Here is a 57671-nt window from a genome sequence, read left to right as displayed (position 1 = left end):
GAGGTAGTAGTCGGTCAGGGGGCCGGAGGCGCGGCGCAGCGCCGTCAGCGTCTCGGGCGCGACCCACTTCTCGTCGAGTTCGACGAAGACGGCGCGCCAATCGCCGTTCGGCGCCGCGTCGAGCTTGGAGATGCGGCGGGCGGCCTTCATCACCAGCGTGCGGCCGCCGTCGACGGCATAGTTGAGGCGGCGGGCCGCCATCGCGACTGTGTCGGCGGCAGCGGACGACTTGATGTCGGCGGCGAGCGCCGGCCACAGGGTCGCGGGCGGTTCGCCCTTGCCGTCCCAGGCGCGGGTGATCTGGACGGTGTTGGGCCAGACCGAGGCGACGTCGCCGTCCATCACCGATCGACGCAGCATGTCGAAGATCGGGATCAGGAAGGTGAAGACGAGGAAGACCAGGAGCGGCGCCACGAGGAAGAAGGCGGTCCAGCGACGACCGCGCTCGGCGCGGGCGTGGGCGCGCAGCAGGTCCAGTTCGGCGGCGGTGACGTCGGTCATGGACTTCCCTCGAAGCTCGTTCGTTTGGAGGGCGCGGACGCCCTCGTCGGTTTTCGGTCGGCTCAGTGAGCGATGCGCCGGACGTCTCTTGCGCCGGTGCCGCTCTTTCCCCTCCCCTCAGGGGTGGGGCAGGGGTGGGGTGAAGCCGAAGGCATCCGCTCTCGCGGAGCCTCGGTACTGCAACGCCCACGTTTCCCGAGCGGCGAGGTCGAACCCCACCCGGCCCTGCGGGCCACCCTCCCCTGAGGGGAGGGTGGAGATCGTGGCGACGTTTCGGAGGACGGCCGAAACGTCCGGAAGGGTGGATCGCGGCGGACACTCCCCCGCCGCGATCCGAGGGCGCTCAGTTCTGAGCGGCCCACTTGTTGAAGCGCTCGGTGAGCTTGTCGTTGTTCTCGAGCCAGAACTCGACGTCGATCATCTTGGCCGAGGCGAGGTTCTGCGGCGCGGTCGGCAGGTTCGGCAGCACGGCCGGGTCGATCAGCGGCGTCGCGGCCTTGGCGGTCACGCCGTAGGCGATGTAGTTCGGCAGCTTCGCCTGGTTCTCCGGCTTGCCGGCGAGAGCCAGGAACTTGTAGGCGGCGTCGACGTTCGGCGAGCCCTTGAGGATGACCCAGCTGTCGAGGGTGTAGAGCGCCTGGTTCCAGACGATGCCGAAGTTGCGCTTGTCCTTCTTGTTGGCGGCGTCGATGCGGCCGTTGTAGACGGACGTCATGGCGACTTCGCCGGAGGCGAGGAACTGCGGCGGCTGGGCGCCCGACTTCCAGAACACGAGGTCCTTCTTGATGGTGTCGAGCTTCTTGAAGGCGCGGTCGACGCCGGCCGGGGTCTTGAGGACCTCGTAGACCTTGTCGGCGGCGACGCCGTCGGCCATCAGCGCGATCTCGAGCGTCGTCTTGGCGCCCATGCGCAGGCCGCGCTTGCCCGGCCAGGTCTTGGTGTCGAAGAAGTCGGCCCAGGACTTCGGCGCCTTGTCGGCCGGGATCTTGTCCTTGTCGTAGCCGAGGACGAAGTCGTAGAGGATGGCGCCGACGCCGCACTTGTGGACGGCGTCCGGCAGATAGGCGTCCTTGCCGCCGATCTTGGCGAAGTCGAGCTTCTCGTAGAGGCCTTCCTCACAGCCGATCTCGAGCTCGTCGCTCTCGACCTGGACCACGTCCCAGCCGGCGTTGCCGCCCTGGACCTTGGCGCGCAGCACGCCGACGCCGCCGTCCCAGCTCTCGTCGACCAGGTCGATGCCGGCCGCCTTGGCGGGCTCGAAGTAGATGATCTTCTGGGCATCCTGATAGGCACCGCCCCACGAGACGACGGCGAGCTTGCCACCGGCGGCGTGAGCCACCGCGCCGGCGATCAGGACGGTTGCGGCGGTGGCCGCGAAGAGATGACTGCGCTTCATGGTGTTCTCCCGTTTGGATCGGAGCGTTGCGTCTCGTCGTGGTGCCGCAGGCCGGGGCCGGCGACGGGGGATGCGCCGGATCGCGAGGGCGCGATCCGGAAGGGGATCACTGCGCGGTGCGGTCCGGGTCGTAGGCCCGGGCGTGGCGCGTCAGGAAGCCGAAGCGGATCTCGGAGCCGACCTCCGGTGCGACGACGTCGCGGGCCGGCTGCTTGGCGATGACGTCGAGGCCCTCGGCGGCGATGTGCACCTGGAGGTGGTCGCCGTGATAGACGACGTCGGTCACCTTGCCGGTCAGCACGTCGTCGAGCCCGTCGGTGCCGTCGGCGATGCGGACGTTCTCGGGCCGGACGATGACGGCGGCGGGGCCGCTCTCGCCGACGTCGACGGCGAAGGCCTCGAGCGTCGTGCCGCCGGCGGTCCGGACCACGGCGTTCTCGCCCTTGCGGCCGACGATGGTGCCGTCGAAGCGGTTCGATTCACCGACGAAGGTGGCGACGAGGCCGTCGGCGGGCTCCTCGTAGAGGGTGCGCGGATCGGCGAGGTGACGGATGCGGCCGCCGGCGAAGACGGCGATGCGGTCCGACATGGTCAGCGCCTCGGTCTGGTCGTGGGTGACGTAGACCACGGTCAGACCCAGCGACATGTGCAGCGAGCGGATCTCGTACTGCATGTGCTCGCGCAGCTGCTTGTCGAGCGCGCCGAGCGGTTCGTCCATCAGCACCAGCTCCGGCTCGAAGACGAGGGCGCGGGCGAGCGCGATGCGTTGTTGCTGGCCGCCGGAGAGCTGCGCCGGCTTGCGTTCGGCGACGTGGGGCAGGCGCACCATGTCGAGCGCGCGCTTCACCTTCGCCTCGACGTCGGCGCGGCTCATGCCGCGGACCTCGAGCGGGAAGGCGATGTTCTCGGCGATCGTCATGTGCGGGAACAGGGCATAGTTCTGGAACACCATGCCGATGCCGCGCTCGTGCGGCGGCTTGCGGGAGAGCGGCCAGTCGCCGAGATAGATCTCGCCGCCGGTCGGAACCTCGAAGCCGGCGAGCATCATCAGACAGGTGGTCTTGCCCGAACCCGACGGCCCGAGCAGGGTCAGGAACTCGCCCTTGCGGATCTCGAGATCGAGGTCCTTCACCACGTGGGTGCGGCCGTCATAGGTCTTGGAGACGTTCTGGAAGGTGACGAGCGTCGGGGCGCTCGCGAATTCCGACCGTCGGCCGGGCAGGGTCTTGGACGGCTTCAACGCTCCTCCTCGCCCGCTCAGGGGCATCCTCGACAGGGGCGGCTTCTCTTTCGTCCGCCGCTGCACTGCACTTTGCGTAGGCATGACGCTACAAAGGGCAGGGGCCTTCACACAATTGCTTTTTTTCGTCCATGGCGGTGCCTTGAGAGCACCACCTGGAAAGGGGCGCCGGCAAAGCCGATTCGAGGCGGAATTCAGCCCGAATCCACGGGTTCCGCGCGGGCCGTGGCTCCGGTGCGCGACGAATTTCGCACCGGCTCCGGGCGGGGTGGCCGCTTCGGCGCACCACGGGGCGATTGCGTAGGAGGCGCCGCGTCGGCTGTTGCGACGCAGCGGAATGCGCGCCCGGCGCGTGTGCGGGCGCGAAATCGGCGTCGCGCCAGGGGCGACGATGGGCGGTGTGACGGGGCGGTGTCGGCATCCCGGCGTTCCTCGACGGCCGCGATCCCGCGCTCCGGGTTCTGATGCTCCGGTATCGAGGCGCGAGGGCGGCGGCGGTCAGGTTCGCCGAGACGGCGCCCGTCCGCAAGCCCTCCGAACGAACGTTCGTACAGGAAGCGACGCGGGGGCGTTCGGCGCCCGTCGCCTCACTTCAGCATGGCGGAGAGGGCGGTGACCGAGACGCCTTCCTCGACCAGCCGGCCGAGTTCTTCGGCGACCATGGCGACGGCGCGATCGACGTCGTCGTCGGTGTGGGCGGCGGAAAGGAAGAAGCGCAGGCGGGCGGAGCGCTCGGGCACGCCGGGCGGGATGATCGGGAAGGCGTTGACGCCGCGGGCGAAGAGCCGGTCGGCGAGGACGACGGTGCGGATGCTGTCGCCGACGACGATCGGCACCACGGCATGGCCCCAGCTCTCGCCGACGTCGAGGCCCGCGGCACGGGCGCGTTCGAGGAAGCGGCGGGCGACCGTCTGGAGGCGCGCGACGCGCTCGGGCTCGGCTCGCATCAGGCGCAGCGCCGTCAGCGAGGCGACGGCGAGCGGCACCGGCATGCCGACCGAATAGACCATGCCGGGGGCATGGAAGCGCAGATAGTCGATCAGCGCGGTCGAGCCGGCGATGTAGCCGCCGCAGCCGACCAGCGTCTTCGACAGCGTGCCCATCCAGATGTCGACACGACGGGGATCGACGTGCGCGTGTTCGGCGATGCCGCGGCCCGTGGCGCCGAGGACGCCGAGGGCATGGGCCTCGTCGACCATCAGCCAGGCGCCCCAGCGTTCCTTGATCTCGACCAGACGGGCGAGGTCGGGCCCGTCGCCGTCCATCGAGAACAGGCCCTCGGTGACGATCAGGCAGCGCTCGAACTTGTGGCGGTTGGCCTCGAGCAGGCGCTCGAGTGCGTCGAGGTCGTTGTGGGGATAGAGGCGACGCTGAGCGCGCGAGGTCTCGGCACCGACGACGATCGAATTGTGGGCGAGCGCGTCGTGGACGATCAGATCCTTCGGCCCGATCAGCGCGGCGATGGCCGAGACGTTGGTGGCGTGGCCGGAGACGAAGACCAGCGCGGCGTCGGCGTCGTAGACGGCGGCAAGTTCGCGCTCGAGCTCGCGATGGGCGGGGCGTTCGCCCGCCGTCAGGCGGCTGGCGGAGACCGAGGTGCCCCATTCGGCGGCGGCGGCGCCCACCGCCTCGGTCACCTTCGGGTGACCGTTGAGGCCGAGATAGTCGTAGGAGGCGAAGTTCAGGCAGTCGCGGCCGTCGATCGTCGCACGGGCGCCGGAGCGGCCCGCGTGCAGGCGATGGAACGGGTTGGCGATGCCGAGCATCTCGCCGGCGACGAGATGGGTGGTCATCGAGCGATAGCCGGGCAGGGAGACGAAGGACGTGTCCCAGTTGCCGCGCGGCGGGGCGGTCTCGCGCTGGCGCGCGGCCGGCGGCGAGCCGCGGCGCATGGCGGCGAGCATGGCGGCGCGCTGGTCGCCGGAGAGCCGGCCGCGGTCGTCTTCGCTGGTCACGTCCGCCCCTCCAGGCGCTTGCGACGGGCCTCGATCTCGGCCGAGAGGCCGGCGAAGGCCTCGCCGTCGCCGCCGTGCATGGCGACGAGGGTCTCGTCGCCGACGTCGAGACGGCCCTCTTCGGGAGTATCGCCGCCGCGCAGCGACTGCAACAGCCGGCGGGCGAGATCGTGCAGGTTCTTGACCGAGGTGATGGCGACCAGCGGCAGCTCGACGCCGAAGCGGCTCTCGACGTTCATGCGCAGCTCGAGCGCCATCAGCGAATCGAGGCCGAGTTCGTCGAGGGGCCGGCCGACGTCGACCTCCGACGGCGCCAACCGCAGGATGCGGGCGACCTCGCCGGCGACGATGTCGCAGAGGATCTTCAGCGCTTCGCCGTCCGACTTGCCGTCGATCAGGGTGGCGAGATCTGTCTCGCCCTCCTCGCTCTCGCCGTCGCCGCGCAGGAAGTCCTCGAAGGCGGGGGTGGCGAGCAGTGCCAGATCGCGCAGAGCGCCGACCTTGCGGAAGCCGGCGCAGCAGATGACCGGATCGTCGAAACGGTCGGCGCGGGCGAGGAGATCGTCGAGCCGGGCGAGCGCCTCGCGGGCGCGGAAGCCGGCGACGCCGGTGACGCGCTCGAGCCGCGCCGCGGTCGCGCCTTCGCGGGCGAGCACGCCGACGTCGGCGATGGCGCCCCAGGCGACGGCGAGCGCCGGCAGGCCCTCGGCGCGGCGGCGGCGGGCGAGGCCCTCGACGAAGGCGTTGGCGGCGGCATAGGCAGATTGCCCGGGGCTGCCGACCAGCGCCGCGGCCGAGGAGAAGAGCACGAAGGTCTCGACCGGCTGGCCGCGGGTGGCGCGGTCGAGGTTGACGGCGCCGCCGACCTTGGGGGCGAGGACGCGGTCGATCCGCGTCGCATCGAGGTCGGCGAGGAGGCCGTCGTCGAGCACCATGGCGGTCAGCCAGACGCCGGAGATCGGCCCGACGTCGCGGGCGGTGCGCGCGATCAGCGCCTCGACCGCGTCGAGATCGGCGGCATCGACGGTCTCGACGCGGAAATCGACGCCGCGGGCGGCGAGTGCGGCGACCTTCTCGGCCGTGCCGTCTTCGAGCCGACCCGAGCGGGAGGCGACGACGATGCGGCGGGCGCCCTTGTCGGCGAGGTGGAGCGCGGTCGCCAGACCGAAGCCGCCGGTACCGCCGACGACCAGCTGGACGCCGTCGCCGGGGGCGAAGGGCGTCTTCGCCGCGGCCGGCAGGCGGCGCGTGCCGGGGACGGGCGGGCGCACCAGGATCTTGCCGACGTGGCCGGCGGCCTGCATCAGGCGGAAGGCCTCGCCGATCTCGTCGGCCTCGAACAGGCGGTGGGGCAGGGCCGAGAAGCGCCCTTCGCGGAAGCCTGCGGTGATCGCCGCGAAGCCGCGGGCGACGATCGAGGGATCGTGGGCGAGCAGCTGGTCGACGTCGACGCCGTGATAGGTGAGGTTGCGGCGGAAGGGGCGCAGCGCCAGCTCGGTGTTGGCGACATAGTCGCGCTTGCCGAGTTCGACGAAGCGGCCGAAGGGCTTCAGGCACTTCACGCCGGCCCGCATGGCGTCGCCCGACAGGCTGTTCAACACCACGTCGACGCCGCCGAGGTCCTTGCGGACGGTGTCGACGAAGTCGAGCGAGCGCGAATCGAGGATGGTCTCGGCTCCGAACAGACGGGCGAGGGCGCGCTTCTCCGGCGTCGAGACGGTGGCGACGACGCGGGCGCCGAGGCTGCGGGCGACCTGCAGCGCCGCCAGTCCGACGCCGCCGGCGGCGCCGTGGACGAGGACGACCTCGCCCGGCTTCAGCCGCGCGCATTCGACGAGGCCGTACCAGGCGGTGACGAAGGCGACCGGCACGGTGGCGGCGGCGGTCGGCTCGATGCCCTCGGGCGCGGGGACGAAGACGTCGGCGGGGCCGGTGACGTGGCTGGCGAAGGCGCGCGGGGCGAAGCCGAGCACGACGTCGCCGGGACGGAAGCGGGCAGCGCCCTCGCCGAGCGCGACGACGCGGCCGACGCATTCGAAACCGTAGTCGGCGCCGGCGAGACCGTCGGCGACGTCGCCCTCGTCGAGCAGGCCCATCGCCAGCATCACGTCGCGGAAATTGAGGCCGGTGGCGATCACCTCGACCTCGATCTCGCCGAGACCGGGGGCGCGGCGGGGTTTGGGGCGCCAGGTGAAGTGTTCGAGCGCACCGCGCCGCGGCAGCACCGCCTCGAGCGCCTCCGTCGCCGCCTCGGCACCCGTCGCGGCGGGAAGACCGCGGCGGACGCGCGGCACGAAGGTGCCGTCGGGCGTGACGGTGGTGTCGGCCTCGCCGTCGTCGCGGGCGATCCAATCGGCGAGCGCCGCGCCGGCCGCGGTGTCGTCGAGCGCCGGATCGAGATCGAGGACGCGGATGCGTGCGCCGGCCCGTTCGTTGAGTGCGACGCGGAGGAAGCCGCGGATCGCGTCGCAGACCGGATCGCGCCCTGCGCCGGTGCCGGTGCGCAGCACGACGGCGAGGCGGGGCGATCCCGTACCGGCGAGGAGGTCGGCGCGCAGCGTCTCGAGCGCCGCGACGGCGCGGCTGCGGTCGTCACCGGCGGCGCGGGCGAAGAAGCGGATGCGCTCGGCGGGTGCATCGGCATCGACCAGGCGCCCGTCGCGCGCCGCAAAGGCGGTGCGGAAGGCGGCGAGGAGGCCGGCATCGGCCGCGTCCTCGTCGAGGATCCGGGCGATCGGCGCCGGCGCCGGTGTCGCGGCCCGCGCCGGCAGGTGGCCGATCAGGGCGATCTCGCCGGGCGCGCCGATCGCGTGCTCGCCGATCGCGGAACAGCCGATTCGTTCGAGGCGTCGGCGAGCATCGCCGATCGGGCAGATGCCGCCGATCGCCAGATTCGGATCGAGGGAGCCGGCGAACCAGTCGTCGGCCATACCGAACCAGAAGTCGATCAGTCCGTCGTCCATCGGATGGAAGACGACGAGGGCGCCGTCGTCGACCACGTGGGCGGCCATCTTCTCGAGCAGGTCGTCGTCGCGGCCGTGGCTGGCGACCATCAGAGCGAGATCGAAGCGTGGCGCATCGCCGGGGGCCGTGGCGAGGTCGAGCACGTCGATGCCCGATCCCGCGGGCAGGCGCGCGGCGAGGCGTTCGAGGCGGGTCCGATCGGTGCCGGCGACCGTCACCCGCAGGCCGGTGCGTTGGACGTGACCGAGCAGCAGGGCGAGGAGGCGGCGGGCGTGCGACTGGGCGACGAGAAGGCGCGGCGGCACGTCGCCGTCGGCGCTCATCAGCGCCCGGAGCGCGGCATCGAGGCTGCGTCGCGCCGGGCCGGACAGGAGCGGCGTCTCCTCGAAGACCTGTGCCAGCGCGCGGCCACGGCCGGGAGCCGGGCCTCCGGTGAGGAAGCCGTCGATCTCGGCGGCGGTTCGGGCGGCGTGCAGCAGTTCGTCGTTGGCGGCCGGGAATTCGGCGGCGAAGGTCGCCAGAATCGGTTCGGGCTCCGGCAGGCCGGTCTCGGTGGCGAGCCGGACGCCGGCGGCGTCGAGATCCGCCAGACCGGCGTCGGCGAGGACCTCGGCCATGTGGCCGACCCAGCCGGTCGCCTCGGGCGAGAGCCGTCCGGCGAGGGTCGCCGCGCCGATGTCGAGGCGGCGATCGGCGTCGGCGACGCGGAGGAGGGCCCGGTGGGCGGTCGCCAGCATGTGGGCGCGCAGCATCAGCCGCGCCTCGTCGGGTGCCTCCTCGCCACGGCCGGCGAAGGCGGCACCGATCACCGCCGCGGGGTCGAGCGGCGCGGCGCGTTCGCGCCGGCAGATCTCGACGCGGAAGCAGACGTCGTCGACGGCGCGCTGTTCGAGCATGACGCGGCGCATGTGGATGCCGTCGGCCTCGGCGACGATCCTGCCCTCGGCGTCGAACAGATGGACGCCGACGGTCAGCGTGTTCTCGGTCTCGCGCTCGACCCGGACGCTGGCGGCGACGACGGTCGCGCCGTCGCGATGGAGCACGAGGCGGGTGATGCCGACCGGCAGATGGGTCTCGCGCGACGCGGGGTCGGCGTCGACGAAACAGAACAGCGGGTGGAGCGCGGCGTCGAGGCTCGCCGGATGGAGCAGCAGCGGCGACAGACCCTGCCCGAGCGGGACCGGCGTCGCGGGCAGCGTCTCGACCGTCATCGTGTCGCCGCGCCGGTCGCAGGCGAGCGCGAGGCGGAAGGCCGGGCCGTAGTCGATGCCGAAGACCGACGCGGCGGCATAGATCGCGTCGGTCGCGAAGGTGCCGCGCCGGGTGCCGCTGCCGGCGGGCGGGCGACGCGGCGCGGTCGGTGCGGCGAGGCGGGCGCGGGCGTTGAGGCTCCATTCGTCGGGACCGAAGCGCGGGCGGCTCCAGATCTCGACGGCACCGGTCGCCTCGGCGTGGCGGATCGACAGTTCGCGCATGCCGTCGGCCGGCAGGGTCAGCGGCACCAGCACGTCGAGGTCTTCGAAGGCGAGGGGGCCTTCCGGCTCGAGGTCGCGGCCGACGGCGAGGATCATCTCGGCGATCGCGGCGGCGGGCACGACGATCTCGCCCTCGACGACGTGGTCGGCGAGCCAGGGCTGGAGGCGGGCGTCGAGGCGGGTGCGCCACTCGTGCTGGCCCTGCGCCAGACGGGCGCCGATCAGCGGATGGATCGCCTCCTCGCCGAAGACATCGAGCCGTTCGGACGTATGGGCGAAGCGGTGTTCGCGCCGCTGCCAGGCATAGGCCGGCAGGCCGAGGGTGCGGTCGACCGGCGGCGGCGGGGCGGTGGGCTCGACGAGCGTCGCGCCGTTGGCGACCAGCCGGGCGACGATGCGGGCGATCGGATCGGCATGGGTGCGGCGATCGTCGGCCTCGGCGAGGGTCGCGACCGTTCGCGCCGCGGAGCCGGCGTCGCGCAGCGTGTCGGCGATCGGCGACTGGAGGATCGGGCGTGGGCCGATCTCGACGAAGAGTCCGGCGCCGAGGCCGGCCGCCCTTTCGATCGCGTCGCGGAAGCGGACGGGGGCGCGGACGTTCCACCACCAGTGATCGGCGTCGAGCAGGCGGCCGCCGATCGGCTCGCCGGTCACGGTGGAGATCAGTTCGATCGACGCGGGGCGCGGGGCGATCGGGCCGAGCGCCTCCAGCATGCGCTCGCGCAGGCCGTCGACGAAGCGGGAGTGGAAGGGATATTCGATGTCGAGCGTGCGGCTGGCGATCCGCCGGCGGCGACCCTCGCGGACGGCGCGGGCGACCGCTTCGGTTGCGCCGGAGATCGTCACCGAGGCGGGGCCGTTGTCGGCGGCGATCTCGACGTCGTCGCGGCGGAGGTCGGCGAGGAGGTCGGCGATCGCCTCGCGGCCGGCGGCGAAGACCGCCATGGTGCCGCGGCCGTGCACCGCCTCCTGGCAGGCGGAGCGGGCGGCGACGATGCGCAGGGCGTCGTCGAGACCGATCGCGCCGGCGTCCGTCGCCGCGGCGAGTTCGCCGATCGAATGGCCGACGACCATCGCCGGGCGGAGACCGGCGGCGACGAGGCTCGCCGTCGTCGCGGTCTGCAGGCCGAAGAGGATCGGCTGGAGGAAGGCGCCGAAGCGCATCTTCTCGGCCAGTTCAGGATCGTGCAGATCGTCGACCAGCGAACGGTCGGAGAGCGTCGCGAAGGTCGCGGCGACCTCTTCGAACCGGGTGCGGAAGGCGGCGTTGCGGGCGAAGGCGGTGCGGCCCATGCCGGCCCACTGGGCGCCGTTGCCGGAATAGACGAGGCAGACGCTCGCTTCGCGGCCGCGCGCCAGACCCTCCTCGACGTCGCCGTGGCGGCCGTCGGCGGCAAAGCCCGCGAGCGCGCCGGCGAGATCGTCGGCGTCGAGGGAGACGACCGCGCGGTGTTCCATCAGATCGCGGCCGGCGACCAGCGCCGCGGCGAGACGGTGCGCGTCGACACCGGCCTCGAGCCGTTCGGCGACGGTCTTGGCGCCGGCGCGCAGCGCCTCGCGCGAGGCGGCGGAGACGACGAGGCGGGCGGGCGCGGCGGTCTCTGCGGCGGTGTCTGCCGAGCGCTTCGGGGCGCCGCGCAGCAAGACATGGGCATTGGTGCCGCCGAAGCCGAAGGACGAGACGCCGGCGACCAGCGTCGCGGGCTCGCTCGGCAGGGCGATCGCGGTCCGGGCCGGGGCGAGGTTGAGGCCTTCGAAGTCGATGTCGGGATGGAGCGCGTCGAGATGGAGGCTCGCCGGCAGCACCCGCGTCTCGAGCGCGATCAGCGCCTTCATGATGCCGGCGACGCCGGAGGCGGGCTCGAGATGGCCGATGTTCGACTTGACCGAGCCGATCGGCAGCGGACGCGACCGGCGGCGACCGAGGACGCGGCCGAGCGCCTCCGCCTCGATCGGGTCGCCGACCCGGGTGCCGGTGCCGTGGGCCTCGACGAAGGCGAGCGCGTCGGCGTCGAAATCGCGATAGATGCGCTCGAGCAGGGCGGTCTGGCCGTCGAGGCCGGGCAGGGCGATGCCGGAGGTGCGGCCGTCGGAATTGACGTCGGCGGCTTCGACCGTGGCCCGCAGCGCGCCGAGGCGGGCGCTATCGGTCCGCGTCAGGACGAGGGCGACGGCGCCCTCGGAACGGACGTAGCCGTCGCCGTCGGCCGAGAACGGCCGGCAGAGGCCGGTCTGCGACAGCATCGAGGCGCGCGAGAAGCCGACGAAGGAGAAGGGCGACAGCAGCACGTTGACGCCGGCGACGATCGCCGTCTCGACCCGTCCCGCCTCGAGGTCGGCGACGGCGCGGGCGAAGGCGACCAGCGACGACGAACAGGCGGTGTCGACGGTGAAGCTCGGCCCGCGCAGGTCGAAGACGTAGGAGATGCGATTGGCCAGGATCGACAGCGTGTTGCCGGTCATGAAGTGACTGTCGATCGAGGCCGGATCGGCGGCGTGGATGTTGCCGTGATCGAGGCTCGAACCGCCGACGTAGACGCCGACGTCGGTGCGGGCGAGCGAGGCCGGCGGGATCTCGGCATCGCCGAGCGCGTCCCAGACGACCTCGAGCAGCAGACGCTGCTGCGGGTCCATCTGCGCCGCCTCGCGCGGCGACAGGCCGAAGACGGTGGTGTCGAAGGCGAAGGGCGCGTCGAGATAGCCGCCGGCGAAGGAATAGGCATAGCCGGCTGCGTTGCGCGCGGGGTGGAGATGGCGAGCGACGTTCCAGCGGCCCTCGGGCGCTGGGCGCACGGCCGAACGGCCCTCGGCGAGCAGCGCGCGGAAGCCCGCCTCGTCGGCCGCACCGGGCAGACGACAGGCTGCACCGACGATGCCGATCGTCGGAGCGCGGGAGGCGTCCAATCGCCCGGAGGTCTCGATTCGCTCGGTCATCTCGGCAATCGGATCACATCGTTCTCCCGGCGGCGAGCGTTCCGAGCCCGTCTGCTCGTCTCCCGCCGAATTCCCCGGCGGCCCGGAGGCCACCTTCCGCCCGCTGTCGCGGACCCTGTCCAGATCACGTTTTCAGCGAACCAGCCGTTCCCACGATCCGCTGCGTGTGTAAAGTTTCGGCATCGTTTCTCATGTCGTCGACCGGCGGTAAGGCGTCCAGATCCGTCACCAATCTTTGTGCCACACTCGATGCTCCGACTTCCACGGCTTCTTTGGCGACGAAGCCGCCTCTGAGCTGGATGCGATCTTGTATCAACCGAAAAAAGGCATCGGTCAGGCGCAGATCGGGCGGTGTCGGGGCGGTCCAGAAGCTTTCGAGCGGACCGGGCGCGACCATGCCGGCGACGCCGTAGACGGCATGGCCGAGGGCGAAGACCGGTCGGCCGGCGAGAAGGGCGGTGACGCCCACCGTCGAATTGATGAGAACGACGCCTTGGGCCGCGGCGATCAGCGCGTCGAGCGGGCCGCCGACGATCACCGCGACGCGGTCGGCGATGCCGAGGGCGGCGGCGCGGCGGCCGATCGCGGTGCGCCAGTCGGCGAGGCCGTTGTCGATCGGATGGACCTTGAACAGCAGGTGGCGATCGGCCGGCGCCGAAGCGGCGAAGGAGGCGAGCGTCGTCTCGACCAGCGCCATCAGGTCGCCGCCGGGGGCATGGACCCTGATCTGCCAGTCGCCGGCGAGCTGCAGCGGGAAGAGGAAGAAGCGCCGTCGGCCGTCGAGGAAGGCGGGCAGCGTGGCGGCGAGGCGCCGCCGTTCCAGCGGTGCCTTCACCTGTCGGAGGGCCCAACCGGCATATTCGACGAGCGGGTGGACCGGCCCGTGGGTGCGGTAGTGGCGATGGACGAAGGGGCCGAGGACGACGTTCGGCAGGTGATAGGCGAGGTCATAGAGCGAGTAACGCAGCTCCGACTGCCGCCACAGCGGCCGCAGATCGACCGGCGGTGCGCCTTCCGCCATGGCGAGAATCACCGCCTGGTCACGCGGCATGCGCGAGCGGCCGGACATGCCGTCGGGCTCGAGGGTCAGCCAATCCGGGCGCAGATAGCCGTGTTCGAGGATGTGGATGCGGACGCCGCGGCCTCGGGCGACCGGGATCGCGGCGGCATGGACCGGGCGGCCGTCGCCGAGCATGACGACGTCGGTGATGCCCTCGCTCGCGATCAGACGCTCGAGGAAGGCGGGCCAGTCGGCGAGCCGGCCCTTCCAGAAGATCGACGGTGGGGCGGGGCGGCGGCGGCCGAAGGGCAGCCCGGTGATCAGGCGCCAGAAGACGAGATCGCCGAGGCAGAAGGCGATGTGGCGGACGCCGTGTCCGGCCTCGATCACCCGGTCGGCGACGCGGCGCAGGAAGGGCGAGGCGGGACCTTCGAGGAAGAGCACCACGCGGCGGCGCGGCGGGCTCGAATCGCGAGAGGGGGACGGCGCTTCGCTCATCGCTCTCCTCGACCGGGGCTGTGGTGATCGGTCGATCGACCTCGGCGATCCCGTCACGACCGGTCAGGCGCCGGTCGGAATGGGCGTGCGGACCGAAGGGTCACTGACTCAGCGACTTCGCCGTCACCGCGGGGCCGGCCGCCTGCTGCACCACCGACAGAACCTTGCGGACCGTCGTGAACGGGGCGTTGGCGACGTAGACCATGTCCTTGTTCTGGACCGAGAAACGACGGGCCACGAAGAAGGTGTTGGTGTTGCGCAGGTCGACCCGATAGACGACGTCGACCTTGGTGCGGCCGGCCGGGATCGGGAACTTCGGATCGAGGCGGCGGGCCACCTCGACGTTCTCCTGGCGCAGCAGGAAGACCGCCGACGGATCGGACTGTTCGTCGAGCAGACCGCCCGACTTGGCGACCGCCTCTTCCAGCGTGATGCCGCGGGCGTCGAAGGTGACGAGCGCGTTGCGGCCGGTGGCGCCGAAGGCGGTGAAGGTCTGCGGGTCGCGGACGATGGTCAGCGTGTCGCCGGGGCGGGCGAAGATGTTCTCGCTCGGGCGATCGAGCAGCGTCTGCATCGGCACCACGGCGGTGTGTCCGCCGCGGGTCAGGCTGACGAAGGTCTCGTGCACCGGCGAGCGGATGCCGCCGGCCTGGGCGATGACGTCGAGGATGCGATCGCCGCGGGTCGACAGCGGGATGCGGGCGCCGTTGACCACCTCGCCGGTGATGGTGACCGTGTTGGCGAGGTTGCGGCTGACGGTGACCAGCGCCTGCGGTTCGATCGCCTTGCCGGTGAGAGCGGCGACGATGCGCTGTTCGACGGCGGGCGGCGTGAAGCCGGCGACGCGGATGCGGCCGGCATAGGGCACGGTGATCGAGCCGTCGCGGGCGACGACCTGATCGGGGATCACCACCGAGCGCGAGCCGGGCGAGGCGTTGGAGACGACCGCCGAGGAGAAGAGACCGCCGGATGCGGCTTCCCAGATCGTCACGTTGATCGAATCGCCGATGCCGATCAGCGGATCGGGCGACGGACCGTGCGAGCCGAATCGGCCGAGGAGCGAGGAATCGGGGCGGGTGGCGACGATGTCGGCGACGCGGGCGTCGAGATCGACGACGAGGTAGCCGTCGAAGGACTCGTCGGCGGCGGGCGCGCCGTCGGCGACGACGGACTGCGAGCTCGGGCCCTGGGCGGGAAGTGCGGAGCAGCCGACCAGAAGGGAGGTCGCCGCAACCATGGCCGCCAGATGCAACAGAACCCGCATGGAAACCCCGTGAACCCCGAAAGACCGCAACGCATGCCGCAGACGCGCGACGCCGGCCGCACCATGCGGCGCACCGAGCCCGCCATGCTTAACACAGGAAATGCTTACAAGGCGTGACAATCGAGTCACAGGTGTTTTTCCGCGCACGCTCGGGTGGCACGCGCGACGAGTTCGGGAATGCCGCGAGCGGCTTCCGCCGCCATCGCCTCGACGGCGCGACGGGTGGCCGCGGCGGCCTTCGCGCGGGCTTCCGCGTCGTCGATCAGGGTCAGGATCGCGGCTATCCACAGGCGGCGCCGGTTGGGGATGATCACTTCGTCGGAGCCGTCGCCGGTACCGTAGGCCGGCGAGGCGGAGAAGACGCCGGCGGCGCCGAGACGGGCGACGTCGATCCGCTTGGTGCCGGCACGGGCGCGGTTGGCGCGCGAGCGCAGAAGCGGCACGACGACGATGTCGGCGCGCTCACCCCGGCTGCGCTCGAGATAGGCGGGCCAGGAGGTCGGCGCGACGATCGCGACGCGATCGAGGCCCTTCCACAGGTCGCGGGCGCGGTCGTCGGCGATCACCTCGAGGACGACGTCGGGGCGGAGCCGCAGGACCTCGGTCAGGATGGGGACGAGGAAGCGGTGCTCACGCAGGTGGATGCCGGTCGCATGATAGGCGATGCGCAGCGGCGCGCCGTCGACGCGCGGGGCCGCGGCACCGCACCAGATCTCGGGCAGTGGGGCCGGCGGCAGGACGGCGATGCCGTCGCCGCCGATCGCCTCGGCGAGTGCCGGCGTCGCCGTCCAGACGTGGTCGACGTGGCGGTTCAGCCGGGCGAGAGGCGCCAGCGCGCGGTGCCACAGGAACAGGCGATAGCCGAGAGTGGCGTCGGCACCGGTGACGACGGCGCCGACGTCGTCGTCGGTGAAGACGCCGACGCCGGCGAGATCCGGCCCGTTGCGGTCGATCCAGGCGAGCGCCGGCCGGCTGGCGTAGCGGCAGACGAGGACGAAGGTGCCCGCCGCCTCGAGACCGTCGATCGCCTCCCGGTCGCGGATGTCGACGACGCGGGCCGGCGGCATGCCGGGGGCGGCGAGGCGGGCGGCGAGATAGTAGTCGACCGTCGGATTGGGCAGGCGGGCGAAGACGACGATGCGTTCGATCGGCCGATCGGCGCGGGTCGATGCGGCCCGGATCGTCGGGCGCGGCAGGCGGCGTGCCACGGCGCCGGCGATGCCGCGCAGGGCGCGGCGGACATGGGCACGCAGCCGTCTCGCCCGGCGCTTCATCGCGCAAACCTCGCCGACCTGTCGCGCGGGGCGATCGCCGGCAGCAGGGTCTCGCCGGCGAGCGACAGGGCGGGGGAGTGGAACGGGTCGCGCATCAGAGCCTCGCCCCAGCGATCGATCATCACCGCCTCCTCGGCGGCGCGCCTCGCCCGCGTCTCGGCCGTCTCGGCGCGGCCGCGGCTCGCCTGTTCGCGGTGGAGGAGCGTCGCGGCGGGCGTCCAGACGATGCGGAGACCGCGTGCCCGCAGCTTCAGGCACCAGTCGACGTCGTTGAAGGCGACGGCGAGCCTTCCGGCGTCCATGCCGCCGATGGAATCCCATGTCGTCCGGCGGGTCAACAGACAGGCCGCGGTGACGGCGGAGACGTCGCGCCGCAGCGAGAGGAGGCCGCCGTCCTCGCCGCCCTCGGGCCGCAGGAAGGCGAAGGCATGACCGGCGATGCCGCCGGCGCCGAGCGTGATGCCGGCGTGCTGGATCGCGCCGTCGGGGAAGAGCAGGCGGGCGCCGACCGCGCCGACGCTCTCGTCCGCCAGTTCGGCGACCATGGCGCGGAGCCAACCGGGTTCGCGTGCCTCGACGTCGTCGTTGAGGAGCAGCAGGTATTCGCTCGTCGCCGCCGCGATGCCGGCGGCATTGAGGGCAGGGAAGTCGAAGGGGCCGGGGGCGACGATGCGGCGGACGCGCGGATCGGCCTCGAGCCGGCGGAAGAGATCGAGCGTCGCCGGCATGACCGAGCCGTTGTCGACGACGATCACCTCGAGCTCGACGCCGGCGGTCCTCGTGAACAGCCCGTCGAGGCAGGCGGCGAGGAGATCCGGCCGGTCGCGGGTCGGGATCACCACCGAGACGGCGGGGCGGACGTCATCGGCGAGGCTCGGCGCCGGGCGCGGCATCGGTCGTGGACGCGGAGCCGCGGCCGGTCGGGCGACGAGCAGGCGGGGGACATGGGCGATGCGGTCGTCGCCGCCGGCCTCGGCGATCGCGAGGAGCCGGGCCGCGGTGTCGGCTTCGGTGAGGGCGGAGGGCAGAAGGCCGCGACGGACGACGACGGCGGTCGGCGCGAAGCCGCCGGCCTCGGCCAGCGCGCGGTTCCAGGCGGGGTGGAAGAGCGGATCGCGCGGCCGTCCGTCGGCCGCGATCGTGTCCTCGTCGCAGTAGACGGCGAGCGTCGTCGGATCGACGGCGAAGGGGCGGACGAGATGGTGCAGCGCGTCGGGCGAGAGCCGCGTGCCGGCCGGCAGCACGAGGTCGAGATCGGCATCCGCCGCCGCCGCGTTCGGGTCGGCGATGACGACACCGTCGGTCCAGGTCTGCGCCGCGAGGTCGGCGAGGGTCGCGGCGCGAAGGCCTGCGTCGTCGCCGAGGAGGCGGACGGCGAGGCGGGGACGGGCCGGCCAAGTCGCCTGCTCGGCGATCCACGACGGGCGATCGGCGGCGTCCTCGGCGGCGCGCAGCGCCAGCAACGCCGCGTGGGGCGGCGTGGCGATCGCCTCGAGGAGGCGCAGTAGACGGATCTCGGTGCCGCGGCGGTTGCCGCCGAGGGCGAGGCGCAGGATCGCGGCGAGCCGTCGCGGCCGGGCGGTGAGCGCGCCGAAGAGGCGAAGCGGCGACGGCCGGGCGAGGTTCGCGCGCGGCGGTCGACCGGTCGCCGCGGCGTCGGGCGCTGGCACGAGGGCGACGGCCTTCGTCTCCGCCGGCAGGAGCAGTGTCAGCCGGCCGCGACCGGCCGCGTCGACGTGGAGATGGCGCGGCGGCACGGCGCGGGCGGGGTCGAGCACCAGGGCGACGGCGGGCGTCGCGCCGAGGCGGTGGTCGGGATCGTCGACACGGATCTCCGCGAGGCGGCCGGCGAGCCGGTCGATCGGGCGATCGGGCGTGACCGCGACGGTCGTGCCCGTGTCGGCCCCCGGTCTCATGGGCCGCTCCCGTCGGGGCGGGCGGCGAGGAAGGCGGCGAGCCGCGGCGGCGGGTCGACGAAGCCGCCGGGTTCGTTGACCCGGCCGGTGACGATGCGATCGACGATCTCGGCGACGGCAGCGGCGCGGCCGGCGGGATCGTAGAAGTCGCCCTTGATCTGGGTGGTGGCGCCGAGCAGGCGCAGGAAGGCGTCGACGAGCTCCGGATCGGGCGCTTGCGGTGCGCGCCAGAACGTGTCGAGCGGGCCGGTGTGTGCGAGGCCCGGCATGTCGTAGACGGCGGCGCCGAGCACGGCGAGCGGTCGGCCGGCGCGCAGCACGTGGATGCCGACCGTCGAATTGACCAGCAGCACGCCGCGGGATCGCAGAATCAGCCCGCCGAGATCGCCGCCGATGACGGTGAAGACGCGATCGGCGACGCCGTGGCGGGCGGCGATCCGTGCGGCGACGCGGTCCCAGCGCTCCATCATGTTGTCGTGCGGGTGCAGCTTCACCACCAGCCGCTCGTCGGGCGCGGCATTCTCGGCGAAGGAGCCGATCACCCTCTCCAGGAGGTTGGAGAGATGACCCCAATGGGAATTGGCGCGAATCTGGAAATCGGCCTGCAGCTGCAGGGCGAAGAGCCAATAGCGCGTGTCGGGGCTCCAGCGCTCGATCGCCTTGGTCACCTTGCGCAGCCGCGGCACCACGAGGGCGCGCGGGAACCACGAGAGATACTCGTGAATGGTATTGTAATACCGTTCCGATCGATAACCCGGGTAGAGCGGCCGGGCGAAGAAGTCGACCAGCGACTGGGCGACCTCGTGGGCGGCGAGCACGTGGAAGCGGTGGCGGTGACGGATCTCGAAATCGGGCGCCGGCAGGCCGCGGGCGCGTTCGCGCACCAGGTCGGGATCGTTCGGGAAATGCGAGCGCACGCCCATGCCACCGCGTTCGAGCGTGACCCAGTCGGGGCGGAAATAGCCGTTCTCGACGACGTGGAACCGCACGCCGAGCCGCGCCGCGACCTCGGCGGCGGCGGCGTGGAAGGGCAGGCGATCGGCGTAGCACAGGATGTCGGTGATGCCGTCGCGCGCGATCAGCGCCTCGAGCCAGGCGGGCCAGCGGGCGAGCGAACCGCGATAGGAGACGGCCCCGGGCCGGCGCCAGAACAGTGCGTCGGAGGGCGCGAGATGGACCTTGCGCGTCCGCGCGCCCCGCGCTTCGAAGGCGTCCGCGAGCTCGCCCCAGAGCGGCGAAGAAGGGCCTTGCAGGAACAGGACGAATGGGATGTAACCGGTCGCGGCCATCGCCGGATGAATCCTCTTCCCTCGACCTCGTGTTCGGGAAGAGGGTTTATGGACGAACCCCCGGTGGGTCAACTCCGCGGTCCCTCTGTCTGTGACGCCCGGGGGAGTTTCGTCGGTCTGCGAAGCTTCGGCGAGATCGGGGATCGAACGTCGCCGGGGGGCGAGGGATCGTTTTTTCAGGCAGCCCGACTGCCTCGTCTCAGGGGGGATTTCAGCACGATGGCGAAGATTGCACTCGTTACCGAAGAATTGTCGGTCTTCGGCCGTTCCGGCGGGATCGGCGCGGCCTTCTACGAACTCTCGCTCGTTCTGGCCGACCAGGGACACGAGGTCGACATCGTCTATGTGCCGCAGGCGATGCCGGCGCCGGCCGACGAGGCGCGCCTGCGCGACGGCTTTGCCGAACACGGCATCGCGCTGCAGATCGTCGACGTCTCGCGCTGGGCCTGGTCCGTAGGTGGCGTCAAGGAACGCGCCTATGCGGTCTATCGCCACCTCGCCGAGAAGGCCAAGACCTGGGACTTCGTGCATTTCCACGACTACAAGGGTCTCGGCTTCTTCTGCACTGCCGCCAAGGAACAGGGCGAAGCCTTCGCCGAGACGACGCTGGTCGTGCAACTGCACGGGCCGTTGCGCTGGACACTGCATGCCAACGCGGCCCTGTTCTTCCACGCCGATCAGTTGCTGATCGACCATCTCGAGCGCGAATCGATCCGGCTGGCCGATCACGTCGTCAGCCCGAGCCGTTATCTCGTCGACTGGATGAAGGCGAACGACTTCGTCCTGCCGCCCGACGAACGCGTCCACGTGATCAAGAACGTCTGCAGCCAGAGCGTGAAGATGCGCCGCGCCGGGCGATCGGCGGGCGAACGGGTCGACGTGCGCGAGCTGATCTTCTTCGGCCGCCACGAGCGGCGCAAGGGTATCACCTCGTTCTGCGAGGCACTGGAACTGGCGGCGCCGGCACTCGAGAAGGCGGGCGTCTCGGTCTGTTTCCTCGGCGGGCTCGGCGAACTGAACGGCATGCCGTCCGGCGTCTTCGTCAACGAGCGGGCACGCTCGTGGAAGTTCCCGATCGAGTTTCGCATCGGGCTCGACCGTCGTGGCGCGCTCGCCTTCCTCGCGTCGCGACCCGACGCGCTGGTGGTCATTCCGTCGTCGGCGGAAAATTCGCCCTATACGGTGGTCGAGGCGATGGCCGTCGGCCGTCCCGTCCTGACCTCCCTCCAGGGTGGCGCGCGCGAACTGATCGCCGAAGCCTTCCACGACGAGGCGGTGGTGGAGACCGATCCGGTCTCGCTCGCTGCCCGAATCACCGCTCTGATCGAAGGCGGCGTGCGGGTTCCCGCCTTCGCCGAGCCGCCAGAGGCGATCGCCGAACAGTGGAGTGCCTTCCACCGCGACCTGCCGCGTCCGGCCCCGGCGTCGGTGGGTGATGGCGCCCATCCGAAGGTGGTGCTCGGCATCACCCATTTCGAGCGGCCGGAGAAGGTGATCGGCGCCATCGTCTCGGCGCTCCGGCAGACCTACGACAACCTCGAGATCGTGGTGGTCGACGACGGTTCGCGCTCGGAGGCGACGCGTGCGGCTCTGCCGCGGATCCGCAAGATGCTGCAGCGGGCCGGCGGGCGCCTGATCGAACGGGAGAACGGCTATCTCGGCGCGGCGCGCAACACGATCGCCGCGGCGACGCAGTCCGACTATCTCCTCTTCCTCGACGACGACGATCTGCTCTTCCCCGACGCGGTCGAGCGCATGGTCGCCGCCGCACAGAAGACGGGAGCCGAAGTCGTCAACTGTCTCAATTACTTCCTCGACGTCGCCGAGCGCGCGAAATACGAGCTGGCGCCCGAGACGTGGCAGGGCAAGGTCTCCTACGTCCCGCTCGGCGGGCCGTTGTCGCTCGCTCACGTCGCCAATCATTTCGGGGCCGCGACGGCACTGCTGCGCCGTGACTTCTTCCAGAAGATCGGCGGCTACACCGAGATCCAGCGCGTCGGTTACGAGGACTACGAGCTCTTCCTGCGAGTGGTTCAGGCCGGCGGTCGCGTCACGATCCTGCCCGAGCCGCTCTATCTCTACGAGGTCGGCAAGCCGAGCATGATCTCGGCGACATCGCGCATCGTGAACAAACGCCGGGTGTTCGAGGCCATCGATTTCACCACGGGCGCGGCCGCTTGGCGCGACGCGCTGGAACTGGCGACCGGTGCCGAAGCGGTCGCCGACGAGGCCAATCATGCAAGCTGGGCTCGTTCCATCTCGCCCCATCGCGAGTTGCTCGAGCGTCTGGTCTCGCAGGAGCGGTCGCTCTCGGAGAAGGTCGAGGATCTCGCCGCCCACGCGCGCGCGATCGGCTCGACCGGCGCAGCGGTCGCCTGGGGCGACGCGATGCGCCGGCCCGACGACGTGGGCGGCGGCGAGGAACGACGGGTCCGGGTGACGCGCGGTTCGTCGGGCGGGGCGTCGTCGTCGTTCGGGGTCGGTCTGCCGGTCGAGATGGCCGACGTGCTGGCGTCCTGGTCGCTCGGTCGGGTCGACACCGCGGCCCGCGAGTTCGCCGAGATCGTCGCGCGTCGCGGCGAAGTGGCGCGGTATCACGTCGACTGCCTGCATCTGCTGATCGCCGAGCCCAAGTTCGAGACCGGGACGGCGACGCTGCTGCTCGACGCACTGAGCCGAGCCTGGGTCGATCGGGAGGCCGCCACCGATCTGCGCGGCGTGCTCGGCCTGTTGGCGGCGATCGCCGATCGTCATTCCGAGGCGCGCGATCATTTCGGCGCGGTGGAGGAAGTAGAGGCGGCCGACTACGTCCGCCTCTACCCCGATGTCGCCGAGGTCTTCGGCGAGGCGGCTCGGTCGAGGGCGCTCCGGCACTATCACGACTACGGTCACGGCGAGGGGCGCTCGGGCTTCCGCATCCTCGCGCGTGCCGCCGAGACCTATGGCCGACGCCACGGGCGCCACGTCTCGCCCTTCGTCTTGACGACGGAGATCGTGGTGCCGGCTTGATCCCGCGACGTGCCGGTGAGAGATCGTAAGGTTGTTTCTTCGGAAGACGCATATTGCATCATATGCTTCTTCCGAAGAAACAACCTAGATTGTGACTGCAGGGGGCGGACATGAAGAATGCTCGCTTTTATGGAGCAGTGAACCTGCTTTGTTTCTGAATTCGGGCATACATTGAACTTTAACGATGATAGGAATAGATCGAGTTTGCCATCCTTGGCGACGGCGCATTCTGGGAGTCGCAATTGGAAAGAGCTTGATGTATGCTGACTAAGCTTGAATGTCGAGCTTAGAGGACGACTATATGCAATTCGCGCTCATTTCTCATCCACGCTGTGGAACGACGTTCTTCCGGGACATGTTGAACGCGAATCCGGCGATTTTTTGCTATGGAGAAGTATTTTTTCCCGACTATTTTCATTGGGGATTCTATAGCTTCATGATGGAGCGCGCGCGAAAGAATCCGGATCTTGCTCTTCCGTCGAATTGGACTCCTGTGCTCAATGATTATTTCAACCAGCTTACGGGGGTTATGTGTGAAGCGAAGAAATCGCACATTGGTTTTGATATAAAGATCCCGCAAATGCAGTCTATATATAATATATATAGCTTTTTATATAATAATAATTTTGGTGTTGTGCATCTTCGGCGGCGAAATGTCGTCGAGGCTATCGTTTCTTTGGAAATCATGGCGGCAAACGAGGCTTCGGGGATTCCGGTTCATTCGGGAACGAAGCCGCCATTGCGATCAATTCATGTCGATCGCGATTGGCTGTTGCAACGGATCGACGAGATCAATTTTTACGATGATCAGATCGAGAAAAATTTTTCCAGCATCCGGTATGTCGATATATCTTACGAAGACCTCATCGATCAAGATCGACGATTGGTGGTGCAAAAGCGGCTCGGTGATTTCTTTCAGACAGATATTGTTCTTCAAGATACTGTATACGTCAAGCAAGGCTATTCACTATCTGAAACTGTGACGAACTACGCAGATATCGCCGACATCTGCGAGTCGCTGCTTGCCGAGATGGTGTGATTGCCGTTGCTCTGCGAATTGTCGCCTCACACCATGTTCTCGCGGATGCTCGACACCGTCAAATGTGACGATGCCCCAGAGGATCGGGGCGACGAAGAAGAAGGCGGCGTATCGATCGGCCGGGATCCCGCGCGAGGTCTTCGCGCAGCGCGTTGTACAGGCCCTGAAGTCGGACTGCAGCGCGGCCGCAAGCGGGGAGGCCGTCGAGATGGCGTGTTCGAGGAATCGACGGGCGCCTGACGAGCAGCGCTCGCGATCGACTGCGCTCGTCGGTCGAGCGGTCCGCGCTCGCAGGAGCCTGCACGACTTCGACGCGGCGCGTCGGTCGAATGGAATGCCCGTTCGGCCGGACCACCCTCCGCTCCGCACTCGCAAGAGGACGGACATGAAACATGACTTTGTCGCCTTGCATTCCGACGAGCGGCGGTCTCTTCTGCCTTCATACACATACTGTACTCTACCCTCGGGACGGCACGGGTAATGAACATCGTCTACGAGACGAGCAACATATTGGCTCGTGGCCGTCTCGGTGTCGGCGACGGACGTGTCTTGTTCGTTACTTTCTGTCCCTGGATCGAGGAGCCGTCTCTGCTTGCGGAAGGCTTCGGGGAGAGATTTCTCGCGCGTGAGGGCATCGATGCCGTTCATGTCGTCACTGCGAGGAACGACTGGTTCCAACACGACGATACCGCCGCGTGCATCGAAGTCATCAAGAGAACTGCTTCGAATTACGATCTCGTCGTGACCTATGGCAGCAGCATGGGAGGGTACGGAGCGCTCAACTTCGGCCCCATCTTGGGAGCAAAGCGGATCATCGCGCAGATACCTCAGTTCTCGATCTGGAGGGGGGATGTGCCGCACGAAGAGCGATGGACCAACGAAGCTCACAAATACCCCCGCGTCTGCGACCACATGAAAGATCCGCTGCCGGAGGGCTGCCGGGCGTATGTCCTGTTCGACCCGCTGTTTGCGCCGGATCGTCGGCAGGCACACAAGATCAAGGAATACAAGGACGTCGTGTTCGTGGGGTTGCCGTTCATCGGCCACACCTACGTCGGCGGAGCCATTCTGAAGCAGGTCGTCAAGTCGGTCGCGAGCGGGGAGGAGGCCGACCTCGTCGGAGCGGTGGGTCGCGCCCATCGCGCTTCGAAGAGGCAATCGGGCGTCTACTATTTCCAGATCGCGGGACAGCGTCGATCTCTCGATCGCGAAAAGAAGCTGGCTCTGCTGACCAAGGCGGGGGGGCTGGCTCCGGACGACTTCAAGATTCACAACCAGTTGGCCTTGGAACTGTCGAAGGCCGGGCGGCATCTCGAGGCATTGTATGTCCTGAAGGTCCAGACCCTGATTCACCCCGGGAAGGGCGCGTTGTTCAGCCACATCGCGCAGATCCACGCGAGTCTGGGCGACGCGTCGACGGCCCTGGAGAACGCCGAGACGGCGGTGAGGTTGTCGCCCTCGACGTCCTGGTTCCAGCACCATCTCGCCAGTCTCCTGAGCGCGGCGGGGCGGAACGAGGAAGCGATGAAGGCCCAGGAACAGGCGATCTCACTGGCGCCGTTGAACGCAGCCTATCAGTGCCAGGCGGGCCGGATCGCGGATGCGCTCGGCAATCGGGCCGCGGCAGTGGCATTCGCCCGCCGAGCGACGGAACTCGCGGGCGACAACTTCTACAACTGGCATACCTATGCCCATGTGGCGGAGCGCGCGAACATGATCGAGGTCGCTCTCTCGGCGGCCGAGAGAGCGCTGGAACTCGCGCCGGACAATCGCTACTGCCGCTCGCATGCCGAGCGTCTCCGTGTCGCCGCCGCCTCGGGCTGATCGGGGGGGGGGAGACCGGCGGCATCCGGGGTACGCGAGGTCGGCTCCGCCCTCCGTCATGCGCGATGTCTCCGGACGTGGCCGACATGCGCCTTCGACGGATCTTGCCGTTTCAGCCCGCTCGACGCTTGGCATCGACCGTGGTCGCGAGATCGCCGACGTTCTTGAAGGATTCGATCTCGCGCGAGGTGAACTTCACGCCGAAGTGCCGCTCCACGGCGAGCATCAGGGTGATGTTGGTCAGGGAATCCCAGCCGATGACATCGGCTGCCGTCGTCGTGGCGTCGACCTCGATCGCGTCGTCCATGAAGAAGTGGCGGATCAGTTCCTGCAATTCGTCGATCGTGCTCATGCGCGATGGTCTCCGAGATTGCGTTTCAATCCTGACGGTGCAGCTTCCGCTCGATCGGCACGTCGGCCGGAACGTGAGTTGCGACGTCCAGCCGCCAGTACGTCGCGCCGTCTTCGCCTTCGCCGGCCGCCTCGAAGCCCAGCGATTGATAGAGGCCGGCCACCATCGCGTTCTTTTCGGTCGGCCGATAGGTCCCGAGCAGGGCTCGTACGCCGCAGCGACGTGCCTCTTCGACGAGGCAGTCGAGCATCGCGCGTTCGACCCCACGCTTCAGGACGCGACAGCTCATCAGCCAGCTGTCGATGTCCCAGTTGCCGTTCTCGTCCGCGCGACAGAGGACGACGGCGATCAGGCCGTTGTCGCCGAAGCGATCGGTCAGTCGGAACCACAGGGCCGGCGCGCGTCCTTCGGCCAAGCGGCGGACGTCCTCCTCGGCGTAGCGACGGGTCGTCAGGTTGAACTGATTGGTCTTGTTGATCAATTGGGTCGCTCGGACGATCGTCTCGTCCGTGATCGTTCCCCAATGCATGGTCATCGACAGCTCGCGGAGGTAGTCGTCGAGGCTTTCGACCCGAGCCTCGAGCGCGGCGCGCTCGGCATTGGCGGCATAGGCCTCCCGGCGGGAGAGGTCTTCCGACGTGATGGAACAGGATTCGAAATAGCCGGCGTCGGCAACGCATCCGACATAGAGCGCCGGGTCCGTCGGCAGTTCCGGGACGCACACGTCAGGCAGCTTGGACCGCACCCAGTTCCGTTCGAACGGATTGTCGTCGCAGAAGACGATCGAATCGACGCCGATGTTCAGTTCGCGCGCGATGCGTTCGATGTTGGTCGCCTTGTCGTCCCAGTTGGCGACGAAGCAGGAGATGTCGTCGAGGCGGAGCAGCATGTCGCCATGGCGTTCGAACGGCAGACGGGCATTGGCCTCGTCGTTCTTGGAGCAAACCGCCAGGATCACGCCGCGTTTCGACAGGGCGAGGGCATATTCCTGAAACGCGAGGAAGGCCTCGCCTTCGGCATTGCCCTGTCCGATGGCGATGCCGCCGAGCCCGTCGTCGCCAATGACGCCGCCCCACAGGGTGTTGTCGAGGTCGAGGACGAGACACTTGCCCGAACGACCGTGGCGAGCCGCGAGAACGCGCGCGACGAGGTCGCCGAAGAGCGGCGCAGCGAGCGGGCCGACTTCCTGCTTGGCGCGAAACCAGAGGGCGGAATCATGCCAGGCGGCCAAGCCGTGGCGGTGTGCGGCGTCGGCGACGTCGACGAGATCGACGCCGGCTCGATCGCTCTCGATGCGGATGCGCTCGTTCAGCGCATCGACACAACGCCGGCGCGACGCGAGCAGACGGTGTTCGTTCGAGCCCATCAGCGCAGGGAAGACCGGTAGTACGGTCTGCTGCAGGACCTGCGCGCCGAAATTCTCCTTGGCGAGCGACCACAGCCGACGGATGCGTTCGAAGGCCTCGTCGACGGCGGCTTCGCCCGGGACGGGGGAGGAAAACAGATGATGCGCGTCGAGGCAGATCAGGATGGCGGTCGGCGCGAAAAGGCCGGTCGCGGATGTCCTGTCGGCGAGTTCCGAGAAGGTCTGGCCGTAGGGGCCGACATGGAGGTCGACCCAGAGATTGCGACGGCAGGCGCCGACGCGGATGGCCGGCAGCAGATGTTCGACGGTCGACGACGCGACGACCGCCAGGCGCATCGAGCCGACGGCCTCGGTCGGCGGCTCCGCGCCGCAGGTGCGGGCCAGAGACGACGCCAGATGATTCGTCGTGACGAAGTCCAGCCGGACGCGCGCGGCTTCGACGAAGGAACGCCAGGCGGTGTCCTGCCCGCGGGCGAGACGCATCAGGCGGGCCCTGACGTCCGCGTCCTCGGGCAGCCAGTAGAGGTCGGTCGAGCCGGTGCCGGTCATTCGATGATCTTCGCCTCGACCAGAGCGTCCGCGATCATCTTGCCGACGACACCGCAGCCGTGTTCGTTCATGTGGATCGTGTCGTAGAAGATGTCGTTCGTATCGATCCGTCTTTCGACGTCGATCAGCAGGACGCCCTCGCGCTCGGCAAAGGCACGGGTGGCCTCGTTCACCGCGCTGCGGCAAGCGAGTTGCTTGCGATAGTACTCGCTGCCGACGCCCATGGTGCGGTCGACGTATTCGTCTATTGTACGGGAGGGAACGGTCGCCACGACGAGGAGCCCGCCGTACGTTTCGACTGCCGCTTTCAACAAGGTGAGCATCCGAATTCGTTCGGCCATATCGACCGATTCCAATGTGATCGTGTCAGTTCCAACCCGATGCTCGGCAATCGGATTGAGCGCCTTCTCGGATGCCCCCTCGCCATTTACCCAATATAGGCCTTTTGAGCTCAATACAGCTGCATCGCTGCCGCAGTTCATCAGTATCATTACGCTTGGAGACTGAGGGATGCACTTGTTTATGTAGATATTGAGAGAATGTAATGTCGTACAGTTCGACATTGCATTCATGAGAACGTCGACGCTGTAGCCGCCATCTCTGAGTTTCGTCTCGATCTGAGCACCGAGACGCTTGTCCTCCGATATGAAGAAGCTCTCGGAGGCGCTGTCCCCCAAAAGGACGATTTTCTTGCCGTCGGATGAAGGTGCGCCGGACCGCATGAACCCATGCTCATCAGAGCGTAGACGGTAATCGCCACGAGGCAACGATCCGTCGCATCCCTTCAGATAATCGTCGCTCGGCGTGACTGTCGTATCGACCGACGGATCGAATTCTTTCAACTTGATCCAGCGAACCATCGCATTCCTCATCGTGCATTTAATACGTCCTGACTCCCAGGGGTCAGATATTGCCCTTCCGGAAAAGTCATTCACTGATTTCGGCTCGGCAACAAGTCACGAGTGGTGGCAATTTAGCCGAATATAATATCTATGTAGTTCTTCCAAAACATTTCAGACATATGGAAATCCGCAGATTTCTTTTCGATGTTTGAAAATATTGAATATTCATTCTTGGTACTAGTTATATTTAGTGTCGTTTCTTCTGGTTGGCCCTTGTATTGCCATCCGATTTTGGCAAGCCATTCGGACCGCAATTTGTTTATGGTTGTGATCGTGCTTTCTCTCTGCGCAACATTCTTCGCGTCCGCTCGAGCTTCTTTGGAGTCGGCGGGAAGAAAGGGCGAGGCAAGCAGGATTCTCCGTGCATTCGGCGCGGCTTGGGAGATGCTGTGCAATAAATCCGATGCATTTGCTTGAGTCCGATAGTGTCCTTGCGAAGGAGGAGAAGCAAAAATTCCGTCGGCCCATTGTGTGACATCTGAGTTTGCGCTGCCGCAAAAACCATCGAACTCGCTCAGTGTCTCTACGGAAATCGGTGTTTCTCCAATGTAAATTGTCTCTCCGTCGCAATTTAATAAAGTCGAAAAGTGTCCTCTGAATAGCATGTCGACCGCGATGATCGTGTCGAAGTTCGACACGTCTCTCATCGCGGTTGAAAAACTGTCTATAATCGGTAGGGTCCAGGCGACTCGTGCTTCGCACACATTTCGTATTTGGTCGATGCCGGCGAGTTGAATGCCTTCGCCGTCGAGCTTCGGCGGGCAGGTTCGGACTACACGCCGAAACAGCGGTTCCTGAAGAAAGGCGGGCGTCACCTCGATCGTCGCCACCGAGTTCAAATGACTCTTATAATAACGCAAGGCTTTTGCCAGATCAGCGCCATGCGACGTTCCAATTACGAGTGTTTTCATCGCGCAAACTCCGCCAACACCGCTTCGTCGCATTGAGGATCTGCGTCGTCGATTGGGCTGCCGGATTGCTTCTGCTCGACATGCTGGGGGGCGACGGGATCGTGTTGATCGAAGAAGGTACGCATCACCGTATCTACCCCATCCGGGGCGATGGAGCGCAAGTTTCCTTCATAGAAAATGCCCCGGGCGGCCTGGTTGGTGATGATCTCGTATGAAGGGAAGTAATCAATATCGGCGTTCGTGTCCGATAGATATCCGGCGGCCGCTCTCAGCACCGACTTCGAGTATGTCGTCGCCGTCAGGACGTGGTTTCCGCTGGCGGTTGCGGTGAGCGGGACCGGAGAGACGGTCAAGACGATGCGGAAGTCGCGATCTCCTCGCAGTGCCTTGACGACTTTGCGAAATTCGTCGAAGTCATCGACAATCTCGTCATACCGAAAATTCTTGAACTCGTATTCCGAAGGGTCGAATCGGCCGGCCACGACACCGGGGGCGACAGGAAGAACCGTTCCCGACGAAAAATGAAGCCAAGCTTCGGTCAAGCCGAGCGTGAAAATCATGACGTCCATGCTCGAAAAGAGCGCACGCACGCATCTCAGGTGGAAGTCTCGGTGGGCGCGCACTTCGGCTATGGAACGCAAACCGGCCGGCTCTACCGAGGGACGGAGCCCATCAAAGTATCGACCGTTCGACTCCAGGACAAATCCATCGGGTTCCCACAGCCCCGCAGCTTCCTTGGCCAGTTGCAGGAGTTGTCGCACCGTATAAATGTTTCCATACCGTGCAGAATATATTGCATACCCGAACTTCTGATGGGAGCTCTCGTGAAGGCCCCATGGTGCCCGTTCGACGTCGAGTACATTGAAGCCTCTCTTGCGCATATGTCTGGTGACGTGTTGCGCAAAGCAGCTTCCGGCGGCCATGATCGCAGCCGACTTCTCGATCGAAAATTTCTTTTTGTAGATGGCTTTGGGGTTCAGCGGCGAACACTCTGCAACGCCGCTGCGCCAAAACATGTGAGGGTCTAGATTGCTGTAGGGGTTTTGGCTTTGAGCTTTGGGTTCTCTACTCATCGCATGTCCGTCAGAATCGAATTCTCAGAATTGGATCGGTGAAAAACTATACATGATCGAGAGAGACGTCGTCGATGTGCTGAGTGCGCCAAGCGCGATTCCCTTGGCCCATGCCTCACCATAGGCGGAGCCTGGCAGAAGTCCACGTCCCTTTCATGACCTTCTGTTCATCTCACGTCATGTTCTCCCGGATGCTCGCGACCGTCAGCGTGACGATGCCCCAGAGGATCAGGGCGACGAAGAAGAAGGCCGCGATGTCGATCGGCGGGTCGGGGTAGAGCGCGGCCTGGGGGAGGCTCGGCGGCACGATCACCATGAGATAGAGCGCCTGGCGGCCGAGATTCTGGCGCGCACGCTGCACGGCCGCTTCGGCGGTGGTGTAGAGCCGCTCGGCGAACTTCTCTTCCAGGCTGAGCTGTTCGAAACGGCCGGTGGTCGCGGCGATCGAGCCCTCCGAGCGGTCGGTCAGGCGGGCCTGGAGCTCGGCGATCTGGCGGTCGAGGGCGGCGAGGCGGCCTTCGACGATACGGACCGACGGCGTCGACTGGGCGAGCGATGCGGTCAGCGCCGTCAGCTCGTTCTGGGTCTTCAGCCGCTCGAGCGAGAGGCTCGTCAGGAGCTGGCCGATCGAGGTGGCTGCGGCGGCGGGGTCGAGGTAGAGGTTGTGGGTGCGGTAGTCGCGCAGCGCCTCGCGTGCCGCAAGGAGGCGGTCGCGGGACTGCGTCGCCTCCGCCTCGGCATCGGCCATGGCGTCCTTGCGGATGCGCAGCGAGATGTCGTTGACCAGCGCCTCGCTCCTGGCGACGATCTGCGCGGCGAGGTCGCGCGAGGTCTGCGGATCGAAGGCCCAGACCTTCAGGAAGATGATGTTCGAGACGTTGTTGACCTGGACTTGGACGCGACGGTTCCAGTATTTCCACAGCTCCTCGGACGTCCCGCCACGCAGCCGCGACAGGACATCGGCGCGATCGGTCCCCCAGATCTTCAGAAGCGCCGCCTCGCCGCCGACGTCGGCGACGATCGCCCGGCTCTGGATGTAGTTGGAGACCATGAAGGCGTTCTGCAGATTGGTCGAGCCACTACCGTCGCCGAGCTTCGACAGGACCGACAGCGACTCGACGATCTTGCTCTGCTCCTGGTCCGACCGCACCGTGAAACGCACCTCGGTGACGTATTGATCGGCGGCGAAGACGAGTGTCCAGAGCGCGAAGAGGACGGTCGGCAGGGCGACGAAGAGGGCGAAGGAGCGCCCGAGGCCGCCGGTGCGGCCGGGCAGGGGTACGGCGTCGCGCTCGCCGGCGAGGTCAGGCAGTCCGGGTGCACGCACGAGGTCGACGAGATGCCGCTTCGCCGCCGCCAGACGCGCACGCATTCCGCGCTCGGGCGCAGCGGCGGTCGGGCTCGCATCGACGATGGCGGGGCGGTTCTTCATCCGTCCGGCGTCTCCGGGTCCTGGTCGATCGCGTCGGCCGCGGTGACGGGGGTCCCGTCCGGCCGCCGCTCCGTCTTCCTCGAAGCACCCGCGTGCCCCTTGCGGAGGGTTCTTCGGTTACATCATATTCGCAGGGAAATGAACTCCCGGCGACGAGGTCGGCGAGGACGAGGGTTCCATGTCTTCATCGGATGGCTGGGTCTGGCTCGATCGGACGGGCGGGGCTCTGGGACAGCGACTGCGGGTGATCGGCGCGATCATGCTGCAGGACATGCGGACGCGGTTCGGCCGCACCCACGTGTCCTATCTGATCGCCGTCGGCTGGCCGCTCGCCCATCTGCTGCTGATCTTCGGCATCTTCGTCGTGCTCCGGCGGCTGACGCCGATCGGCTCCAGTCGCGAGGTCTTCATCGCGACCGGCGGCCTGCCCTACATCCTCTGCCTCTATCCGGCGCGGTGGGTCTCCTTCGCCATCGTGCAGAACCGGCAGCTCCTCAACTTTCCGGTGATCTCGACGATCGACCTGATCGTCGCGCGCACGGTGGTCGAGTTCCTGACGGCCTTCCTGGTCGCGGCGATCTTCGTCGCCGGCCTCGCGCTCGGTGGCATCGACATGTGGCCGCTCGACCTCGAACGCGCGCTGGGGGCCTCTCTGGCGGCGGTCTATCTCGGGATCGGCTTCGGCGTCTTCAACGTCGTCGGGATCGCGCTCTTCCGCTTCTGGTTCATCCCCTTCGTGTTGTCGATGGCGGTGATGTATGCGAGTGGCGGTGTCGTCAATTTTCTGCCGCTGGTCGGAGACACCGCCCGCGAGGTGCTGTCCTACAATCCGGTCCTGCATCTGGTGACGTGGTTCCGCTCGGCCTATTACGACGGTTACGGCGACATCCCGCTCGATCGCGGCTACATTCTCGTGGTCGCGTCGACGGCGCTGTTTCTCGGACTTGCGGGCAACACGCTGATGCGTGGTCGCATCCTCAAGGCATGATAGGCTCACGGTGCGGCCGGCGGCGTCGTCGCGTCTGGGAAGGACCATGCAGGACCTGATCGTCTCGCCCGAATCGGCCGTTCGACGGATGGAAGGGATCTCGCTCGCGTTGCGGCGAGCGGCCCGCAAGTCGCGCGTGCCGCAGAGCTTCAGTTCGGGCGGCGGCGGCTTTCGCGCCCGGCGGTCCGACAGGATCTATCGCCTCGCCCTGGTCGTCTCCTTCGGACTGATGGTCCTGGTGCCGCTCGTCGTCGCCTCGGTCTATTTCGGCCTCGTCGCCAGTCCGCAATATGCGACCGAGTTCAAATTCGCGCTGCGTTCGAGCGAGCACGGGGTGCTCGATACGCTCACCGGCCTCGGTGGTCTGGGCAGTTCGCAGCAGTCTCAGGACGCGCAGATCGTCGCCAACTACGTCCGCAGCCGCGGCATGGTCGACGCCCTGCAGACGGAGACGGACCTGCGTGCGGTCTTCACGCGGCCCGACGTCGACCGCTTCTCGCGGCTGGAGGCCGACGCGCCGATCGAGGAGCTGGAGAAGTATTGGCGCCGTCGGGTCGACGCCGCGCTCGACGAGACGAGCGGCATCGTCTCGGTCAGCGTCAGGGCCTTCACGGTCGAGGATTCTCTTCGACTGGCCAACGGCATCGTCGCCAAGTCCGAGGCGCTGGTGAACGACATGTCGATGCGCCTGCGGCGCGATGCGCTGGAGCGGGCGACGGCGGAGCTGCGGCGCGCCGAGGGCAATCTGCGCGACGCGACGGCCGCCATGCGCGACGTACGGACCCGCGAGGGCGTGCTCGACACCGGCGCTGCGGCCAAGGGGCTGCAGTCGGTGATCGACGCGCTCCGGGCGGAGCTCTCGGTGAAGGAACAGCAGCTGTCGCTCCAGGGCGGGGCGACCGACGACGCACCGCAGGTGCGCCTCCTCAAGGCGCAGATCGCCGAGCTGCGCCGCCAGATCACCGACTATGTCGGCAAGCTCGCCGGCGGGCAGGGCGCCGACCCGTCGTTGGCGACGCGGCAGTTCACGCTCGGGCGCGCCGAGACCGACGTGAAGATCGCGCAGGAGCAATATGCCGCCGCTGCCAAGGCCTACGAGATGGCGCGCACCGACGTCGAGACGCAGAAGGCCTATCTCGTCACTTTCCTCAAGCCGATGGCGGCCGAACAGTCGCTCTATCCGCGCCGCTGGCTCTACTGGTCGGCGACGGTCGGCCCGGCGTTCCTGCTCTGGGTGGTCTTCGTGACGCTGATGACGCTCGCGCGCGACAACATGTCCCGCTGAGGCGGGAGGGCGTCGACGTGATGTCGTCCTCTCACCCTTCGCCGAGGACGCACAAGCGGGCGATGGGGCCGGTGTCGCCGGGTGGGGCGAGCACCACGGCGGGACGGCCGGCGAGGCGGTCGGCGATCTCGGCGATCTCGGCGGCGGTCGGTTCGTGCAGGAAGGGGACGTGCGGCAACTGGCGGGCGGCGGTGGTCGCCGGACCGGGGAGGTCGGCGATCGTCTTGCGCGCAACCACCAGTACCGGCGCCCGGAAATAGGCGGCGATCGGGGCGATCGGGAGGGCGGGCACGTCGTTCGCGGCGGCCGGCGCGCAGGCGGTCCAGGTGCCGTCGGCCGCGAGCGCGGCGCGGTGGGCGGCGATGCCGGCATCGCCGGTCGCGGCGGTGCGAGCGAAGGTCCAGGAGTAGCCGTGCACCGGGTGGGCCGTGGCGGTGAGTGGCGTGCCGGCACGGGCGGTGATCGTCTCGGCGAGGCGCAGGCGTTCGGCCTCGAGCGCCGGCTTCTGACCGCTGCTCGCCGCCGTCGAGCCGGCGTGGACGCGCCATCCGTAGGCGATCCGGTCGAGGTGTTCGACCGCGAGAAGGCGGTCGCGTGCGATCTCGGCGACGAAGGTCAGGGCGAGCCAGATGTCGAAGGCCGAGCCGATGCCCTCCGGCGGATGACGTTCGGCGATCGACCGCACCACGTCCGTCCGGAAGAAGGTGACGTGGTGCATGTAGAACCAGTGCAGCGCCGACAGCGGGTCGAAGTCGGGCTTGACGAAGGGTTCGGCCGCGCCGGGGCGGAACTTCGCCTCGTCGCAATAGAGCAGGTCGAGGTCCGGCGCGGCGGCGAGGCGGGCGACGAGCGGGGCGAGATCGACCTCGTCGTCGTGGTCGAGGATGCCGACATGGCGCCCGGTCGCGGCGGCGAAGCCGTCGAGATAGGACGCGACGATGCCGAGATTGGCGTCGTGGCGGATCAGCCGCAGCCTCAGGCCGCGGCGCGCCATGCGCTCGGCGAAGGCCGTGACCTCGGGGCTTTCGGGCGTGTCGTCGACGACGATCCATTCGATCGCGTCACGCACCGGGGCGATCGAGGCGGCCAGCCGTTCGAGCTGCCAGACCGGCGTGCGGAAGCAGGGCGTGACGAGGGTCGCGATCGGTGCAGGCAGGGTGTCGGCGCGGATCATCGTCCGCCCCTCGGCGCGCGTTCGAAGCGGGCGCAGACGAGGCCGGCCAGGTCGAGGCGGTTCGGCGCCGCGCCGGCGGTCGGCGGCACGAAACAGTCGAAGGCGTCGAGGCGGTCGCCGACGGTCGCCGGCACGTCGATCGCAATGCGGGTGTCGGAGGCCGCGAGGGCGGAGACCGGGCGGTCGTGGATCAGCGCCGGCGGGATGTTGGCGTGGAGGAAGCGGCCCGGCTCGAGGTCGGCGTAGCGGGTCGAGACGAGGCCGTCGAAAGCCGCGGTGCGCAGGCGGACGGCACGATGGTCGAGGTCGGAGGCGAGGACCAGCGTCGCCAACGCCATGCCGGGGTCGAGGGCGAGGCGGGCGCCGGCACCGAGCCGCAGCACCGGGACCGTCATGAAGCCGTTCGTCCGCTCCAGCCGCTCACAGGGGCCGACGACATGCGGGGCGAGGCGGTCGGGGCCGAGGAAGTCCACGGCGACGGCGTCGAGGAGGCCGGCGGCGACGCCGCGTGCCCGCACCTCGGCGATGCACGGGGTGGCAGGGTCGCCGGCGAGCGCGGCGATGCGCTCGGCGACGAGACTGCCGATCACCGTCGAGGCGGTACCGTGGTGATAGTGCGACTCGTCGGCATAGAGGAAGTCCGGCGGCCAGGGGCCGAAGCCGTCGTACATCCAGCGGCGGACGTCGACGGGCACGAGACCGAGGCCGGCCCAGACGGCTTTCTGGGCGTCGTAGATCCGGTTGGCGACGTCGAGCGCGAAGAACGAGCGCGCCGCGAGGATCACCGGGAGAAAGAGCGCCCTGCCCGTCCGTTCGGCGAGCGCGGCCATGAGGATGGACTGGATCGCGCGCCAATGCGCGACGCCGTGGGTGCGGTGATTGAGGTGGCCGGTGTCGTTCAGCGCGTATTCGTGGACGACGACGTCGACGTCACCGAGATCGGGGCGGGCGAGCAGGCGGGCGACGGCGCCGAGCGACGTGGTACCGCCGACCGAGAGGTTCACGATCTCGACGGTCCGGCCGAGATGGACGGCGAAGTGCCCGGCCATGTGACGGACCCAGCCGTCCGCACTGAGCGAGTTCGAACCGCCGAGAATCAGGATCTTCATGAATGTCCCTTCGACAGACGGGTCGACGTCACAGCGCGGCGTGCAGCGCGTCGCACACCTGCTCGATCTCGTGCGCCTCGAGGTATTCGCCGATCGGCAGGCTGAGGACCCGCCGGGCGAGATCTTCGGCCATCGGCCAGGTGCCCGCCGGTCGCTTCAGCGCGGCATAGCAGGGCTGGTCGGCTGGAATGACCGGATAATGGACGAGCGTGCCGATGCCGGCGGCCTCCAGCCGGGCGACGAGATCGTCGCGGTCGCGGCAGACCAGCACGTACTGGTGCCAGACGCCGTCGAGGCCGGGCTCGAGCAGGCGATGGAAGGCACGGCCGTCGTCGCGGGCCGGCACCACCCGGTCGTAGGCGGCGGCGATGGCGGCGCGGCGGGCGTTGATCGCGTCGAGCCGTTCGAGCTTGAGGCCGAGGAACAGCGCCTGGATCGGATCGAGCCGGGAGTTCGAACCGCAGAGCTCGTGGTGGTACTTGGCCGCACTGCCGTAGTTGCTGAGCATGCGGATGCGGGCGGCGAGCGCCGCGTCGTCGGTGACGACGCCGCCGGCGTCGCCGAGCGCGCCGAGGTTCTTGCCCGGATAGAAGGAGAAGCAGCCGACGTCGCCGTGGGCGCCGGCGCGCCGGCCGAAGCGGACATGGCCGTGTGCCTGGGCGGCGTCCTCGATGACCCGCAGGCCGTGGCGGCGGGCGATCGGCAGGATGCGCGCCATGTCGGCGGTGGTCCCGTAGAGATGGACCGGCATGATTGCCCGCGTCCGCGGTCCGATCGCCGCCTCGATCAGGTCGGGATCGAGCGTGGCGCAGCCGGGGCGGACATCGACGCCGACCGGCGTCGCGCCGACGCGGGTGACGGCGAGCCAGGTGGCGACGAAGGTGTGGGCGGGAACGATCACCTCGTCGCCGGGGCCGATGTCGAGGGCGCGCAGGGCGAGCTCCAACGCATCGAGGCCGTTGCCGGTGCCGACCGCGTGGCCGACGCCGCAATGGGCGGCGAAGGCGCGTTCGAAGGCTTCGAGCGCCTCGCCGCCGATGAACCGGCCCGCGGCGAGAAAGGGTTCGAGCCGTTCCCGGAAGTCGGCGAGGAGGGGCTCGTTCAACCGGGCGAGCGAGAGGAATGGCACCGTCATCACGTCAGCTCCGCTCCGCCGCGTCGTTCTCGGCCACGAAGGCGAGGAAGTCGTCGTGATCGCGAATGTAGTCGTTCTCGTCGAAGTTGGCGCTCGCCAGAACGCAGCAGACGGCGCCCGAGGTGAAACCGTTGAGGACGCGCCAGATCCGCGGACAGACGTAGAAGGCGCGATTGGGCTGGTCGAGCACCACTTCGCGGTGGGTGTGGCCGTCGTCGAGATGCAGGCGGAAGGCGCCCGAGAAGGCGAAGAACAGCTGATGCAGGGCGCGGTGGGCATGGCCCGCCCGTTCGACGCCGAAGGGAATGTCGTAGAGGTAGTACATCCGGTTGATCGTGAAGGGCAGATGGTCGTCGTTCTGGACGAACGACAGATTGCCGCGCCGGTCGGTGAACTGAGGCAGGTCGATGAACCGGCAGGCATCAACGGAATAGGGCATCGCTCATCCAATTCTCGAAGTCGGCGAGGGTGCCGAGAACCGGGACGCCGGGGGTTCCGTCGTCATCCTGCCCGGCGAGCCAGACGCCGTCGCGCTGGCCGGTGGCGACCAAACAGACCGGTATTCCGGCGAGCCGTGCAGCCCGCAGGTCGCTCTCGGTATCTCCGACGAAACAGGCGATTTTCCGTCGGCGGAAGATTTCGGCCTTGGCCGCCGCCGCGCCCGCACCGGGCGCCACGACATGGAGCTCGTCGACGAGATCGTCGAGGCCGAGGTCGGCGATCCGGCGGGTGATGCCTTCGGGACGCCGGCGCGCCGAGACGATCGCGAGATCGTGGCGGGCGGCGAGCCGGGTCAGGACGGCGTGGGCGCCGGGCAGCAGCGGGTCGAGCGGGAGTAGGGTGTCGTCCTCCACCGTCTCGACCCAGCGATCACCGACCCGCCGGGCGTCCGTCGCGTCGATCCCACAGGCGACGAGGGCTTCGACCAACGTGGCACCGTGGCGTCGGTGTTGCCACACGGCGTCGAGATCGAGCGGCGCTGCGAGGCCGCAGGCCGCGGCGGCCGCGACCAGGGCGGCCTCCTGACGGGGGCGGCAGTCGACGATCGTGCCGTCGAAGTCGAGACCGATCTTCATGGCAGGGAGCTCTCGACATGGGTCGCCACGTCGCGCCAGGCGCGACAGACGAGAGTGGGCGAGAGGGCGGCGGCGCGCGACTGCGCCTCGGCGAAGGCCGCCTCGGCGCCGGGCAGGCCGACGAGATCGAGGAAGAACGGGGTGTAGAGGTCGACGCCGGCCGCCGTCGTCATCGAACTGCCGCCGCCGCTGCGCGGGTTGACGTCGGTGACGAGGAGGCCGCGCGCGGAGTTCATCGCCTGGAAGCAGAAGAGGTCGGGCGGATCGAAGGCGGCGGCGACCGCCGCGGCGAGGGCCTCGAAGCGCGCGTCGCGGAAGACTCGCACCTTGGTCGAGACACCGGCCTTGATCTCCAGCCGTTCGCGGGCGATCGCCACGATCGCGTCGCCACGACGCAGGACGTCGATAGTGTATTCCGTTCCGGTGCAGACCTCCTGGAAGACGACGTCTTCGGCGAGGTCCTCCGTCCGCAGCGCCGATCGGTCGGCGACGAGACGCGCGCCGATGCTGCCGACGCCGCGGCGCGGCTTGCGGAAGAGCGGGAAGGTGGCGTCCTCCGCCAGTTCGGCGCCGGTCACGGTCAGCGGTGCGGGGATGCCGGCGGCCACGCAGCGGCGCGCGGCGGCGAGCTTGTCGCCGCAGAGATCGACGGCGGCGGCATCGCGGGCGGCGAGACGGACACCGGGCGGCAGGCGGTCGGCCGCGGCGGCAAGGGCGCGGATCTCGCCGTCGTGGATCGGATAGACCGCGCCGGCTCCGGTCTCAGCGCAGATCGCGGCGATCGCGGCGACGAAGGCCTCGGGCTCGCGGGCGTAGGGGACGACGCGATGACGGGTCGAGAACAGCGTCGGCGCACAGATCGTCGCCGCCTCGCCGACGTCGGTCGTCACGATCTCGAGACCATCGATGTGCGCGATGGTTCCGAGGATGGCGACCGCTGTCGCGGTCCCGGCGGAGGTCAGAATGAGCGTTCTGGTCATATCGGCCGGATCGAGCGGGTCGGACGCTCTGGGATTCGGAGCAGGTCGCATCGTCGAGGTCTAGGACCTGCGACCGGGCGCGTCAACGACCACGCGCAATTCGCTGCGTGTCACCGCATCCGTGTCAACCGGAAGCGGAGATGGGCACTCGCCCGCCACAGGCGATCGGCCTCGCACCGCAGCGTCGCCGCGAGGCGGGCGACGGGGCCGGCAGGTGCGGCGGGCGCGGCCATGCAGGAGCCGTGCTCATCTTCCATGAAGCGGAAGAGGCGATCGGCCAGCGCGGCGTCGAGACGGGTGCCGGTCGCCAGCGCGAAGCCGAAGCCGGTCGGACCGGTCGTCTCGGCCTCGTAGGCGACGACACGGTGCTGGGCGAGCGCGCGACGGAAGGACGGATAGCGGCGCAGGGCTGCGAGCAGGTCGGCGCGGGCGAAGTAGAAGAAGTATCGGCCGGTACCCTCGAGCGGTACGCCGCGGCCGTCGCGGAAGACGAAGCCCTCGACGAGATCGGCGAAGAGCGGCGCGCGGGCGGCGTCGTCGGCCGGCACCAGCCAGGGCAGCCAGTCGCAGTCGACGGCCATGTGGCGGGGGAAGAGCCGGGCGGTGCGGGCGCTCTTGCGCAGCATGCCGAGCCGTCCGTAGAGGTCCGAGCGGTAGGCGGCGATCGGCGCCTTGTTGTCGGGGTCGAGCAGGTGCAGCCGCTCGAAGAGGTCGATCTGGACGTGGATCAGGTCGGGGCAATAGTCCCGCACCCGCCGGCAGCTGTCGAACAACGCGGCGTGAAAGGCACGGCGCTCGGTCTCGCCGTGGAGGCCGGCGACGAAGTCGGCGAAGTGCGACGACGTGAACACCCGGAGATGCGCGCCGATCAGCTCCGACCGGCTCTGGCGCGCCATGGTCGCGGCGCTGCTGAGGTTGCCGTCGTGGATGCGATAGCGGCAGCCGACCGCCGACACGCGCACGAACGGACCGACGGCGAGAAGGTTCAGCCAGAGCTCGTAGTCCTGCAGGCGTTCGTCGGCGACGCCCCAGAAGCACGGCTTCCAGGCGGCGCGGCGGTAGAGCGAGGCCGGGGCGCAGAGGTAGTTGCCGGCGACGAGATCGGCGAAGAGTTCGGCGCGCGACAGGAGGTCGATGCGCTCGTGGTGGAAGATGTCGCGGGCGATCGGGCGGCCCTCGTCGTCGATGTAGGCGATGTCGGCGAAGGCGGCGACGGCCTCGGGCGTCTCCTCGATGCGGGCGACGAGGGCGGCGAGATGGTCGGGCGACCAGACGTCGTCGTGGCCGATCTGGGCGACGAAGGTGCCGCGCGCGCGCGTCGAGGCGCCGAGCAGAGCGGCGTGGACACCGAGGTTGACGGGTTCGCCGATCACCGTCACGGCGAAGGGTACGTTCGCCGCCCAGGCCTCGACCAGGGTGAGCGAATCGTCGGTCGATCCGTCGTCGACGACGATCACCTCGATGTCGTCGAGCGACTGATCGGCGATCGAGCCGAGCGTCGCGGGGAGATGTCGTGCGCCGTTGAAGACCGGCAGCAGGACAGTGACGAGCGGGGTTCCCGAGGCGGCGGCGTCGGCAGATCTGGTCATCGTATTCCCGCACCGATGAATCGCGAATTCGCGCCGTGCCGGCGCCGTGTTGACAGTTCCCGGGGTGGTCGGCCACATAGGATCGGCCGTACCGCTTCGGGTGTCAGACGTGATCGAACTCGACCGAGTGTTCAAATACTACCGGACGAACGGCCTGACGAAGATCGTCCTCGATCACGTCTCGATGGATTTCCAAGCCGGTCGGAACTACGCCATACTCGGGATCAACGGGGCCGGCAAGTCCACGCTGATGCGCCTTCTGGCGGGCAGCGAGCTGCCGAACGGCGGGCGGATTCGCCGCAAGGTCCGCGTGTCCTGGCCGCTCGGCTTCACGGGTGGGATGCACTCGAAGATGACCGGGCGGGAGAACGTCCATTTCGCCGCGCGCATCTACGGGCACGATCCGCGGCAGGTGCTCGACTATGTCGAGGATTTCGCCGAGATCGGCAGCTACATCGACGTGCCGATCGAGACCTATTCGTCGGGCATGATGCAGCGCCTGGCCTTCGGCCTGTCGATGGCGATCGAGTTCGAGTGCTATCTGATCGACGAGGTGACGGCGGTCGGCGACAGCCGCTTCCAGCGCCGCTGTCAGGAGGAGTTCGCCAAACGACGAGAACGGGCCGACATCATCATGGTCTCGCATTCGCCGGATACGCTGCGCGCCTATTGTGATCGTGGCGCCGTGCTCGCGCATGGTTGCCTGCACATGTTCTCCAGTCTCGACGACGCCATCGAGCTCTACAAGAAGCTCAACATGTGATGCCCCTGCGGCACGAACGGAACGGGCCATGAAGTTCCACATCGACCACGACACGGGCAGCGCCATCATCGGCTGGGTCGTTCCGGACAATCCGAGCGTGACGCCGCGCGTGACGGTGATCTTCCACGACGGCGAACACGACGAGCTCGACGTCGAGGCCTTCATTCCGCGCCAGGACATCGTCGATCTGGGGTTGCACAACACCGGCATCGTCGGCTTCGCGATCGACGAGACGACGGTGCCCGAGCTCGCCCGGATGCAGGAGATCGAGATCGTCGAGGCCGAGACTCGCGTCTCGATCTACCGCCGCTATCGCATCGATCGTCACGTCGACAAGAAGGTCTGCCTCCTGACCTTCGGTACGCTCTTCCAGCAGACGGTGATCCGGCAAGCCAATCGCTGCTTCGCACTGAGCTACAACTTCGTCGATCGGCATTCGTTCGATACGATGTGCGCGCTGGTCTACAACTATTATTGCTCTTCCGTCTTTCTCAGCGGTCGACCGATGTACAGTCGCTATGCGGTCGGGCTCAACGACATGGGCTATCTGCAGGCGGCATTGCTGCGCGATCCGTTCGAGGAGCTCGCCGAGCGGCTGATGCTCCTGAAGCTGATCGCCCGCAACGGTTCCTCGGTGCTCCTGTCGACCTTCGCCCACGGACTGGAGCCGGTGCTCGACTGGGCGCGGTCGCTCGACCTCGAGGACGAGGCCGCGGTGGCGGGCAGCATCCGCCGTCTGTCGGGGACGCAGCGTGCGGTGCTCGCCAATCCGATGACGCGCGCGCTCGGCTGTGGCGTCGACGAACGGGCGGAGCGGCGGCACGTCGGCATCTCGCTCGACAATCTGTCGCGCATGCATGCGATCGGCACCCAGGCCGCATATCCGGAGTTCTGCCGGCTCTTCAACGGTGCGATCGGGGCGGTGGTGCTCGACGGCACGGGGAGCGAGACCTTCCCCGGCATCGAGCCGGTCGCCGAGCGTCTGATGCGGATGACGCCGGTGGTCGACCTGCTCGAGCACGATCTGGCGCTCTATTCCTACGTCGAGGAGGCGCTCGGCGAGGAGGAGGCGGACATGGCTGCGGGCGCCGAGCGATCGGCCTGAGCGATCGTCCTCGCCCCGCCTTCAGCGCACGCGGGCTTCCCAGCGGCCGAGGCTCTCGTAGATCTCTTCCTCGCCGCAGATGCCGGCGAGACGACCGGCCTCGTCGACGACGACGATCGGCACGCCGGAACGGCGTTGGAGCGCGATCGCGCGGCGGAGCGTCAGGTCGAAGGGGGCGAGGATCGCCTCGCCCTCGGCGGCATCCTCGGCCTCGGCACCGACGAGGCGCAGCGGGCGGCCGGCGCGGGTGACGGCGACGGGTCTGCCGGCACCGTCGAGGCGGACACGCAGGCGGCCGGCGGCGCCGACCGGGATCTCGTCGCCCTCGCGGCCGAACTCGGCGATGGGGCGCATGGCGGTCTTCGCCGTCAGCACGTTCAGCGGATTGGTGTGTTTGACGAAGTCGCCGACGTAGTCGTTGGCGGGGCGGAGCAGAATGTCCTCGCGGCTGCCCGACTGGACGATGCGGCCGCCCTCCATGATGGTGATGGTGTTGCCGAGCTTCATCGCCTCGTCGAGGTCGTGGCTGACGAAGACGATGGTCTTGCGGATGCGCTTCTGCAGGTCGATCAGCTCGTCCTGCAGCTTGTCGCGGATCAGCGGATCGAGCGAGGAGAAGGGCTCGTCCATCAAGAGGATGTCGGCGTCGGTGGCGAAGGCGCGGGCGAGGCCGACGCGCTGCTGCATGCCGCCGGAGAGCTCGTGGACGTAGCGGTCGGCCCAGCCGGAGAGGCCGACCATGGCGAGCTTCTCGTCGACGATCGCGGCGCGCGCCTTGGCCCGCATGCCGCGCAGTTCCAGGCCGAATCCGGCGTTCTGACGCACGGTGCGCCAGGGCAGCAGACCGAACTGCTGGAAGACCATCGAGACGGTGCGTGAGCGCACGGCGCGCAGCGTGTCCTCGTCGCAGCGCGCGACGTCGACCGGGCGGCCGGCATGGGCGACCATGACCGAGCCGCGCGACGGCTCGTTGAGGCGGTTGACGGCGCGCAGGATGGTCGACTTGCCGGAGCCCGACAGGCCCATCAGCACGCAGATCTCGCCCTCGGCCACCTTCAGCGAGATGCCGGCGGCGCCGACGATGCAGCCGGTCTTCGCCTGGATCGTCTCGCGGGTCTCCCCCCGATCGAGGAGGGCGAGGGCCTCGGCGCGGCGGGTGCCGAAGACGATGTCGACGTCGCGGAACTCGACGGCATTCATTCCGGCATCCTTCCGCGTTCGGAACGGGTCGGGCCGTCGGGCTTCTCGGGTTCGGGCCGGCGCAGCACACGGTCGAGGATGATGGCGAGCACGACGATCGCCGCACCCGCCTCGAAGCCGGTGGCGACGTTGACGGTGTTGAGGGCGCGCACCACCGGCTTGCCGAGGCCGTCGGCGCCGACCAGCGCGCCGATCACCACCATCGACAGCGACAGCATGATGCACTGGGTGACGCCGGCCATGATGGTCGGCAGCGCATGGGGCAACTCGACCTTCCACAGCAGCTGCCGCTTCGTCGCGCCGAAGGCGAGCGCGGCCTCGCTCAAGGGTTTCGGCACCGAGGAGATGCCGAGATGGGTGAGGCGGACGGGGGCGGGCAGGGCGAAGATGACAGTCGCGACCAGTCCCGGCACCGAGCCGAGGCCGAAGAGCACCAGCGTCGGGATCAGATAGACGAAGGTCGGGATCGTCTGCATCAGGTCGAGGATCGGCCTGAGGATGCGGTAGAGCCAGGGCCTGTGGGCTGCGGCGACGCCGAGCGGGACGCCGACGATCATGCAGACGATGGTCGAGGAGAGGACCAGCGCCAGGGTCTGCATCGTCGCTTCCCAGTAGCCGAGATTGACCACCAGCATCAGCGAGAGGAGCACGAAGACGGCGAGCGAGATCGAGCGGTGCAGCGCCCAGGTCGCCACGGCCGCGACGACGACGGCTGCGAGCGGCGGCAGGGTGAGGAGCACGCCGGTCAGCCCGTCGATGACGGAACCGAGCACCAGCGACACGGCGTCGAAGAAGCCGCGGCCGTGCGTGGTCAGAAAATCCATCAGGATCTTCATCCAGCGCCCGAGCGGGAGCTTGTTGTCGACGAGCCAGTCTTGCATGGTATCGGTTCCGGTCGGGTCGCCCGCGGCGCGAGAGGCGCCGCGGGGCGGGGCGCGCGAGGCCTCAGAGCTTCAGCGCGGCCTTGACGGCGTCGAGGCCGGGCTTGCCGTCGAAGGTGGTGACGCCGTCGAGCCAGGCCGACCACACGGTCGGATTGGCCTTCAGCCACTTCTCGGCCGCCTTGTCTCCCTCCATCCCGTCGTTGAGGATGTAGCCCATCACGACGTTCTCGAGCTCCAGCGTGAACTTGAGATTGCCGACGAGCTTGCCGGCGTTGGGGCACTGGGCCGGCCAGCCGGCGCGGACGTTGGTGTAGATCGTCGCGCCGCCGAAGTCGGGGCCGAAGACGTCGTCGCCGCCGGAGAGATACTTGATGGCGTATTTGGTGTTCATCGGATGGGGCTCCCATCCGAGGAAGACGATCGCCTCGCCGCGGCTGCCGGCGCGCTCGACCTGGGCGAGCATGCCCTGCTCGCTCGATTCGACCAGCTGGAAGCCGTCGAGGCCGAACTTCTTGCCCTCGATCATGCCGAGGATCAGGCGGTTGCCGTCGTTGCCGGGCTCGATGCCGTGGATCTTGCCGCCGAGCTTGTCCTTGAACTTGGCGATGTCCTTGAAGTCCTTCAGACCCTCGTCCCACAGCTTGGCGGGGACGGCGAGCGTGTACTTGGCGCCGGTCAGGTTGGCGGCGCCGACCTCGATCGACTTGTCGTCGACGAAGGGTTTGCGGTCGGCCTCCATCGTCGGCATCCAGTTGCCGAGGAAGACGTCGATGTCCTTGTTCTTCAGCGAGGCATAGGTCACCGGCACCGACAGGACCTGGGTCTTGGGCTGGTAGCCGAGACCCTCGAGGATCTTCGAGGCGATCGCCGTCGTGGCGGTGATGTCGGTCCAGCCGACGTCGGAGAAGCGCACGGCCTTGCAGGAGGCCGGATCGGCGGCCTCGGCCGCGGGGGCGGCGAGCACGGCGGCGGCGAGCAGGGTGGCAAGGGCGGCGGCTTTCGGGCTCGGCATTCATCGTCCTCCTGAAAATGCGGGCACACCGGAGCGCAACTCGCCCCGAATGTCCAGACCGCATCGACCGTTCACGGCGTCGCGGCAGGCATTCCTTCGGCGGAGACTGGCCTTCGGAGGAGAGCGACCTTCGGCGGAGACGCGGTCAGGGCTTCGGCGCCGTCACGGTACGGAACCAGGCGGCGAGCGCTTCGGTGACGCGCGGGTCGTCGAGCACGCGGTGGCGGGTGCCGGTGACGGCGATGCGCTGCTTCGGCTCGGCGGCGAGCGCGAAGAGCCGGGCGCCGTGGTGCGCCGGCACGATCGGGTCGTCCTCGGCATGGAGCAGCAGCACGGGCGCGCCGACCGCGGCGATGCGGCGGTCGGAGCGGAAGCGGTCGGGCAGGACCCATCGGACCGGCAGGGCGGGATGGCGCTCGGCGGCGACCTCGGTCAGCGAGGCGAAGGCGGCGTCGAGCAGGAGACCGGCGAAGCGATGGCGGGCGGCGAGCGCGGTCGCGACCCCGGTTCCCAGCGACTGACCGATCACGACGATGCGCGAGGGCTCCCAACCGAGGCGGCGGGCCTCGGCGAGGGCTGCCTCGGCATCGTGGGCGAGGCCGTCTTCCGTGGGCGATCCGGTCGAGCCGCCGAAGCCGCGGTAGTCGATCGCCAGCACCGCGAGGCCGAAGGATCGCAGCCGTTCGATCTGGTCGACACGGTCGGCGAGCGAGCCGCCGTTGCCGTGGAAATAGAGCGCGAGCGCCGCTCCCTCGGCCGCCGGCACGTACCAGCCGACCAGCCGTTCGCCGTCCTCGGTCGCAATCGACAGCACGCGGGCGCCGGCGAGGCCGGCTTCCGCCGGGGCGACCGTTTCGCGATCGGGGGCATAGACGAGCCGCACCTCGAGCGCGGGGACGACGAGGACGCCGGCGAGGCCGATCGCCGAGGCGGCCGCCGCCGCGACGAGCCCACGACGCAGAGCCCGGCGTCCGGTCGGGTGATCCGTTCCGGGCGGCAGGGCAGCCGGCGAAGGGCTCGGCGGTTCCGACAAGGACGGCTCCCGAGGTGGCGGCGGCATGGGGTGCCGGCGCGGCGCGCGCGCCCGACATCGGTAGCATCGGTCCGTCGAGCGAGGCAACGGCGGCGGAAATCCGGACGTCGGCGGGCTGTCGGGTGGTCTCTTCCGTGAATGGAATGCGTCTTCTCTCGTTGCGATAACCTTAAGTATATACCAACAATTTCATTACAATTTTAGTCAATCAAAGCATAGTTAATGACGTTGCGTTAGTATTAATCTCTCGCATTTGTTGAAACGATCGATGCAAAATGCGATCAACTCTGCGCCGATCTCGGACGGGGTCGGGGAAAAAGGAGATGATCCCATGAAGGAACTCAAGCTCGACCAGCTGAAGACCCTCGCCGGCGGCGGTGGCTCGTGCGGCAAGGACAAGGGCGGCTCTTCGGCTCCGGACTGCGGTGGCAAGTCCAAGTCGGGCAAGTGCAGCTGATCTGAGCGGTGCGGGGGCCTCGTCGCCCCCGTCCACGGCTCGACGAAGCCGGGTCGAACGTTTCGCTCGATCCGGCTTTTCGCATTTCGCCCGCAGATGCGGGCGAAATGCACGGTCCGACCATCGCGCGGCGTTTCACCGGAGCCTGCCCCATGTCGACCCTTCTGCCCCAGACCCTTTCATCCTCGACCCTGGCGCCCGAGACGCTCGCCGATCTCGTGGCCGCCGACACCGCCCATCACCTCCATCCCTTCGCCGACATGAAGGATCATCTGGAGCACGGTGTCCGCGTCATCACGCGCGGCGAGGGGGTCCATGTCTGGGACGGCGAGGGCAGGAAGTATCTCGACGCCTTCGCGGGGCTGTGGTGCGTCAACGTCGGCTACGGCCGGCGCGAGATTTCCGAAGCCGTGTTCGCCCAGATGAACCAGCTTCCCTTCTACAACACCTTCTTCGGCACCACGACGGTGCCGGCGACGCGGCTGGCGGCGAAGATCTGTTCGCATGCGGGGCCGTCGATCAACCACGTCTTCTTCACCAATTCGGGCTCCGAGGCGAACGACACCTGGCTGCGGCTGGCGCGGGTCTACTGGGCGACCAAGGGCAAGCCGAAGAAGACCGTCGTCGTCTCGCGCCACAACGCCTATCACGGCTCGACGGTCGCCGGCGCCAGCCTCGGCGGCATGCGCCACATGCACGAGCAGGCGGGATCGCTCGTTCCCGACATCGTCCATATCGGCCAGCCCTACTGGTACGCCGAGGGTGGCGACGCGACGCCGGAGGCCTTCGGTCTGGCGCGGGCACGCGAGCTCGAGGAGACGATCCGCCGGATCGGCGCCGATCGCATCGCCGCCTTCGTCGCAGAACCGATCCAGGGATCGGGCGGGGTGATCGTGCCGCCGTCGACCTATTGGCCGGAGATCCAGCGGATCTGCCGCAAGCACGACATCCTGCTGGTCGTCGACGAGGTCGTCTGCGGTTTCGGCCGGCTCGGCGAGTGGTTCGGCTTCCAGCACTACGGGCTCGAGCCGGACTTCTGCCCGATCGCCAAGGGCCTGTCGTCGGGCTACGTGCCGATCGCCGGCGTGCTGGTCTCCGACCGCGTCGCCGACGTGCTGATGAAGGATGCGGGCCAGATCGCCCACGGCTTCACCTATTCCGGCCATCCGGTCGCCGCCGCCGCCGCGCTCGCCAATCTCGAGATCATCGAGCGCGAGGGGCTGGTCGAGCGGGTGCGCGACGACATCGGCCCCTATTTCGCGAAGGCCTGGGGTGGGCTCGCCGATCACGTTCTGGTCGGCGAGGCGGTGTCGGTCGGCCTGCTCGGGGCGATCCAGCTCGTCCTCGACAAGACGACGCGCAAGCGCTTCTCGAAGCCCGAGGACATCGGGATGATCGTGCGCAACTTCTGTTTCCGCGACGGCGTCATCCTCAGGGCTGCGGCCGACCGCATCCTGATCTCGCCGCCGCTGATCATCTCGCGCGACGAGGTCGATCAGGTGGTCGCCACGGTGCGCGGCGTCCTCGACTTCGTCGCCGCCGAACTGTCGTCGGATTGAGGTCTCGAGCGGCCGCGTCGGGCGGTCGGCGGGGCCGGATTAACCCGGAATTAAGGCTGACTTCAAAATAGTGACCCGACGGCAAGGCGAAGACGCGAGGGGTCCCGACCCCGCGCGGGGAACGCGCCGGCCGCGAGCCGGCACCGAAAGGACGCCCGGCGACGGGGCGCGTCGGCGTGACGGCGAAGCGGCGGCGACGATCCGACCAACGGTGCGGCACATGACGACGGCCATGAAGACGATCGAGCATCTGGGCAGGCTGCCGCTGGCCGCGCGGCGGATCGCCCTGCGTGCCGCGTGGCGGGCCTCGCTGCCCTTCCGCAAAGGCGTCGGCTTCGGTCTCGAACCCTTCTTCGAGAAGCGCCTCAGGGTCGGCACCGAGGAGGCGCGCCGCCTCGCCCGCGAGCACGACTTCCACGACCTCCTCTTGATCATGGAGTGGTTCGCCAGCATCCGCCGCAGTCAGGCCGAGATGCTCGCCGACACCCGCAACACCACCGTCTCCGACCCCGACCTCCCGGCCCGTCTGGCGGCGACCGGCGACGTCGTCATCCTCGCGCCGCTGCACATGGGTGTCTTCCCGCTCGGCATCTCGCACGTGCTGTGGCACTGGTTCCGCGGCCGGCGCCTCTTGGTGCTGCGCGCCCGCGAGGATCTCGAGGAGAACAACATCGCGATGGACCGCCTGCGCGAGATCGCCGGCGAATTCCGCATCCTCAACACCCGCGACGAGGCCGACTTCGTCGACGCCATGCGCTTTGCCCGCAAGGGCGCCGTGGTGGTGTCGCTGCTCGATCTGCCGGAGACCTACGGTTCGCCGGCCGAGACCCGGCTCTTCGAGGAGACCGCGTCGATCGCCATGGGGCTCGACGCGATGGCGCGCATGCTGAAGGGCGTGGTGCTGCCGATGACCGTCTGCTCGCACCTCACCCGCGACGAGATCGTCTTCGGCCGGCCCTTCGAAGTGTCGCGGACGACCGCCGACGACCGCCGCGAACTGGCGATGACGATCGGTCGGCAGATCGAGAGCTTCGTCAAGCTGGCGCCGGAGCAGTGGCACATGTGGACGCGGCTCGGCGAGTTCTATCCGGCGGGATGGACGTCGGGCGGCTCGGAAGGCTTCCGCACTCTCGCGCAGAAGGTGGCCGCCCATGCTGCCGGTTGAGACCTTCCGCCGCTTCCTCGGCCGGCGCAAGCCGCGGCCCGAGACGATGATGGACCGGTTCGAGATCACCGGTCTGCATCAGCTCTCCTCGTCGATCGAGTTCCGCCGCGACACCGCCTCCGACCTGCTGGTCGTCTTCTTCGTGACGCTGGCGCTCTTCCTCGTGGCGGCGATGTGGTTCGGCACCTTTGCCAAGCAGGAGACGATGCGCGGCATCGTGCTCGGCACCAAGGGCGGGCAGCGCATGTCGGCGCCGGTCGACGGCACCGTCTCGCACATCTGGGTGACGCAGGGCCAGGCGGTGAAGGCCGGCGACAAGGTCCTGACCATCGTGCCGCAGCAGACGGCGGCGGGATCGAAGCCGCTGTCGGAGTCCGAGTTGCAGTCGCTGGTCGCGCAGCGTCGCAACACGCAGGCCCAGATCGACGGGCTCGACGCGTTGATGGCGCATCACGCCGACGACCTCACCGCCTTCGACGACAACATGGTCAAGATCGAGGCCAACCTGCGCAAGCAGGAGCAGGAACTCCAGGGCGCGCTCGCGGCCCAGGACGAGATCGTCCAGAAGCTCCGGGCCAATCTGAAGAGCGGCTACGTCACCCGCGAGAACGTCACCGGTCAGGAGCGGGTGAAGCAGGACTACACGCGCCAGCTGCTCGAGGTGCGCCTGCAGATGACGCAGCTGACGACGACCCAGCTTGAGCGCCGCCGCACGCTGCAGCAGGGCCGCAGCGCCAATGCCGCCGAGCACGGGCAGCTCTCCCGTCAGCTCGCCGAACTCGACGCTCGGATCGAGCGCGCCAAGTCGGCGATCGCCACCGACGTCATCGCCGGCGGCGAAGGCCGCATCGCCGCGATCAACGTGCGCGAGGGTGCCGAGGTGAAGTACGGCGACACGCTGGCGGCGATCGGCAATCCCGACGAGCCGATCACCATCGGCCTGCAGGCGCCGTCGAAGACCATGGGTCTGCTGACGCTCCAGCAGCGCGTGGTGCTGAAGTACGACGCCTTTCCCTACAAGACCTTCGGCGTGAAGTACGGCCGCATCATCGCCATCGGCAAGCAGCCGCTGTCGCTGCCGAAGGAGGACGAGGCGAGCGGGCTCGACGCCGCCCTCGCCAAGGCCGGGCCGCGGCCGCCGCCGCAGTCGAAGTTCCTGGTCGAAGTCGAACCCGAGGAGAAGACCATCGTGGCCTATGGCAGCGAGAGGCCGATCCTGATCGGTTCGACGCTCAGCGCCGACGTCGTCGTCGAGCGCCGGCGGCTGATCGACTGGGTGCTCGATCCGATCCTGGCGATGCGGGGTCGGACATGAGCCTGCCGTTCTTCTCCAACAAGCCGCGGGTGCGGACCCTGCTCCAGAGCGAGCAGCAGGAATGCGGCCTCGCCTGCATGGCGATGATCGCCAATGCCCACGGTCACGACGTCGACCTGCCCTACATGCGGTCGGTGCACCAGATCTATCAGGGCGGCATGTCTCTGGCCGAGCTCTACGCGCTCGCCGGCGTCTTCGGCTTCGACGCGCGCGGCCTGTCGGTCGAGAACAGCGACGACCTCGCCGGCGTTCGCCTGCCGGCGATCCTCCACTGGGAGGGCCGGCACTACGTCGTGCTGGAGAGCATCTCCGGCGAGAAATACGTCGTCCATGATCCCGCCGTCGGTCGCCGCACCTTCAAGCGGCCGGACTTCGAGAAGCATTTCTCCGGTGTCGTGCTCGAGCTCGAGCCGCGGATGGCGATCGAGAAGATCGTCTCCAAGGACGGCATCTCGCTGTGGGATCTCGTGAAGTCGACCGGCAGCTTCAAGTCGGCGCTGATCAAGATCGTCTCGGTCTCGGTGACGGTCGGCCTGCTCGCGCTCGCCTCGCCGATCCTGTTGCAGGTGTCGCTCGACTTCGTGCTGCCGCAGGCCGACATCGACCTGCTCGGCATGTTGACCATCGGCCTCTGCGCGCTCCTCGTCTTCGAGGCGATCGGCAACTGGCTGCGCGACATGGTCATCCTGCGTACCTCGATCGGCATGCAGGTGCAGTTCTCGCGCTCGGTGGTCGGCCACGGGCTGCGGCTGCCGCTGCGCTATTTCGAGGCGCGCCACCCCGGCGACTTCATCACCCGGCTGAACTCGGTCGATCAGGTCAAGGCCTTCGCCTCCGACGGCATGGTGCGTTCGCTCGCCGACACCTCGGTGTCGGCGATCTCGGTCGCGCTGATGTTCTATTACTCGACCTCGATGACGCTGATGGTGATCGGCACGCTGGCGCTCGCCGTCGGCATCCGCACCGCGTACCTCAGGCGCACCCGTGAGGCGACGACCGAGGCGCTGACGGCGAAGACCGACGAGGTCTCGACGCTGCTCGACGGGCTCGATCGCATCCAGATCATCAAGGCGCACGACGTCTCGGCGCGGTTCGAGCAGCGCTGGTTCGAGAAGCTGTCGCGCTATGCCGCGCGCGACTTCGTCTCGCGCCGCCTCCAGATCGACACCCAGCTCTTCGTCCACCTGGTCGTCATCGTCGGCTCGGTCATCACGCTCTATGCCGGCATCGCCGCGGTGCTGACCAACGAGATGACGATCGGCATGCTCTATGCCTTCTTCTCGCTGCGCAACACGTTCTTCATGATGGTCGACACGCTGACCACCAACCTGATGCACCTCACGGTGATCAAGTCGCACGTGCGCCGGCTCGAGGACGTCATCCAGAACACGCCCGAGGTGACGTCCAAGGCGGCGGTCATCCGCAAGACGATCCGCAAGGACGTCGAGGTGCGCGACATCGCCATCTCCTTCGGCCGCGAGGAGCGTCCGGTGGTGCGCCAGGCGAGCCTGCGCATCGATGTCGAGGGCGGCGAGCACATCGCCATCATCGGCGAATCCGGGTCCGGCAAGTCGTCGCTGCTCAAGGTGATCGCCTCGGTGACCGAGCCGACCTCGGGCTCGGTGCTGATCGACGGTCAGTCGCTCGCCCGGTTCGGCACGATGGAATATCGCGCCAACATCGGCGCCGTCTTCGCCGAGGACGGGCTCTTCACCGCGACGCTCGCCGAGAACGTCAGCCTGTTCGATCCCGACATGCCGATCGAACGCATCCGTCAGGCGCTGTCGATGGTCGGTCTCGACGACGAGATCGAGGCCCTGCCGCAGGGCATCGCCACCATCGTCGCCAACAACAACTCGCTGCTCTCGACCGGCCAGCGCCGTCGCGTGCTCGCCGCCCGCGCCATCGCCCGCCAGCCGCGGCTGATGCTGTTCGACGAGATCACCGCCAATCTCGACAAGGCGACCGAGACGGACCTGCTCGACAGCCTGTGCAGCCTGCCGGGCGGCAAGATCTTCGTCACCCATTCCGAGCGGCTGCTCGCCCATGTCGACCGCGCCTATCGGTTGGCCAACGGCGTCCTCACGCCGGTCGAGATCCCGCGGGTGGAAACGGCGCCGATCGGCGTTCTCGCGCCGCCGGCGGGTGGTTGAGCGAATATTGTCGAGATCTCGCTCATTTGAGAGAATTCGGTGGTTTCGAGTTAAGGTAAATTCTCCGAAACTTACAATTTTCAAATAAAGAGTGCTAAACCTCATGCCCCGAGAGATCGACGATCTCGTGTGATCGATCTCTCGACGTCGTTCGAGGAGTCACGTTCATGAACATGGTTGCGACCGCGAACTATGATGGTGTCGGCGACATCGTCGCCAAGCTGATCGATCTGCTTCGGACTTCGACCAAGAAGCCGGGCGAGAACTGGTCGGCGAAGACCACGCTGGAAGAGGCGGGGATCGATTCCTTCGACGTCGTCGAGTACATCTTCGAGATCGAGGACGCGTTCGGCGTCGAGATCAACTTCAATGCCAACAAGGCCGACGACCGTCTCGAGACGATCGGCGACTTCGCGCAGATGATCGCAAGGCAGAAGGCGGCCGTGTGATGTCCAGGGTTCTGGTCGCCGGGCTCGGCGTGGTGTCGTCGGCCGGCGTATCGCTCGACACCTTCTGGGCCGAACTGGTGGCCGGACGCGGCGCCTTCGTCGACGCCGCCTCGGTTCCCGGCAGCGGTATCCGCGTCGGGGCCGTCACCGACACGACCCATGCCGAGGGCCTGCCCCTGCCGTCGCTGGCACCACTCGACCGTTCCGGCGTCTTCGCCGTGGCGGCGGCGGTCCGCGCCATGGCCGACGCCGGCCTCGCCACGCCGGTCGTGCGGCCCGAACGGGTCGCCGTGATCATCGGCAACGGCGGCGGTGGTCTCACCTCGATCGAGGAACAGTATCGCCGCACGCTGGTCGACGGCCGGCGCTCGCACCCCTTGTCCGTCGTCCGCTCGATGCCGAGCGCCTCGGCGAGCTGGATCTCGATCGCGCTCGGCGCGCGCGGTCCGTGTTTCGTCACCGCGTCGGCCTGCGCCTCCTCCGCCCACGCGATCGGCACGGCCGCGGCACTGGTGCGCCACGGCGTCGTCGACGTCGCGATCACCGGCGGCACCGAAGCCTGTCTCGACTGGGGTTCGCTCTCCGCCTGGGACGCGATGAAGGTGATGAGCCGCTCGGTCTGCCGCCCATTCGCGCGTGGTCGCGACGGGCTGATGATTTCCGAAGGCGCCGGCATTCTCGTCCTCGAATCCGAAGACCATGCGCGGGCCCGCGGCTGTGAGGGCGGCATCGAGCTCGCCGGTTGGTCGGCGGGGGCGGACGCCCGCGATCTCTTCGCGCCGTCGGCCGAGGGCATGGCCGACGCGATGCGCGTGGCGCTCGCGGAAGGCGGCATCGCTGCCGAGAGCGTCGACTGGGTCAATGCCCACGGCACCGGCACGCGTGCCAACGACATCGCCGAGGTCGAGGCGCTGCGGCGGGTGTTCGGCGTCGACGCGGTTCCCCCGACGACCTCGACCAAGGCGGTCCACGGCCATGCGCTCGGGGCCTCCGGTGCGCTCGAGGCGGTCGCCACCGTGCTCGCCATGAAGGCTTCTCTCGCGCCGCCGACCGCCGGCTTCGACGAGGCCGATCCGGAATGCCCGGTCGACTGCATTCCCGGCGAGGCGCGGGCGATGACGATCGACGTGGCGCTGTCGAATTCCTTCGCCTTCGGCGGGCTCAACGCCTCGCTCGCCTTCCGCAAGCTCGGGGTCGCGGCATGAGCGGGCTCGACCTCCTCACCGTCGCGCCCGGCACCGAACTCGGCGTCTCGGCGTGGCGGACGATCGATCAGGGCCGCGTCGATCTCTTCGCCGCTGCGACCGACGACCACCAGTTCATCCACGTCGATCCGATCCGCGCCGCGGCGGAGGCGCCCTTCGGCGGCACCATCGCGCACGGGTTCCTGACGCTGTCGCTGCTGACGGCGCTGGGCTCGGAGGTGATCGTCACGCCGCCCGGCCGCATCGCGGTCAACTTCGCCATCGACGGCGTGCGGTTCCAGTCGCCGGTCAGGACGGGCGCCCGCGTGCGCGCCCGCTTCACGCTGGTGGCGCGCTCCAACATCGGGCCGGACCGCTGGGCGGTGAAGCTCGGCGTCAAACTCGAGGTCGAGGGCGAGGAGCGGCCGGCGCTGATCGTCTCGGCGCTGACGCTGATCGTCGAGCCGATGCCGGCTCCGCCCGCCGCCGGGTGATCCCGCTCAGCGACGCGAGACCTTCATCGTCGGCAGATCTTCCGAGATGCGCGCGAGCGCGGCGGCGATGCGCCAGCCGGCCATGTCGGCTTCATAGGACAGCGTCGTCAGGGCGATCGCCGCTTCGGCGGTCTCGGCCTCGGCGTCGAGCCGGCCCATGATGGTGCCGTAACCCGCCTGCTGTTCGGCGAGCCGCGCCGACACCGCCTCGCGCATGGTCGCCAGCCGCTTGCGCGCCCGCGTCATGGCCGAGAGAGCGCCCTTGCGCTCGACCCACAGCGCCTCGATCTTCGCCAGCGACCGACGTTCGGAATCGATTGCGTCCCACGACGCCTGCCGGCTGGCGGCGCGCGCCTGGGCGATGCCGGGGAGCGTGCCGGGGGTGTAGAGCGGGATGCGGGCGACCAGCTTCAGCGTGGTGTCGGAGGTCTTGTCGTAGGCCTCGGTGACGTGGCTCTGCAGGGCGCGGGTGAACTGGAGGTCGACGCGCGGGGCGAGCTCGGCCATGGCCGAGCGGGCCGCATATTTCGACGCCTCGACGTCGGCGCGGGCGGCGGCGAGCCGCGGGCTCGCGTCGAGGAATTCGCGCCTGAGCGCCTCGACGTCGCGCGGCAGGAAGATGTCGGGGGCGGGCGGGACGGCCATGCCGGCGACGGGCTTCGACCCGACGACGCGGGCGAACTCGATCTCGGAAGCCTGGAGGGCCGCCTTCGCCCGGTCGTGGGCGGCGCGAGCCGCCTCGACGCGCGAGCGGGCGGTGGCGACTTCCGACAGCGTCGCGTCCTGGGTCGAGAACACCGTCTCGGTATGGGCGGCGACGGCGGAGACCGCGGCGATCTGCCGGGCGCGGGCGGCGACGATGCCGCGATCGCGGATCACTGCGAGATAGGCGTCGATCGCCTCGAGCAGCACCTGCTGACGCGCCTCGACCGATTGATGACGACCGGCGTCGAGCTTTCGCATCGCCGCCTGCAGATCGTTCCAGCGGCGGAAGCCGTCGAAGATCGGCAGCGTCACCTGGAAGGCGGTCAGATGCGGCTCGTTGCGCGTCGTGCTGTCGGGCGCGACGCGGGCGACGCCGGGACTGTAGTCGATGCGACTGTCGAGGACCTGCTCGTGGATGATGCCGACGGTCGGCATGAAGGCGTCGCGCATCGCCCAGACCTTGGCGCGGGCCGCCATCTGGCGTTCGGCGTCGGAGGCGAGCGTCGGGCTTTCGGTGACCGAACCACGCAGCGAGGCGGCGAGATCGAGTTCGGCGGCGAAGGAATGGCCGGCGAGGCCGAGACCGGCGGCGGTCGCGACCAGCAGCAGGCGTATCGTGCGCCTCGTCCGTGCCGGGATCACGTCTGCCGAGCGCCCCACGATCCACCCTCGCTTCGCCTGCCGAACCGCCGCG

43 protein-coding genes (1 of these 43 only partly in view) are annotated in these 57671 nt (G+C 68.5%); 15 read left to right on the top strand and 28 right to left on the bottom strand.

The window, feature by feature from the left end; translation table 11 throughout:
• The 10 genes from ACT53U_RS18290 to ACT53U_RS18245 form a co-directional block, all read right to left on the bottom strand.
• On the bottom strand, nt 1-501 hold the start of the coding sequence (locus ACT53U_RS18290) for an ABC transporter permease (protein ID WP_476157245.1). 729 nt of this gene lie to the left of the window's left edge; 501 of the gene's 1230 nt are visible here — the first part of the coding sequence; the start codon lies at nt 499-501; its stop codon lies off the left edge, out of view.
• Between the two features lie 343 nt (nt 502-844).
• Nucleotides 845-1897 (bottom strand): ABC transporter substrate-binding protein, encoded by a 1053-nt coding sequence (locus ACT53U_RS18285; protein WP_476157243.1) that lies wholly within the window; start codon nt 1895-1897, stop codon nt 845-847.
• Between the two features lie 106 nt (nt 1898-2003).
• The gene (locus ACT53U_RS18280; RefSeq protein WP_476157241.1) at nt 2004-3137 is read right to left on the bottom strand and encodes an ABC transporter ATP-binding protein; all 1134 of its coding nucleotides are present in this window, start codon (nt 3135-3137) and stop codon (nt 2004-2006) included.
• 587 nt (nt 3138-3724) lie between these two features.
• The gene (locus ACT53U_RS18275) at nt 3725-5092 is read right to left on the bottom strand and encodes an aminotransferase class I/II-fold pyridoxal phosphate-dependent enzyme (protein ID WP_476157240.1); all 1368 of its coding nucleotides are present in this window, start codon (nt 5090-5092) and stop codon (nt 3725-3727) included.
• Complete coding sequence (locus ACT53U_RS18270; RefSeq protein WP_476157239.1) at nt 5089-12435, bottom strand: SDR family NAD(P)-dependent oxidoreductase; 7347 nt, start codon at nt 12433-12435, stop codon at nt 5089-5091. The genes ACT53U_RS18275 and ACT53U_RS18270 overlap by 4 nt, the downstream gene beginning before the upstream one ends.
• A gap of 154 nt (nt 12436-12589) precedes the next feature.
• On the bottom strand, nt 12590-13963 hold the full coding sequence (locus tag ACT53U_RS18265) for a capsule biosynthesis protein (RefSeq protein ID WP_476157238.1): 1374 nt from the start codon (nt 13961-13963) through the stop codon (nt 12590-12592).
• 100 nt (nt 13964-14063) lie between these two features.
• Nucleotides 14064-15227: a polysaccharide biosynthesis/export family protein gene (locus tag ACT53U_RS18260; protein WP_476157237.1), complete on the bottom strand. Its 1164-nt coding sequence runs from the start codon at nt 15225-15227 to the stop codon at nt 14064-14066.
• A 125-nt stretch (nt 15228-15352) separates the two neighbouring features.
• Entirely contained in the window at nt 15353-16501 is a 1149-nt protein-coding gene (locus tag ACT53U_RS18255; protein WP_476157236.1) for a hypothetical protein, read from the bottom strand.
• Nucleotides 16498-18417, bottom strand: coding sequence for a glycosyltransferase (locus ACT53U_RS18250; RefSeq protein ID WP_476157235.1), 1920 nt, complete (start codon nt 18415-18417; stop codon nt 16498-16500). The genes ACT53U_RS18255 and ACT53U_RS18250 overlap by 4 nt, the downstream gene beginning before the upstream one ends.
• The gene (locus tag ACT53U_RS18245) at nt 18414-19706 is read right to left on the bottom strand and encodes a capsule biosynthesis protein (RefSeq protein WP_476157233.1); all 1293 of its coding nucleotides are present in this window, start codon (nt 19704-19706) and stop codon (nt 18414-18416) included. The genes ACT53U_RS18250 and ACT53U_RS18245 overlap by 4 nt, the downstream gene beginning before the upstream one ends.
• 219 nt (nt 19707-19925) lie before the next feature.
• Between ACT53U_RS18245 and ACT53U_RS18240 the strand changes: the two genes are divergently transcribed.
• From ACT53U_RS18240 to ACT53U_RS18230, 3 genes are all read left to right on the top strand, one after another.
• Nucleotides 19926-22715, top strand: a complete 2790-nt coding sequence (locus ACT53U_RS18240; protein ID WP_476157231.1) for a glycosyltransferase — start codon at nt 19926-19928, stop codon at nt 22713-22715.
• Nucleotides 22716-23016: 301 nt separating this feature from the next.
• Nucleotides 23017-23754 (top strand): sulfotransferase, encoded by a 738-nt coding sequence (locus tag ACT53U_RS18235; RefSeq protein ID WP_476157230.1) that lies wholly within the window; start codon nt 23017-23019, stop codon nt 23752-23754.
• A 480-nt stretch (nt 23755-24234) separates the two neighbouring features.
• Nucleotides 24235-25578 carry a hypothetical protein gene (locus ACT53U_RS18230; protein WP_476157228.1) on the top strand — a complete coding sequence of 448 codons (1344 nt, stop codon included), beginning with the start codon at nt 24235-24237 and terminating at the stop codon, nt 25576-25578.
• A gap of 112 nt (nt 25579-25690) precedes the next feature.
• Here ACT53U_RS18230 and ACT53U_RS18225 read toward each other — a convergent pair whose 3' ends face one another.
• The 6 genes from ACT53U_RS18225 to ACT53U_RS18200 all read right to left on the bottom strand — a co-directional run bounded on the left by ACT53U_RS18225 (nt 25691) and on the right by ACT53U_RS18200 (nt 32163).
• Entirely contained in the window at nt 25691-25930 is a 240-nt protein-coding gene (locus ACT53U_RS18225; protein WP_476157226.1) for an acyl carrier protein, read from the bottom strand.
• A gap of 25 nt (nt 25931-25955) precedes the next feature.
• Nucleotides 25956-27296, bottom strand: coding sequence for an HAD-IIIC family phosphatase (locus tag ACT53U_RS18220; protein ID WP_476157273.1), 1341 nt, complete (start codon nt 27294-27296; stop codon nt 25956-25958).
• Between the two features lie 545 nt (nt 27297-27841).
• Complete coding sequence (locus ACT53U_RS18215) at nt 27842-28705, bottom strand: SGNH/GDSL hydrolase family protein (RefSeq protein WP_476157225.1); 864 nt, start codon at nt 28703-28705, stop codon at nt 27842-27844.
• 113 nt (nt 28706-28818) lie between these two features.
• Nucleotides 28819-29658 carry a hypothetical protein gene (locus ACT53U_RS18210; RefSeq protein ID WP_476157224.1) on the bottom strand — a complete coding sequence of 280 codons (840 nt, stop codon included), beginning with the start codon at nt 29656-29658 and terminating at the stop codon, nt 28819-28821.
• Nucleotides 29655-30674, bottom strand: coding sequence for a GSCFA domain-containing protein (locus ACT53U_RS18205; protein ID WP_476157223.1), 1020 nt, complete (start codon nt 30672-30674; stop codon nt 29655-29657). The genes ACT53U_RS18210 and ACT53U_RS18205 overlap by 4 nt, the downstream gene beginning before the upstream one ends.
• A gap of 229 nt (nt 30675-30903) precedes the next feature.
• The gene (locus ACT53U_RS18200) at nt 30904-32163 is read right to left on the bottom strand and encodes a KpsE/RkpR family capsule polysaccharide export protein (protein ID WP_476157222.1); all 1260 of its coding nucleotides are present in this window, start codon (nt 32161-32163) and stop codon (nt 30904-30906) included.
• Nucleotides 32164-32341: 178 nt separating this feature from the next.
• Between ACT53U_RS18200 and ACT53U_RS18195 the strand changes: the two genes are divergently transcribed.
• Both ACT53U_RS18195 and ACT53U_RS18190 read left to right on the top strand, forming a co-directional pair.
• Entirely contained in the window at nt 32342-33151 is an 810-nt protein-coding gene (locus tag ACT53U_RS18195; protein WP_476157221.1) for an ABC transporter permease, read from the top strand.
• 46 nt (nt 33152-33197) lie between these two features.
• Complete coding sequence (locus tag ACT53U_RS18190) at nt 33198-34436, top strand: KpsE/RkpR family capsule polysaccharide export protein (protein ID WP_476157220.1); 1239 nt, start codon at nt 33198-33200, stop codon at nt 34434-34436.
• Nucleotides 34437-34467: 31 nt separating this feature from the next.
• Here the strand turns inward: ACT53U_RS18190 and ACT53U_RS18185 are convergent, their stop codons facing one another.
• From ACT53U_RS18185 to ACT53U_RS18155, 7 genes are all read right to left on the bottom strand, one after another.
• On the bottom strand, nt 34468-35610 hold the full coding sequence (locus ACT53U_RS18185) for a glycosyltransferase (protein ID WP_476157219.1): 1143 nt from the start codon (nt 35608-35610) through the stop codon (nt 34468-34470).
• Nucleotides 35607-36719, bottom strand: coding sequence for an SGNH/GDSL hydrolase family protein (locus tag ACT53U_RS18180; protein ID WP_476157218.1), 1113 nt, complete (start codon nt 36717-36719; stop codon nt 35607-35609). The genes ACT53U_RS18185 and ACT53U_RS18180 overlap by 4 nt, the downstream gene beginning before the upstream one ends.
• A 28-nt stretch (nt 36720-36747) precedes the next feature.
• Nucleotides 36748-37854, bottom strand: a complete 1107-nt coding sequence (locus tag ACT53U_RS18175) for a DegT/DnrJ/EryC1/StrS family aminotransferase (RefSeq protein WP_476157217.1) — start codon at nt 37852-37854, stop codon at nt 36748-36750.
• A 4-nt stretch (nt 37855-37858) separates the two neighbouring features.
• Complete coding sequence (locus tag ACT53U_RS18170; protein WP_476157216.1) at nt 37859-38293, bottom strand: sugar 3,4-ketoisomerase; 435 nt, start codon at nt 38291-38293, stop codon at nt 37859-37861.
• Nucleotides 38277-38930, bottom strand: coding sequence for an HAD family hydrolase (locus ACT53U_RS18165; protein ID WP_476157214.1), 654 nt, complete (start codon nt 38928-38930; stop codon nt 38277-38279). The genes ACT53U_RS18170 and ACT53U_RS18165 overlap by 17 nt, the downstream gene beginning before the upstream one ends.
• Nucleotides 38927-39910, bottom strand: coding sequence for an ATP-grasp domain-containing protein (locus ACT53U_RS18160; RefSeq protein ID WP_476157213.1), 984 nt, complete (start codon nt 39908-39910; stop codon nt 38927-38929). The genes ACT53U_RS18165 and ACT53U_RS18160 overlap by 4 nt, the downstream gene beginning before the upstream one ends.
• A gap of 110 nt (nt 39911-40020) precedes the next feature.
• Nucleotides 40021-41499, bottom strand: coding sequence for a glycosyltransferase family 2 protein (locus ACT53U_RS18155; RefSeq protein WP_476157212.1), 1479 nt, complete (start codon nt 41497-41499; stop codon nt 40021-40023).
• A gap of 109 nt (nt 41500-41608) precedes the next feature.
• On the opposite strand from ACT53U_RS18155, the gene ACT53U_RS18150 reads away from it, so the two are divergent.
• Together ACT53U_RS18150 and ACT53U_RS18145 are read left to right on the top strand one after the other, a co-directional pair.
• Nucleotides 41609-42262 (top strand): ABC transporter ATP-binding protein, encoded by a 654-nt coding sequence (locus ACT53U_RS18150; RefSeq protein ID WP_476157211.1) that lies wholly within the window; start codon nt 41609-41611, stop codon nt 42260-42262.
• Between the two features lie 28 nt (nt 42263-42290).
• A complete protein-coding gene (locus ACT53U_RS18145) occupies nt 42291-43367 on the top strand; it encodes a hypothetical protein (RefSeq protein ID WP_476157210.1) in 1077 nt (358 codons plus the stop codon).
• 21 nt (nt 43368-43388) lie between these two features.
• Here the strand turns inward: ACT53U_RS18145 and choV are convergent, their stop codons facing one another.
• The 4 genes from choV to ACT53U_RS18125 form a co-directional block, all read right to left on the bottom strand.
• Nucleotides 43389-44567 carry a choline ABC transporter ATP-binding protein gene (choV, locus tag ACT53U_RS18140; protein WP_476157209.1) on the bottom strand — a complete coding sequence of 393 codons (1179 nt, stop codon included), beginning with the start codon at nt 44565-44567 and terminating at the stop codon, nt 43389-43391.
• Nucleotides 44564-45448 (bottom strand): choline ABC transporter permease subunit, encoded by an 885-nt coding sequence (choW, locus tag ACT53U_RS18135; protein WP_476157208.1) that lies wholly within the window; start codon nt 45446-45448, stop codon nt 44564-44566. The genes choV and choW overlap by 4 nt, the downstream gene beginning before the upstream one ends.
• 64 nt (nt 45449-45512) lie before the next feature.
• Nucleotides 45513-46463, bottom strand: a complete 951-nt coding sequence (locus ACT53U_RS18130) for a choline ABC transporter substrate-binding protein (protein WP_476157207.1) — start codon at nt 46461-46463, stop codon at nt 45513-45515.
• 145 nt (nt 46464-46608) lie between these two features.
• Entirely contained in the window at nt 46609-47496 is an 888-nt protein-coding gene (locus tag ACT53U_RS18125; protein WP_476157206.1) for an alpha/beta hydrolase, read from the bottom strand.
• 331 nt (nt 47497-47827) lie between these two features.
• Between ACT53U_RS18125 and ACT53U_RS18120 the strand changes: the two genes are divergently transcribed.
• The 8 genes from ACT53U_RS18120 (at nt 47828) to ACT53U_RS18085 (ending at nt 56272) form a co-directional block, all read left to right on the top strand.
• A complete protein-coding gene (locus ACT53U_RS18120; protein WP_476157205.1) occupies nt 47828-47953 on the top strand; it encodes a hypothetical protein in 126 nt (41 codons plus the stop codon).
• 152 nt (nt 47954-48105) lie between these two features.
• Nucleotides 48106-49512, top strand: coding sequence for an aspartate aminotransferase family protein (locus tag ACT53U_RS18115; protein WP_476157204.1), 1407 nt, complete (start codon nt 48106-48108; stop codon nt 49510-49512).
• A 220-nt stretch (nt 49513-49732) separates the two neighbouring features.
• Nucleotides 49733-50677, top strand: coding sequence for an LpxL/LpxP family acyltransferase (locus ACT53U_RS18110; RefSeq protein ID WP_476157203.1), 945 nt, complete (start codon nt 49733-49735; stop codon nt 50675-50677).
• Nucleotides 50664-51992, top strand: coding sequence for an HlyD family secretion protein (locus ACT53U_RS18105; protein WP_476157202.1), 1329 nt, complete (start codon nt 50664-50666; stop codon nt 51990-51992). Before ACT53U_RS18110 ends, ACT53U_RS18105 begins: the two co-directional genes overlap by 14 nt.
• Entirely contained in the window at nt 51989-54145 is a 2157-nt protein-coding gene (locus ACT53U_RS18100; RefSeq protein ID WP_476157201.1) for a peptidase domain-containing ABC transporter, read from the top strand. Before ACT53U_RS18105 ends, ACT53U_RS18100 begins: the two co-directional genes overlap by 4 nt.
• A 167-nt stretch (nt 54146-54312) precedes the next feature.
• Entirely contained in the window at nt 54313-54594 is a 282-nt protein-coding gene (locus tag ACT53U_RS18095) for an acyl carrier protein (RefSeq protein ID WP_476157200.1), read from the top strand.
• Nucleotides 54594-55799, top strand: a complete 1206-nt coding sequence (locus tag ACT53U_RS18090; RefSeq protein ID WP_476157199.1) for a beta-ketoacyl-[acyl-carrier-protein] synthase family protein — start codon at nt 54594-54596, stop codon at nt 55797-55799. Before ACT53U_RS18095 ends, ACT53U_RS18090 begins: the two co-directional genes overlap by 1 nt.
• Nucleotides 55796-56272, top strand: coding sequence for a MaoC family dehydratase (locus ACT53U_RS18085; protein ID WP_476157198.1), 477 nt, complete (start codon nt 55796-55798; stop codon nt 56270-56272). The genes ACT53U_RS18090 and ACT53U_RS18085 overlap by 4 nt, the downstream gene beginning before the upstream one ends.
• Before the next feature lie 6 nt (nt 56273-56278).
• Here the strand turns inward: ACT53U_RS18085 and ACT53U_RS18080 are convergent, their stop codons facing one another.
• The gene (locus tag ACT53U_RS18080) at nt 56279-57637 is read right to left on the bottom strand and encodes a TolC family protein (protein ID WP_476157197.1); all 1359 of its coding nucleotides are present in this window, start codon (nt 57635-57637) and stop codon (nt 56279-56281) included.
• Between the last annotated feature and the right edge of the window lie 34 nt (nt 57638-57671).

The organism is Pinisolibacter sp. DMC19, assembly GCF_056313985.1.
Note: the sequence above shows the minus strand (reverse complement) of the source record. Positions and strands in the feature narration are given on the sequence as shown.

Bases quoted from the DNA above. Each gene is read 5' to 3' on its own strand.
- ACT53U_RS18130 (WP_476157207.1), bottom strand. From the start codon at position 46,463: ATGCCGAGCCCGAAAGCCGCCGCCCTTGCCACCCTGCTCGCCGCCGCC.
- ACT53U_RS18095 (WP_476157200.1), top strand. From the start codon at position 54,313: ATGAACATGGTTGCGACCGCGAACTATGATGGTGTCGGCGACATCGTC.
- ACT53U_RS18215 (WP_476157225.1), bottom strand. From the start codon at position 28,705: ATGGTTCGCTGGATCAAGTTGAAAGAATTCGATCCGTCGGTCGATACG.
- ACT53U_RS18110 (WP_476157203.1), top strand. From the start codon at position 49,733: ATGACGACGGCCATGAAGACGATCGAGCATCTGGGCAGGCTGCCGCTG.
- ACT53U_RS18260 (WP_476157237.1), bottom strand. From the start codon at position 15,227: ATGCGGGTTCTGTTGCATCTGGCGGCCATGGTTGCGGCGACCTCCCTT.
- ACT53U_RS18230 (WP_476157228.1), top strand. From the start codon at position 24,235: ATGAACATCGTCTACGAGACGAGCAACATATTGGCTCGTGGCCGTCTC.
- ACT53U_RS18155 (WP_476157212.1), bottom strand. From the start codon at position 41,499: ATGACCAGATCTGCCGACGCCGCCGCCTCGGGAACCCCGCTCGTCACT.
- ACT53U_RS18145 (WP_476157210.1), top strand. From the start codon at position 42,291: ATGAAGTTCCACATCGACCACGACACGGGCAGCGCCATCATCGGCTGG.
- ACT53U_RS18235 (WP_476157230.1), top strand. From the start codon at position 23,017: ATGCAATTCGCGCTCATTTCTCATCCACGCTGTGGAACGACGTTCTTC.
- ACT53U_RS18195 (WP_476157221.1), top strand. From the start codon at position 32,342: ATGTCTTCATCGGATGGCTGGGTCTGGCTCGATCGGACGGGCGGGGCT.
- ACT53U_RS18210 (WP_476157224.1), bottom strand. From the start codon at position 29,658: ATGAAAACACTCGTAATTGGAACGTCGCATGGCGCTGATCTGGCAAAA.
- ACT53U_RS18120 (WP_476157205.1), top strand. From the start codon at position 47,828: ATGAAGGAACTCAAGCTCGACCAGCTGAAGACCCTCGCCGGCGGCGGT.
- ACT53U_RS18185 (WP_476157219.1), bottom strand. From the start codon at position 35,610: ATGATCCGCGCCGACACCCTGCCTGCACCGATCGCGACCCTCGTCACG.
- ACT53U_RS18255 (WP_476157236.1), bottom strand. From the start codon at position 16,501: ATGAAGCGCCGGGCGAGACGGCTGCGTGCCCATGTCCGCCGCGCCCTG.
- ACT53U_RS18100 (WP_476157201.1), top strand. From the start codon at position 51,989: ATGAGCCTGCCGTTCTTCTCCAACAAGCCGCGGGTGCGGACCCTGCTC.
- ACT53U_RS18165 (WP_476157214.1), bottom strand. From the start codon at position 38,930: ATGAAGATCGGTCTCGACTTCGACGGCACGATCGTCGACTGCCGCCCC.
- ACT53U_RS18240 (WP_476157231.1), top strand. From the start codon at position 19,926: ATGGCGAAGATTGCACTCGTTACCGAAGAATTGTCGGTCTTCGGCCGT.
- ACT53U_RS18220 (WP_476157273.1), bottom strand. From the start codon at position 27,296: ATGGGCTCGAACGAACACCGTCTGCTCGCGTCGCGCCGGCGTTGTGTC.
- ACT53U_RS18180 (WP_476157218.1), bottom strand. From the start codon at position 36,719: ATGAAGATCCTGATTCTCGGCGGTTCGAACTCGCTCAGTGCGGACGGC.
- ACT53U_RS18265 (WP_476157238.1), bottom strand. From the start codon at position 13,963: ATGAGCGAAGCGCCGTCCCCCTCTCGCGATTCGAGCCCGCCGCGCCGC.
- ACT53U_RS18160 (WP_476157213.1), bottom strand. From the start codon at position 39,910: ATGACCAGAACGCTCATTCTGACCTCCGCCGGGACCGCGACAGCGGTC.
- choV (WP_476157209.1), bottom strand. From the start codon at position 44,567: ATGAATGCCGTCGAGTTCCGCGACGTCGACATCGTCTTCGGCACCCGC.
- ACT53U_RS18205 (WP_476157223.1), bottom strand. From the start codon at position 30,674: ATGTTTTGGCGCAGCGGCGTTGCAGAGTGTTCGCCGCTGAACCCCAAA.
- ACT53U_RS18115 (WP_476157204.1), top strand. From the start codon at position 48,106: ATGTCGACCCTTCTGCCCCAGACCCTTTCATCCTCGACCCTGGCGCCC.
- ACT53U_RS18105 (WP_476157202.1), top strand. From the start codon at position 50,664: ATGCTGCCGGTTGAGACCTTCCGCCGCTTCCTCGGCCGGCGCAAGCCG.
- ACT53U_RS18200 (WP_476157222.1), bottom strand. From the start codon at position 32,163: ATGAAGAACCGCCCCGCCATCGTCGATGCGAGCCCGACCGCCGCTGCG.
- ACT53U_RS18285 (WP_476157243.1), bottom strand. From the start codon at position 1,897: ATGAAGCGCAGTCATCTCTTCGCGGCCACCGCCGCAACCGTCCTGATC.
- choW (WP_476157208.1), bottom strand. From the start codon at position 45,448: ATGCAAGACTGGCTCGTCGACAACAAGCTCCCGCTCGGGCGCTGGATG.
- ACT53U_RS18085 (WP_476157198.1), top strand. From the start codon at position 55,796: ATGAGCGGGCTCGACCTCCTCACCGTCGCGCCCGGCACCGAACTCGGC.
- ACT53U_RS18175 (WP_476157217.1), bottom strand. From the start codon at position 37,854: ATGACGGTGCCATTCCTCTCGCTCGCCCGGTTGAACGAGCCCCTCCTC.
- ACT53U_RS18250 (WP_476157235.1), bottom strand. From the start codon at position 18,417: ATGAGACCGGGGGCCGACACGGGCACGACCGTCGCGGTCACGCCCGAT.
- ACT53U_RS18190 (WP_476157220.1), top strand. From the start codon at position 33,198: ATGCAGGACCTGATCGTCTCGCCCGAATCGGCCGTTCGACGGATGGAA.
- ACT53U_RS18245 (WP_476157233.1), bottom strand. From the start codon at position 19,706: ATGGCCGCGACCGGTTACATCCCATTCGTCCTGTTCCTGCAAGGCCCT.
- ACT53U_RS18090 (WP_476157199.1), top strand. From the start codon at position 54,594: ATGTCCAGGGTTCTGGTCGCCGGGCTCGGCGTGGTGTCGTCGGCCGGC.
- ACT53U_RS18170 (WP_476157216.1), bottom strand. From the start codon at position 38,293: ATGCCCTATTCCGTTGATGCCTGCCGGTTCATCGACCTGCCTCAGTTC.
- ACT53U_RS18225 (WP_476157226.1), bottom strand. From the start codon at position 25,930: ATGAGCACGATCGACGAATTGCAGGAACTGATCCGCCACTTCTTCATG.